We start from the raw sequence: 56,933 nt of genomic DNA on the forward strand, positions 1-56,933 counted from the left end.
CGGCGCCGTTCAGCTTGTACGTGCCGAGGCCGACCTTCGGGAAGGCCGTCCCGTCGTTCAGCGGGGTGGTGGGGACGCTGATGGGCTCGGCCATCAGCTCACGCCCAGGAGGTCGATGATGAAGATCAGGGTCTTGCCACTGAGCTGGTGGCCGCTGCCAGCGGGGCCGTAGGCGAGGTGCGGGGGCAGGACGAGCTTGCGACGGCCGCCCACCTTCATGCCGGGGATGCCCTCCTGCCAGCCGCGCACGAGAGCCGCGAGGGGGAAGTTGATGGATTCGCCGCGACCCCACGAGGAGTCGAACTCTTCGCCGGAGTCGTACTCGACGCCCACGTAGTGGACGTTGACGGTCGAGCCGGACTGGGCCTCGGCTCCGTCGCCGACGGTGATGTCGGTGATTTTGAGCTGCGCGGGAGCCGGGCCCTCGGGAGCGTCGATTTCGGGCTTGGTAGATGCATCGTGAGTCATGCCCCCAGTCAAGCATGAGAGCCCGGCTGGGCGTCCCATGCCGGTGATGAACCCCGTGGGAGCGCGATGGGCTGCTCGCTCGCGTCCTCCCTGCGAAGGAATCGAGTGGGCAGCCCATCGACAAACCGGTGATGCCGTTCACACCGAGAATCGAGTCATCAATGCGAACGCATGCAGGCTACGCCGGTTCTTGCACAGTCTGCAAACCAGCGCATTAACGGGCAGACTAGAGCCTTGTCCAATCACGCCCCTGAGGCCGCGGCCCCCGCACGCAAGCGCCTTTTCGTCGACCTGAGCCCGCTCCACGAGAGCCCGGCATTCGCACGGCTCTGGATCGGCTCCTCCATCTCCGGCATCGGGGCGCAGCTCACCCTCGTCGCCGTCGGGCTCGAGATCTACGACATCACCAAGTCGACCTTCGCCGTCGCGCTGGTGGGCGTCATCTCTCTCGTGCCGATGATCATCGCCGGCCTCTACGGCGGCATGCTCGCCGACGCCTTCGACCGCCGGATCGTCGCCATCATCGCCGCCGTCGTCGCCTGGGTCACGACAGGCTGCATTGCCCTGCACGCCTGGCTCGGCCTCGACAACGTCGCCCTGCTCTACGCGCTCACCACGGTCGACGCCGTCGCGGCCACGGTGATCGGCACGTCGCGGGCCGCGATCGTGCCTCGGCTCCTCCCCGCACGCCTGCTGCCCGCGGCGTCGGCGCTGAACGGCATCGGCACCGGCGTGCAACTGACACTCGGACCGGCGCTGGCCGGGATCCTCGTCGCCTCTGTCGGTTTTCCGCTCACCTACACGGTCGACGTGGTGCTCTTCACGACCGCGTTCCTCGGGATCCTCGCCCTGCCGGCCATCCGACCCGAGGGCGCGACCCAGCGACCCGGGCTCGAATCGCTCCTGTTCGGCATCCGGTTCTTGCGCCGCTCCCCCAACATCCGCATGACCTTCATCGTCGACATCATCGCCATGACGTTCGGGCAACCGCGAGTGCTCTACCCGGTGGTGGGAGCCATCCTCATCGGGGGCGGAGCCGTCACGGTCGGTGTGCTCACGGCGTCGTACGCGGTCGGGGCGCTCGTCTGCAGCGTCTTTTCGGGGCGGCTCGGGCAGGTGCGGCGACAAGGATCCGCGGTGAACTGGGCCATCACCGCGTACGGGGCGTGCATCCTCGCATTCGGGGTCGTCCTCCTCGTCGCACAGCTCGGCGGCGAGCACGGAACCGGCGGGCTCACCGACGACTTCTGGTCGGCGAACCTCGGTGCGATCGCGTTCGCGGCGCTCGCCCTCGCCGGTGCGGGCGCGGCCGACAACGTCTCGTCGATCTTCCGGTCGACCATCTTGCAGTCGGCGGCGCCCGATGCGATGCGAGGACGCCTGCAGGGCATCTTCATCGTCGTGGTGACCGGCGGGCCGCGCCTCGGCGACCTCTTCGTCGGGCTCCTGGCGCTGGCCGGAACGGTGTGGCCGCCGCTGCTCGGAGGCGCGCTCATCATCGCGCTGATCGGGCTGCTCGCGCGGGTGCAGCCGTCGTTCCGCCGGTACGACTCGCTGAACCCGACGCCGTAGCGCGGTGCGCTGGGGCCGGGTGTGCTGTTGTCTGGTGTGCCGAGGTCGGTCGGGCTGCTTGCAAATTTGAATGAGATCCGTCACCCCGACCCCGCCCGATCGGCATGGATGCGTGTCGGCGCTGCAGTTTCTCCTTCAAATTCGGAGGCGGGCGTGGACCGGTGCGGCGAAGCGACGCGGATCGGCCGAGGTCGCGCGCCGCGGCGGTGTGACATCGGCCGATTCGCGCGATGTCGGGCAAAGAGACGCGGATCGGCCGAAGTGACGCGGCGAGCCACGTCGGATTGGCCGAAACGCGTCGCTTCATCTGCGGCGGGGCCGGCGACCGCAAGACACGGCAGACCCGCAACACGCGGGAGACCCGCAGGATCCGGCAGCCCCTAACCGGGGTCGACGCCCGAGCGCCCGGCACCCGGGTTCGGCTCGGCCCACGCCGGCATGCCCGACGGACGGCTCGCCCACTGGCCCATTCCTGGCCCACCCAACCCCGGCCCGCGCGCGGCTGCGACACCCGGTGCCTGCAGGTACGGCCGGGCCGAGGCAATCGCCGCGAGCAACTCCTGCTCGTCGCTCTGAGCGGCCGCCCTTCCCGACGCCGAGTGCCGCATCGACACGATCTTCTGGCGCGTCGACGCCAGCCGTGTGGCATCGGAGATGAACCCGGCCATGACCGGCCCGAGCCCGTTGTATTTGGCCCAGCGTTGGGCGCGGCGTCGTGATGCTCCCGACGAGAGCATCGCCACCTCGGACTGGTCGAACCAGCCCGCGCCCGCGTAGTCGGCGAGACGCAACCTCGTCACGCGTCGCTCGAGGTAGCGGAGGACGACCACGAGCACGACACACGCCACGAAGATCGGCACCTGAACCAGCACGTAATAGGCGAGGAACCGGTCGCCGACGACGACGAGTGCGCCGTTCCACAGGGCGTGAAGCAGCATCGCGGGCACGAGCCCCACCGCGAAATACCCGAGGGCGCCGAGAGGCCCGGTGCGCCGCGAGGCCACCCCGAGCGCGAAGCCGACGCACGCGGTGTAGATGATGTGCCCGAACGGCGCCATCAGCGCCCGCACGAGAAAGACGCCCGCCACGCTCTCGCCGCCGAACGCCTGGTGGACGACCTGCACCGAGAAGTACTGGATGTTCTCGACGAACGCGAACCCCGCGGCGACGGTCGCCGCGTAGACGATGCCGTCGATCGGGCCGTCGAAGGTGCGGCGGAAGATCCAGAGCACGAGAAGTACCCCGACGCCCTTCGCCGTCTCTTCGACGACGGGCGCCTGGACCACGGCGCCGACGATGTCGGCTGTCTCGCTCTCGCCGGAGGCACCGAGCGCACTCTGCACGGTCTGGACGGCGAAGTCGAAGAGGAGGGCGGCCCCGACCGAGACGCCGGCACCCCAGAAGAAGGCGAAGATCAGGGCCACCCGGGGCTCAGGCTCCCATCGGTCGACCAGCCAGATACCGAACAGGACGATGACGAGCGGGACGACGGCCAGGAGAATGCCGATCGTGAGCACCTCGGTGGGCAGCACGGACACGAAGTAGACGACGACCGCCGCCGCGAAGCAGGCGATCACGACGAACCCGACCGCGAGCGCGGCGAAGCTCGTCGCGGGGCTCCTCCGTCGGAGGGCGGGCGGCGGATGCGGGCTGTTCCCCCAGGTCATGGGTCGAGAGTACCCGCGGCCTCCGACACCGACACCCGGCCCCGGTATCCTGAGGCAATGACGGGACGAGCGCTGCGACCGGCGCAACCCTCTCGAGAGGCTGCGCTTCGTCTCGGGAACCGGGTGTCTCGGATCCTCGTCGCGATCTGGTCGCCGATCTGGGCCGTGCTGCGCGCAATCGGCCATCTCGCGCGTGCCGTGGCGCTCTTCGTGGCCCGACTCACCTGGCCGATCCTCCGGCCCATCGGCCACGCGACGGCCGCACCCTTCGTCGCCGGGTGGCAGAAGTGGCTCGTGGTCGGGGCGAAGGATCCCATTCCGTGGCGGTATGCGCTCCGGCGCACCTACCACGGGTTCCTCCGGCACCGGACGGTCGACGCCGGCGCCGCCCTCGCCTTCTTCTCGACCCTCGCCATCTTCCCGGGTGCGCTCAGCGTGGTGTCGGCGGTGGCCCTCGGGCAGAGCGATGGCGACGCGGTCGACGACATCCTGAACATCGCCCGGCTCGGCATCGGCCAGTCGGCCGCGGACGCCCTCCGACCGCCGTTGATCTCGCTGCTGAGCCTCTCGGTGCCGGGGGTGTCGCTCGGGGTCGGGCTCTTCTTGACGCTCTGGTCGCTCTCCGGCTACGCGTCCGCCTTCGGTCGCGCGCTGAACATGATCTACGGCGTGCAAGAGGGGCGCCGGTTCGCGAAGTTCCGGCTCGAGATGCTTCTGCTATCTGCCGTGATGATGGTGCTGTTCGCCGCGATCGCCGCGATCTTGCTCATCACCCCGTCGATCGCCGAAGCCATCGGGGCGCAGTTCCGGTTCGGGGGGCTGCTCGTGCTTCTCTGGAACTACCTCAAATGGCCGGTGCTGGTCGGCATCGTGGTGCTCACCATCGCGCTGCTCTACTACTTCTCGCCCAACGTGAAGCACCCCCGCGTGCGCTGGGTGTCGTACGGTGCCCTGTTCGCGATCGGCGGCTGGGCCCTGGCAACGGTCGGCTTCGCGATCTACGTCACGACGTTCTCGAACTACGACCGGGTGTACGGGTTCCTCGGCGGAGCCGTCGTCGTGCTGGTCTACGCCTTCATCTCGAACTTCGTGCTGGTGCTCGGCGGCGAACTCGACTCGCAGATCATCCGGGTTCGCTACCTGCAATCGGGCGTCGAGGCGGAAGGGCTGATTCCGCTGCCTCTGCGTGACAGCAAACGCAACCTCGCCCTCGCGCGGCACCAGTCGCTCGACCTCGTCGACGGCCGGACGATGCGCCTCAAGGCCGTCCGCCTCTACGGCGAGCCGACCCTCGACGAGCACGGGCAGCCGCACATCCGGCCGCGATTCCAGACGATGTCGGGCAGTGCGCGGCCGGGGCTGTCGGACGAAGACGACCGCGCGGGGCAGTAACTTTTGGGCGCGGCGGTGGCCGCCGCGCCGTGCCGGGAGACGAGATGCAGGATCCTTCTCTCCCGCCCGCTGGGCGCTGGCGCGGCGAGACTCCAGAAGTTGCCCATGCGGGCAGCTCGACATAGGCCATTACTGGAGTCTCGCGGCCCAGAGGTGAAGAAAAGGGAGGATCAGCCGGTTGTCTCGTCGGCGTGAGCCGCATCGAGTGACGCCAGGTGCTTCGTGATCTGCTCGGCGGTGACGACCGGGATCGACGACGTGATCGCCTCGAGGCCCGACAGGCGCGCGGGCGACAGGACGTGCTCGACCTGCTCGGCCGTCATCAGTCCGGCGGCGACCACGAGGGTCGCGATCGGCGTCTCGGTGGCGAGGGCCGTGTGCGCGATCGACGCCGCAGCCGCGTAGCCGATGTACGGGGTGAGGGCCGTGACGACACCGATGTTGGTCTCGACCTGCTGGGCCAGCCGCGACGTGTTGGCCTGGATCCCGTCGATGCAGTTGACGCGCAGCGTGCGGCAGGCCCGAGAGAGCCACGAGACGCTCTGCAGGATCGAGTTGGCGATGACGGGCTCGAACGCGTTGAGCTGGAGCTGACCGGCCTCGGCAGCCATCGTGACCGTCACGTCGGCGCCGGCGACCGCGAAGGCCACCTGGTTGACGACCTCGGGGATCACGGGGTTGACCTTGCCGGGCATGATCGAGGATCCGGCCTGACGTGGTGGGAGCGTGATCTCTCCGAGGCCGGCCTGAGGCCCGGACGACAGCAGCCGCAGGTCGTTGCAGATCTTCGACAGCTTGATCGCGCTCCGCTTGAGCGCTCCCGACACGGTCATGTAGACGCCCGCGTCGCTGGTGGCCTCGATCAGGTCGGGGGCCGTGACCATCTCGATGCCCGTCAGCTCGGAGAGGTGGCGACGCACCGCCTCGGCGTACTTCGGGTCGGCGGTGATGCCGGTGCCGATGGCCGTCGCGCCGAGGTTGATCTCGGCGAGAAGCGGCAGGGTGTCGCGGAGGCGCTCCTGGTCTTCGCCGAGGGTGTGCGCGAAGCCGGTGAACTCCTGGCCGAGGGTCATCGGCACGGCGTCTTGCAGCTGCGTCCGCCCGACCTTCAGCACGTTGCGGAACTCGGTGCCCTTGGCCGCGAACTCGTCGGCCGTCCGGCCCAGCTCGTCGACGAAGGGGCCGAGGGCGAGGATCATCGCGAGCTTGATCGCGGTCGGGTAGGTGTCGTTGGTCGACTGGCTGCGGTTGACGTCGTCGATCGGGTGCAGGAATTCGTACTCGCCGCGCGCGTGCCCCAGGATTTCGAGGGCACGGTTCGCGATGACCTCGTTGCTGTTCATGTTGGTGCTGGTGCCCGCACCGCCCTGCATCACACCGACGCGGAACTCGTCGTGCAGCGCTCCGCCGCGGATCTCGTCGCAGGCCTGCTCGATGGCGCGGGCTTTAACGGGGTCGAGCACGCCGATCTCGACGTTTGCGCGGGCCGCCGCCTGCTTGACGACCGCGAGCGCCACAACCAGCTCCGGGTACACCGAGATCGGCCGATTCGCGACCGGGAAGTTCTCGACCGCACGCAGCGTGTGGATGCCCCAGTAGGCATCGGTCGGCACGTCGCGCGAGCCGAGCGAGTCGGTCTCACGTCGCGTGGTGGGCTCGCTGGGGGCTACTCGGACGTCGTCGTCGGTCATGCGCCAAGCCTAGCTTTCGCGTCGGTTTCGTCGAGGGTTGAACTGAGGCTAGGGGGCCCGGCCGCCAATTTGAGAGCGATCCGGCGGAGCACACCCCGTGCGGCAGTAACTGGTGTGACTGCGGGGCAGGATCGCTCTCTAATTGGCGGGATGCGGCGAGACGGGCGGGCCGGATCCTCATCCCATCCGGCTCAGGCCGCGGGCAGCCGCCGAGACGGTCCGAGCTGGCGCGTACGCCGCGTCAGGGCCCACGAACCGGCGGCGATCAGCAGCGGCATGGCGATCGCGGTCAGTGCGAGTTGCAGCCACGGCGGCGAGAATGGGATGTAACCGCTGGTTACGCCCTCGGCGCGCAGGCTCAGCGCGAAGGCGGGCACGAGGCCGAGCCCCGCACCGATCAGGGCACCGAGGCCCGCGATGATGATCGCCTGCCAGAAGCCGAAGCCCCGGCGGAGGGCCGGACCGGCTCCGATCGACGCCAGGATCTCGTCGTCGCGCCGAGAATCGGCTCGCGCCAGCGAGAGGGCGACGCCGGACGAGACGAGCGCAATGATGGTCGTCAGCCCGACCAGTGCCCACGACCAGGTGGCCGCATAGAGGTCGGGGCCGCTCTCAATGCTCCACCCGAAATCGCTGTCGACGAGGAGCAGCGATGCGGAGAAGGCGTCCGTCTGGGCGGCGGTCGGCGGGGTGGCGAGCTGCGCCATGACCGAGGTGGGCTCGAACGGCACGCCGAGCTTCTTCGCCGTCGATGGGCTCATGAAGGTGCCAAAGGCGAAGTCATGGTCGGGCTGCTGGACGGTGGCAGCCACGCTCACGGACCGGATGGGTTTCTGCGGTTGGCCGTCTGCGCCACTCGCCGCCGGCACGGTGTCGATGATGACCTTGCCGTCCGAGACATACTGCGGGTAGAGCGACACGACGCCACCCGATGCCAGCGTGGCCTTCGACCTAGCCGAGACCTTCTCACCGAGGATGAGCGCCAGGTCGGCCGATGAGCCGACCACGATCGAATTCTCGGTGCTGTCTGCGGAGAGGAAGTAGGGGCGGCCCGTGGGGATCGCGTGCCGCGGCACCGCGTAACTCGAAACGGCTGTCTCGCCCAGCGAACCGAAGGAGGGTGTGCTGGAGATAACTCGCGCCCGTGCACCCGGGAACGACCGGTCGATCGCGTCCGCTACGCCGTCCGGCGAGCTGAACGTCGAGGTTCCGTCTTCGGAGGTCTTCATCAGCCCCACTGACAGGCTGTTCTCGGGCCCCTGCCAGTAGTGACCACGGATCGACAGCGCCTGCCCGCCCGACAGCAGGCACATCGCGAACACGGCGACGAAGACCGTGCTCATGATGGCGGCGAGCGCCGGGACCGTCCGGCTCGGGTTGCGGGAGGCGTCGCGCGAGCCGATCCTCGCGGCGGTCCCGACCCGTGCCAGGAACGTCGTCACCCAGCGCAGGATCAGCGGCGTGATCATGAGCGCGCCGATCTGCATGACGACGGGACCGATCACCAGCAGGACGATGCCGGCCGTCATCATGTGGTCGTTTTGCTGCGCGGCCTGGTTGGTACCGATGACGACGAGGCCGCCCATGAGCGCAACGACGGAGCCGCCAGCGAGCACGAAGAGCCCGATCAGGGGGCGCCGGAGCGTGACCTTCGGCGGGCGACGAGCGCCCCGGAGAGCCGCGACGACGTCGACCTTCGAGGCGGCCCGAGCCGGAACGGCCGCGGCGAGCCAGCCCGAGACGGTCGACGCGAGCACGATGAGCACCAGCACGAGCGGATCGACGTGAAACCCCGGGTAGCTGGCCTGAACACCGTGGCTGATCAGAGGGATGCCGATTGCGGCCGCCGCGATTCCGAGGGCGACGCCGACGACACCGCCGAGGAACCCGAGCAGGATGCCCTCGATCGACATGACGGCGAAGACCGTCCGCCTCTCCGCGCCCACGCTCGACAGGATGGCGAATTCGCGCTGCCGAGCTCGAGCACCGACCGCGAAGGCGGCTCCGGCCAGAAGGCAGACCTCGAACAGTCCGAACGCGCCGAGCAGGGCGATGAAGACGATCGTGATGAAGTTGCCACCGCTGCCGCTGTCGAGCAGTCGCGGTGCCACCGACGCCGGTGGCGGATCGAGGATGATGCTCCGCGACAGGGCGGTGGCCCCCTGGGCGTTGAGCTTTCTGATCTGCGACCACGACAGATCGACATCGGGAAGGTAGAACGTGGTCTGGGTCAGAGCCTTTTGACCGCTTATGCCGTCGAAGAGGCCGGGAGTTCCGTAGAGCTGGACCCCGTCGGTGCCGAGCTGGGCATCGCGCAGGGTGCCGACGACCGTGTACGCGCCTTTGACCGGCCTAGTGACGGTAGCCGTGCCGCCGGGCGAGATCCCCAGCCGGTCGAGGGTCGCCGGGCTGACCATGATCTCGTTCTTCGCGGTCGGACGCCGACCGTCGACGAGGTCGTAGCGACCGGCGAGCGAAGGATCCCACGCCTCGCCCTGGATGGCGGGGAGCGATGCGAGCCCGGTCTTCGTCTCGACGATGGCGTCGGCGTACCGGGTCGAGACGGTGCGCGTGCCGGCCGGCAAGATCTGACTCGGCGTCAGGAGGTCGGAATCGCTGGATTCCGCCGATCCGGCCGAGCCATCCGACGTGTCGTCGGTACTCCCGGTGACCTGATTGTCCACGGGATCCTGGGTGAGCTGGGGATCGGGAGCGGAGACGATCGACATGCTGGTGCCCGCCTGGCCGAGCTTCAGCCGGACCGTCTCGGCGGGCGTGGCCTCGCGACTCGCCTCGACCGTGTCGATCGCCGTCAGCCCAAGGATCGGGATCGCGATGAGAAGCATCACCAGGATGCTGCGCCCGGGAGTCCGCAGGAGCATGCGGCGCGCCATCCGGGAGGCGGGACCGAGGCCCCCGCGACTCGATTCGGTGAGAGCCGCACCGGAAGCGGTGTCGCTCATCGCCCGACCCCGTCGAGCAGAGCCGTGATCGGGGTGGGCTGGGCGTCGTCGACGATTCGGCCGTCGCGGAGGAACACGATCCGGTCGGCCCACGCGGCATGCCGGGCATCGTGGGTGACGAGGATGCCCCCGGCACCGGCATCGACGCGCGACCGAAGCATGCGAAGGACCGCCTCGCCGGTCGTCGAGTCGAGGGCGCCGGTCGGCTCGTCGGCGAGCACTAGCGAGCGTCCTCCGACGACGGCACGGGCGATGGCGACCCGCTGCTGCTGGCCTCCCGAGAGGTCGGAGGGGTACCGATCGGCGCGATCGGCGAGCCCGACGACGGCGAGGGCGTCGAGAGCCGGTCGCTTGGCTCGCCGCAGCGGGAGCCCGTCGAGCTCCAACGGCAGCGAGACGTTCTCGAGCGCGGTCAGCGATGGGATGAGATTGAAATCCTGGAACACGAAACCGAGACTGCGGCGGCGGAGCGTGGCGATCTGCCGGGCGCTGAGCTGGCTCAGATAGTGCCCCTCGACCACGACCTCGCCGCTGGTGGGCGTGCGGAGGCCCCCGGCGACCGTGAGGAGGGTGGATTTGCCGGATCCTGACGCCCCCATGACGGCGACGAGCTCGCCGCGCGAGACCGTCAGATCGACTCCCGTGAGCGCCGTCACACTCGTCTCGCCGTGACCATACTGCACCGAAACGCCGTCGAGCCGGAGCAGTTCGTCGCCCATCACTCGCCCGCCTCCGTCGCGACTCGCGCCGGTCGCCCGCGTCGAACCGGGGTGTCGTCGATCGGCACGGGAACCGCGACACCCGACGCGACGGCCTCGACGAGCCGGGTCTCGGAGTGGTCGAGCCAGCGGATCTCGGCCTCGGCCTGGAAGATCATCGAGTCGGCGACGAGCTGCCACGCCAGGTCTTCGGCGCTCGCCGCCTCACCGCCGGCGAGCTTGGTGCGGGTGAGCTCTTGCAAGGTGCGGAGGGTCGCGGATCGCTGCGTCTGGATCATGCGGACGATGTCGACTCCCGGGAGCGTGACGGCGATCGCGAGCTTCATGGCGAGCTCGTCGCGCGCGGCAGCTGTCGGACGCGCCACCGGCGAGGTGAGCCACGCCCCCACCTCCGCTCGGCCGGACGTCGTGATGGCGTAGTAGATGTGCTCGCTGTCGCCGGAGTCGTCACGGGTGATGAGCCCGTCTCGCTCGAGACGGTCGAGGGTCGAGTAGATCTGACCGATGTTGAGGGGCCACGTCGAGCCGGTGCGGCGCTCGAACTCGGACCGCAGCTGGTAGCCGTAGCAAGGTCCCTGGTCGAGGATCGCGAGAAAACTCTGACGAATGGACATGGACGGACTCCCCTGGTCGACGGTGATCTGCGCCCACCGGCAGCGGCGTGATCGGCTGTTCCGGTAAAGCAGTTCCGAGTATTGCATACCCGGTACTGTCACGCGATGGTCTATGCGCATGCATGGGTGGACAGAGGGTTCTTCCAGGCGTTTCGGCGGACTACCCCAGAATCGGTCCGCATACTCGCCGCTTCGCCCGCGGCCGATCCGCTCCGACGCCGGGCGAACATTCCGTCACCGGACCGCCATCCGCCCGACCCGTGCATCGAGCCGCAGCTCGAGCCGAGAGGGCACGGCCCTGTCGCCCGTCCTCCCGCCGCGCCGCAGAGCCCGACGTCGCCCTGCCTTCGTCGAGATGGCGAGAGCCGGTCGAGCCATTGGACCGATTTGCCCGTCAGCACCACACCCCTGCCCGAAACCCGACACTCCCTCGGGGCCAAGCGCCGCCGAGTACGCCGCATCCGTCTCGCCGGCCTCACCGGAACCGTCGCGACCGCCGCCGTGCTCTGCACCGGCCTCGTCACGGGAGTGGCATCAGGATCCGCCTTCGGCCTGCCGACCGCCGCGGGCACGCCGAGCGCCCTCACGACGGCCCTCGACGTCGTCGCTCCCGGTCAGACGGCGACGGCGAAGTCCGACTTCACCGTCACCGATGCATCGGGTGACCGCGTCTCGGTGCACGCGGGGTCGGCTGTAAGCCGTTCCACCGCGAACACCGTCGCCACGATCGCCCTGGCCTCCGGCAAACACGCCGCAGCCGAGGCGAGCGGCAAAGTCAACGCGTCCGAGCTGCAGACGTCGCTCGCGTCGCTCGCCGGTTACCAGAAGCTCGACGCCGACACGGTCCTCGCCCGGGCCGACGCCACGCAGGATGCCGCCGCCGACGTCACGACCGCGACGGAGAAGGTCGAGAAGCGGGCAGCCGCCAAGGCCGCCGCCGCCCGGAAGGCGGCGCAAGCGGCCGCAGCGAAGGCGAAACAGGAGAAGGCCGACGCCATCCGCCAAGCCGCCGCGAACACCCCCGCCGGGGCGAAAGCAACCGCCCAAGCACTCATGTCGAGCCAGTACGGCTGGGGCTCCGACCAGTTCTCCTGCCTCGTGTCGCTCTGGACCAAGGAGTCGGGATGGAACTACCAGGCGTACAACGCCTCCGGTGCCACCGGGATCCCGCAGGCGCTCCCCGGCAGCAAGATGGCTAGCGTGTCGTCGGACTGGGCGACCAACGCCACCACCCAGGTGATCTGGGGGCTCGGCTACATCTCGGCGTCGTACGGGACGCCTTGTGCAGCCTGGGCTCACTCGCAGAGCGTCAACTGGTACTGATCGTTGAGACCCGCCCGATCGGCCTAAACACCTCGCCTAGGGCGAGCGTTTGGGCCGGCCGGGCGGGTTTAGGCCGAATGAGCGGGTTCGGCGGGCGGAGCGAAGACGCGCAGAGCAGCCGGCACGACCTCGATCGTCACCGGCAGGGCGCCGATCCGCTCCCCGTCGCCATACGCCACGACGTCACGCGCCGCGATCGACACCCGCCGGGCCCGTGACAACCGCACCCGGGGGTCGTCGCCGTGCGTGCCCTTCGCGACCCGCGGGAACAAGCGCAAGAACCCGACGCGCGACAGCCGCTCGACGATCAGCACGTCGAGGAAACCGTCGTCGATCACGGCGTCGGGCAAGAGAGTGATGCCGCCCCCGACCGAGCGGGCGTTGCCGACTGAGACGAGCGTGCCGGCGACGCGCGAGGCGACCCCGTCGACGACGACGTCGTACTCGACCTGCCGTAACCGCAGAAGCTCCAGCACGAGCGCGAGGTCGTACCGTGCCCGGCCGCGGGGGCGTCGGATCCTATTGGCCCGCTCGTTGACGAACGCGTCGAAACCGGCCGAGACTCCCCCGGCCACCCAGGTGGGCTCGGCGCCGTCGCGCGTCACCCGCAGCAGATCGACGGGGCGCGGCGCCTCGCGAAGCAGCTCGACCAGTCTCTCGATCGCGCGGGCGGGGTCGTCGAAGGGCAGCCCGAGCGCCCGCGCCATGTCGTTGCCCGTCCCCGAGGGCACCAGGCCGAGAGGCACACCCGTCTCGGCGACCAACCCCACACCGAAGCTGACCATGCCGTCGCCGCCGACCACGACGAGTGCGTCGACCGTCGTGGTCTCGAGCTCGGATCGAACCGCCGTCTCGAGGGCCTCCTGCGACTCGCGCTGGAGTGGGACGACGTCGTGCCCGGCCTTCTCGAGCGCCGCGGTCACGGCGGGGCCGACGGGGCGATGCCTGCCGAACGAGGCCGACGGATTGATCGCGACCAGGATGCGAAGGCACGGCGACGTCGGCATAGACCGATCATGGCAGAACCCCGGCGGCTCGGGTCGGCCCTCCGGCGGTACGATCACGCCATGACCGCCGAGCAGGAAGGCTCCGCCGAGGATCCCGACCGCCGCCGCCTGGCCCTCACCGAACTCGCGTTCGCCCCCGGCGCGGACCCACGCGTCGCCGCCGAGGCCGCCGCGGCACTGCGCGAGTACGACGCCGAGCAACGACGGCAGCGCGAGGCCGCCTCACCGTCACCCGCGAGCGCGGCAGACCCGACTCCCCCGGCACCCGACGCACCGGGGGCGGCCGAGCCTGCCCGACCGAAGCGCCGTGCGTGGCTCGCGGCCGGGGTCGCGCTCGCCGCAGCGATTGCCCTCGCCGCGACGATCCACGGCGTGACCGACGCGAATCAGGCGAGTGTCGAGACGAAGCCGTCCCCGTCGGATGCTTCGCCGACCTCGCCCCTACCGTCGGTGCTGTCGAGGGCGCTCGACCGCGCCGAGGTGCCGACCGACGCTTTGCCCGTGGCGATTCGAGGCGAGGTCGATCTGGGGTCGAGCCGCGTGATCTACGACGAGGATCCCTCGCTGTCGGCCACCGCAGACCGCTGGCGGCTCTGGGTCGGGTACGGCGTCGACTCGGCCCAGGTGTGCTTCGTGGCGACCTACGACAACGTCGGCGACGCCGTCTCGTGCGTGCCGAAGCAGCGGGCCCTGGTCGACCGCGTGGTGCTGGTCTCGACGCTGCCCGGCCGACGGTTCGAGATGCTCGCGAACGGTGGCGCAATCGCGGTGCAGGTCGACTGACCCCGAGCGGTCAGCTCGCGTGCAGCGCCGGGACGATCAGGTAGATGCCGAACAGCACACCGAGCGCGCACACGGTGAAGCAGGCGTAGGCACCGACGACCGCGGCACGGGGCCGCCCGTCGACGGCCAGCAGTCGCAGCCCGGACGCATAGATCGTCACGAGCGCACCCGCCGACACCAGCGAGACGAGGGCCACCAGCAGAAATGCTCCCCAGTTGATCATCGGACTTCCTCCTCGGCACCCAGTTCGAACAGCGACGACTCGTCGCTCATACGACGTCGCTCGGCGAGGAGCTCGTCACCGCGTTTCTTGAGCAGGCTGCGGCGCTCGCTCCGCGTCAAGACGGAGTTCATGGCTACGTCGACCTCGAGGGCGTTGGACTGCTCGTGCGGTTTGCGGCGCGAGGCGACGAAGATGCCGACGATGACCCCCGCCCCGAGCACCGCGTCGATGACGAGCCCGACGACGCCGACGCGGGCGATGAGCTCGCACGCTGCGCCGACGAGCCCGGCGGCGGGAAGCGTGATGAACCAGGCGATGACGATCTTGCCCGCGGTGCCCCACTGGATCGTCGAACCGCGACGCCCGAGCCCGGCACCGATGATCGAGCCCGACGACACCTGCGTCGTCGAGAGCGCAAAGCCGAGGTGGCTGGAGGCGAGCACGGTGGCCGCGGTCGATGCCTCGGCCGAGAAGCCCTGGGTCGCCTTGATGTCGGTGAGACCGCCGCCCATGGTCTGGATGATTCGCCAGCCTCCGGTGTAGGTGCCGAGCGCGATGGCCAGAGCGCAGACGAGGATCACCCAGAACGGTGGGTTCGCGCCCGAGCCGAGGAACCCGCCCGCGATCAGAGCGAGGGTGATCACGCCCATCGTCTTCTGGGCGTCGTTGGTGCCGTGTGCCAGCGCCACGAGCGACGAGGTGAAGATCTGCCCGACGCGGAACCCGCCGCGCTGGTTCTTGCCAACCGGGCGACGGGTGATCCGGTACGCGAGGCGGGTGGCGAGGAAGCCGACGAGCCCGGCGACGAGAGGCGCGAGCAGCGCCGGGAGGACGACCTTCGACAGCACGACTCCGAAGTCGACCGAGTTCGTGCCCGCACCGACGAGTGCCGCGCCGATCAGGCCGCCGAAGAGCGCGTGCGACGACGACGACGGCAGACCGCGCAGCCAGGTGATCATGTTCCAGATCACGGCACCGATGAGGCCGGCGAAGATCATCGTCGGGGTGATCTCGACGCCGCCCGGGCCCTCGCGGATGATGCCACCCGAGATGGTCTTCGCGACCTCGGTCGAGAGGAAGGCACCCACCAGGTTCAACAGGGCGGCCACCGTCACGGCGACCCTGGGCCGCATCGCCCCGGTCGCGATCGGTGTCGCCATGGCATTGGCGGTGTCGTGAAAGCCGTTCGTGAAGTCGAAGAAGACGGCCAGAAGAATGACCAGAACGACTATGAGGGTGAGATCCACCGGCCTGACTCTTCCAGTCGGCTGAACGGATTGCAAACGCGCGGTGGACGGCGTGTGAACAACCGCCCGACGGGCGTCGCCGTCAGATATGCGGCACGAAGTCCTGCCACACGCGCCGCCGCTCTCCGCGCGGGTCGAACTCCACCCGATCGACGCGGTCGATGATCAGCGTCCGCCTGCGGAACGGGTCGTACGACGGCCAGTCGGCGATTCCTCCCGTGACGACGAATTCCAGCCACCGCCGCCGCATCCGCGCCGCAGTCGCGAGGAAGGCCCGCCGACCCCCGAGGAGGCTCATCGCCGCGCCGAAGGCCGAGTTCATCCGACCGAAGAGCGCCCACAGCTCCAGACCGTGGAACGCGTCGACGCCCGCGAGACGCAGGATCCGGGGCGCCGCGTCGAAACGGTAGAAGTACACGCGGGCGAACCGGGCGTGCCTCTCCGCCACCTTCACCGACGGGAACCAGAACGAGAAATCGCCCCCGAAGTCGAGGGCGGGACGCCGCGCCGGCAGGCCCGGGTACTGCTTGGTGATGGCCTTGCGCGCCTTCTTGGTCGTGTTGGCAAAGATCGCGCGGATCCTGAGCGGTGTCGTCGCCAGGATGTCGCGCCGCCCCGTGAAGACCGAGCCCTCTCGGTCGTTGGTGCCGATGATCAACGGCACCGGGTGCGCACGCCCGGCCTTGAAAGCGTCGAGGGGGCGCTCGGGCAGGAAGTCGCCGTCGATCACGGGCGACAGGAAGATCGAGCCGGGCTGATCGTCGGGAGCCCGGAGGAACAGCTTCGACGTCGCCCGGACGATGTGGTGAGCGCCGGCCTTCTCGAGCAGGGTGACCGCGTCTTCATGCGAGGTCGACTCGAGGTCGTCGTCGCGCACCTCGCGGCTGAGCAGCTCGAGCAGCTCGCCCGCCCACTTCTCGGTCACCTCGCGGGGGTAGATGGCGTTGGTCGGCGACGACTGCGCGATGGCTCCGGCGAAGAGACCCTTCGCACTCGGCACCGTCATGAGCGTCGTCACCGCGTTGCCGCCCGACGATTCGCCCGAGATCGTCACGCGCTCGGGGTCTCCCCCGAACTCGCGGATGTTTTCGCGGACCCACTCGAGGGCCTTCACCTGGTCGCGGAGGCCGAGGTTGGAGTCGATCGGTCGCTCCTCGGTCGACCAGGCCGTGAGGTCGACGTAGCCGAACCCGCCCAGCCGGTAGTTGAACGAGACGTAGACGATTCCGCCCTCGCGCACGAGCTGCTCGCCCTGCCGCGGAAACTCGCGCGACGATCCCACGGCATACGCGCCACCGTGGATGAACACCAGGACGGGCAGGGAGGCGCCCGCCTCGGATCCTTCGGGGGCGATGACATTGATCGACAGGCAGTCTTCGTCTTGCGGGGTCGTCGCGTCGATTCCCACGAACCGGTCGCGATCCTGCGGGCACGCCGGCCCGAAGTGGCGCGCGTTCCGCACGCCGCGCCAGGGCGCAGGATCCGACGGGGCCCGGTACCGCAGGGAGCCCACGGGTGCCGCCGCGTACGGGATTCCCCGCCACGCCCTGATTCCGCGCTCGGCCACACCGAGCACCTCGCCTGAGGTCGTCCGCCTTCGCATCACCCCCGCATGCTACGAAACCCGGATGAACCCCGAGCACAGGCGGAGCCTGGGTGCCACCTGGCAGAATGGAACTCCTGCGCTCACTGCACGATGGACGGAACCCACGTGGAACTTCTCGAACTCCTTCTCATCCTCGCGGGGTCTCTGACGATCACGGCGTTCGCACGCTGGCGCGGTCTGCCCGCTCCCCTGCTCGTGGTCGCCGTCGCACTGCTCGTCTCGTTCATCCCCGGGCTTCCCGACATCGAGATCGACTCGGAGGTGATCCTGACGATCATCCTTCCGCCGCTGCTCTACTCGGCCTCGCTCGACGTGTCGTTCCAGAACTTCCGCCAGAGTCTCGTGCAGATCCGCCGTCTCGGCATCTTCCTGGTCATCGTGACCGCGCTCGTCGTCGGCTGGATCGCCTACGTGCTGATCCCCGACATGACTCTGCCCGCGGCGATCCTCGTGGGGGCCGTCGTCGCCCCGCCCGACGCCGTGTCAGCCGCCTCGATCGGCCGCAAGCTCGGCCTGCCCCGCAAGATGATGGCCGTCATCTCGGGCGAGAGCCTCATCAACGACGCCGCCTCGCTCACCCTGGTCAAGGTGTTCCTCGCCATCGTCGGCGGCGCGGCGCTCACCATCTGGCAAGACCTCGGCATCTTCGGGCTGGCGATCGGCGTCGGTGTCGCGGTCGGCCTCGTGCTCGGCATCGTCGCCCACTACCTCCGCATGCACGTCAAAGACCCGGTGGTCGAGATCGTGATCGGCCTGATCCTGCCGTTCCTCGCCTACATCTCGGCAGAGCAGTTGCAGGGCTCCGGCGTGCTCGCGGTCGTCGCCGCCGGGCTCTACGTGGGCTACAACTCGCCGAAATCGGGCTACGCCTCACGCCTGCAGGAGCGACCCATCTGGGCGGCGGCCGACGTCACGCTCGAGGGTTTCGTCTTCGCGCTGATCGGACTGCAGCTCAGCACGGTCGTGAACGACGTCACCGAGAGCGGCCGCAGTCTGGGCCAGAGCGTGGGAGTCGCCTTCATCGTGCTCGGGGTGGTGATCGTGGTGAGACCCATCTTCATCTTCGTCACCTACTACTGGTCGCGCGGCATCAAGTTGATCGTGCATGCGCGCTTCCGGCGGTTCCGACGAGCTCGCGTCCGGCGCATGATCTGGGGGAGGCGAGATCCGAAGCTGTCGTGGCAGCAGCTGCTCGTGCTCTCGTGGACAGGCATGCGCGGCGTGGTGACCCTCGCGGCGGCCGTCTCGATCCCCGTCATCACCGAGAGCCGTGTCGAGGTGCCCGCCCGTGACGTGATGTTCCTCATCGCGTTCGTCGTGACCGTGGGCACACTGCTGCTGCAGGGGCTTACCCTGCCCTGGGTGATCCGCCGACTCGGTGTTCAAGATCTCACGCAGGCCGAACGCGACGTCCAGGCCGAGCTCAAGCTGGTCTCCAACAGCACTCAGGAGGCCGTCGACTACCTCGACACCCGACGCGACGCCTGGGCGAAAGAGTGGGGCGACGAGTCGATCGACCGGGGCATCACCATCCTCAAGGAGCGCCTGCAGCGGCAGGACGCCGCCTTCCGGCAGGGCCTCCGCGAAGATAGCGACGCCGAATCGGACGAGCAGGATCCCGCGGCCGAGTCGATCGAGCCCGCTTCGCCCGAGCGCGGGGCCGACATGCGATCCACACCGCACGTCGTGATCCCCGACATCACGCCCGATCCGACGCTGGCCCGGCCCGCCCGCAACAACGCCCGCGCCCTCGCCAGCATTCGGCGGGAGCTGCTGCAGAAACGGCGTGAGGTCGTGCTGCGCGAGCGAGACAACGGCAACCTCGACGAGGAGGTCATGCGCCGAGTGCTGCTCGGACTCGACGCCGAAGAGCTCGCCATGGACACGTCGGCGGTGTCGCGCACGAGGTCGTAGGCGTCGTCAACGAGGTCGACGGCGTCGCGCCGGGTTGTCTGTGCACGGCCGCGGCGGGTGTCGGCGGTCGGGGTTATCGTGGTCGAAGGCACTCAGAGAGGCGGATCAGTGGCTAATCGTGCAACCAGCCTGGCGCTTCGCGGCCCGTCGGCCTTTCGGCGGTGGTACGGATCCTTGCATCCGTCGCTCCAGTTGATCGGACTGCAACTGTGGCTCCCGCTCTTTTTCATCGTGATGTTCTGCCTCTGCTACGTGGCCGCCTTTCACGCGCCACACCCGCACGAGGTGCCGGTCGCCCTCGTCGATGCTCCGGCCGGGCTTCGGGCCGCCATCGAGAAGGCGCTACCCGGCGTACTCGACCTGCAGACGTACGCGTCAGTCGACAGTGCCCGGCAGGCCGTCCTCCACGGTCATGTCGCCATCGCGTTCGATGGGTCGACCGACACCGTCTATCGCGCCACCGCCCACCAGTACCAGGTCGCCGCGCTCATTCCGGCGACACTCGAGCCGATCTTCACAGCCCAGGGCATCACCATCACCTCGACCGACCTCGCGCCGCTTCCGGGGTGGGACGAATACGGCACGGTCTCGCTCTACCTCATGCTCTCGTGGTGCATCGGGGGCTACATGGTCGCGATGTTCATCGGCCTCATGGGCGCTCCGCTCCGCCACCGCACTCGCGTCGTCGTCATTCTGAGCGGCGGTGTGCTGATCTCGGCGATCACCAATACGCTCGCGGGGCCCGTTATCGGCGCAGTCCACGGGCACTTCGGCATGCTCTTCCTCATCGGCTGGGGCTGGATCGTCGCGATCGGCCTCGCGGTCAACGGCTTCAGCTACTTCGCGGGCCGGTTCATCGCGCTGCCCGCGATGGTCGTGTTCATCTTCTTGTCGATGCCCTCGTCGGGTGCGGCCTACCCGTCGTGGTTCATGCCGCAGCCGTTCGCCTGGCTCAATCATGTGGTCGTCGGCTCCGGCATCACCGAGATGCTCAAGCGCGAGCTCTACGACGTCGGGCCCGGCTTCGGCCGCGGGCTCACGATGATGCTGGCGTATGCCGTCGGCGGCGTCGTCCTGATGATCACCGGAAAGCAGTTCTGGGAGCGCCGGCGCATCCGCGCCATCCTGACGGGGAGCACCACGATGTTCCAAGACGCGCAGGCGGCGAACCGCGAGTTCTTGATCAGTGAACGCGACGAGGTGCTGGCCCGCCACGGCCTGTCGCGCAGCGACACCGGCACCATCGCGACCATTCCGGTCAACGAGCGCGTCGACTTCCAGGGCCCCGACGACTTCGATTCCGCTCACGGGTTCGACGATCCCTCGACGTCCGACCCCTTCCTGGGGTCCGTCACGGGGCTCGAGGCCGAGGCGCCCCGCACGCGGCCGGTGCAGGTGGCCGCCGGCGCTCGGCGCGAACCGCCCGTTCCCCCTACCGGCGACGGGGGCTCATCGGGCGGCGGCGTATCCTGAAGCGGTGACTCGCCTTCAGCTCCACCGCCTCTTCTTGGGGCTCGTCGTCCTGTTCATCGTGGGCGCTGTCGTGCTCTACGTGTTGTCGATCGTGCTCGCCTCCCGCGGCGGAGACACAGCGCGCCATTTCGACAGCTACGCGATCTTCGCCTTCATGGGCGCCGTGCTCTTCGGCATCATCGACTTCTTCGTGCGCCCGGTGATGCACGCCACGGCCGACGGCTCGCGCGACGTCGACACTCCGCTCAACGGGTAGCTGTCACTGTCTGGACGGGGCTCGGCGGTCGGGGCTCAGTGGTCGGGCTGGCCGCGAATTTGAGAGCGATCCCGGCTGAACGACCCCGCACGGCAGCAGCCCGTATGACTCGGACTGCAAATCGCTCGCAAAATGACCACGACGCCGACGGCGGCGATCACGATCGAGGAGATACCCGCCCTCGGGGCCGAGCCCTGTCGATCGCGGAAAAGTGCGCTCGCGAGTCGAGCAAACCGGCCAGGATCCGCGGATCCTCGTCGCCAATATGCGAGCGATCGCGACTACCAGACCCCACACGGCAGTAACTGGTGTGACTCGGTCGCCAAATCGCTCTCAAATGAGCATGGACCGGGGAGCGAAAACCTTTGGATGCCTGCAAAGGGGCCGGAAAGGTCAGATGTCGCGCTCGAGGTAGGGGGCGCTATCGATGATGAGGTTCGCACCGCGGACGTTGCGCGCGGCGACCTTGACGGCCTGACGGGCGAACATCGCAAGCACGCCCGCGACTCCTGCCCAGAAGATGAGGCGCCCTTCGGCACCGAGGAGGGCTCCGGCGATGACGGCAGTCCAGACGGCGGGCCACACGAGGGCTGCTACCCAGCCGACGGGGCGAGAGTCGCCGTTGTTGTTCTGAGGGGTACGGCGGTTGTCGCCCGGACGGCGGACACGGCGTGTCACCCGGCTATCGAAAACGGTCATGATGCTCCCTCAGCTGTGCTGATTTGTCACCCGACGGGTGGCAATACACCGAATCTACTGACTGATCAGATCGGGCGCGTCCCCCTTTCAAGGTGGCACCCATTCGGGGGAACAACCCTCAACTTACGCGGGTCCGAACCGAATCGGGCGGTGCGTAGAGACAGTTGCCAGGTCGGGGCCGAAGACGAACTCGCGCGAGACGTGTCCCCCATCGAGCACTTCGGGGAGCCACCGGCGAGCGTCGTCCCACATCTGATCGAGAGGCAGATCGGACACGTCGAACCACTCGGGGTCGAGCTCGTCACTGGGGGACGGATCACCGGTCCAGCGCGTCGCGACGAAGACCGTCGAACGCTGACTCCACGTCGGTCGGTGCGGAAAGAGATAGCGCAGGTCTCCGCGTCGATCGAGGTCGCTCTTCTCGACGATGACGCCCGACTCCTCCTCGATCTCACGGACGATCGCGTCGAGCTCGGTCTCCCCCGCCTCGAACTTGCCGCCGAGGCCGACGAAGAGACCCTTGCCGAGGCCGCGCTTCTTGCGACCTAGGAGAACCTGACGACGCCCGCCGACCTTGCGGCAGAGGTAGGCGACGCAGACGCGGAGGAGGTCGTCGGGCACCTGGGTGGCGGCAGTCATCCACCCATCGTGCCAGGCGTAGCATCGACGAATGGTCGAGAGAGACGTCCGCATCGATGGCTGAGGGCACCACCCCCGAGCGTCCCCGATTCGCCGGGGCGGGGCGCAGCCTCGAGGTACTCCGTGCCGAGGCCCACGACGAGCTGGCTACTCTGATCGAGCTCCGCTGCCGACAGGGCGAAGACCCGTGGGAGGTCATCCCCGACCTGCCGAGCGTCGACGAGCACGTCGTGATCTCGCTCCGGGCCGATGCGTTCGGGCATGCCGGATCAGGATCCCCGACCGGGCTCGGGCTCGACGCCGAATTGGAGTTTCTGCGCGAGATCGCCCTGTGGCATCCCCCGCTCAGCCGTGCCGTCTGGTCGCTCTCCTACAGACTCGAGACAGCATCCCGTCACTAGGCTTGTCGCATGGCCATTGCTGATCTGCCCGAAGCCCCCCGCGCACCGAAGAAGCCCGTCACACGCAGTCACCACGGCCGCGACTTCGTCGACGACTACGAGTGGCTCCGCGAGAAAGAAAGTCCCGAGGTCATCGCGCACCTCGAGGCCGAGAACGCGTTCACCGAGCTGACGACGCGACACCTAGAGGGGCTCCGCCAGACGATCTTCGACGAGATCAAGGGGCGCGTGCAAGAGACCGACCTCGGTGTCGCCACCCGCGAGGGGTCGTACTGGTACTACTCACGCACCGCCGAGGGCAAGCAGTACGGCATCCAGTGCCGGCTTCCGATCGACGGGCCCGACGACTGGACCCCGCCCACCATCGAAGCCGGGGTTCCGGCCGAAGGTGAGCAGGTCATCTTCGACGGCAACATCGAGGCCGAGGGCCACGACTTCTTCTCGCTCGGCAGCTTCGACGTCTCCCCCGACGGCCGACTCCTCGCGTTCGGCGTCGATCTCGAGGGTGACGAGCGCTACACCCTCAGGATCCGCGACCTCGTCACCGGAACCGACCTCCGAGACGAGATCCGCGAGACCGCACCCGGCGCCACTTTCGACGCGTCGGGCCGCTATCTCTTCTATCCGACGGTCGACGAGTCGTGGCGACCCGATACGATCTGGCGCCACGAGGTCGGCAGCACCGGCGACGACGTCAGCATCTTCCACGAGGCCGACGACCGCTACTGGATCGGCATCGGCCTGACCCGCAGCCATCAGTACCTGGTGATCGAGGCGGGCTCGAAGATCACGAGCGAGACGTGGATCCTCGACGCCTCCGACCCGACCGGCGAGTTCCGCGTCGTGTGGCCGCGCCGCGAGGGAATCGAGTACGAGGTCGACCACGCCATCGTCGACGGCAGCGACCGACTGCTCGTCTTGCACAACGAGGGCGCGGTCGGCTTCGAGCTGGTCGACGTTCCGGCCGACGATCCCGCCTCGACGACCGACCGCCGCGTGGTGCTCCCCCACCGGGCCGATCGTCGACTCGAGTCGGTCGACGCCTTCGCCGGTCACCTCCTGATCGACTTCCGCGCCGACGGTCTGTCCCAGATCGGCATCGTGCCCCTCCCCGGCGATAACAGCGGATTCGGCGCCCTGGAGGTGCTCGAATTCGACGAAGCCCTCTTCACGGCCGGTTGGGCGGGCAACCCGGAGTTCACCCAGGCGACCGCACGCTACGTCCTGTCGTCGTTCGTCACCCCGACGACGATCGCCGACCTCGAGGTCGCGACGGGCGAGCGTCGGATCCTGAAGCAGCAGGTGGTGCTCGGCGACTACGACGCCGCCGACTACGAGCAGAGCCGCGAGTGGGCGACGGCCGCCGACGGCACCCGCGTGCCGATCTCGCTGGTGTGGAAGCGCGATGCGGTGACGCTCGGCACTCCGTCGCCCGTGCATCTCTACGGCTACGGCTCGTACGAGCACAGCATCGACCCCGCCTTCAGCGTCGCGCGCCTGTCGCTGCTCGACCGCGGCGTCGTGTTCGCAGTCGCACACGTGCGCGGTGGCGGGGAGATGGGTCGCGAATGGTACGAGAACGGCAAGACGCTGACCAAGCGCAACACCTTCACCGACTTCGTCGCGGTCGCCGACCACCTCATCGCCGAGGGGCGGACCACGCCGGCCCAGCTCGTCGCCGAGGGCGGAAGCGCCGGCGGCCTGCTCATGGGCGCGGTGGCGAACCTGGCGCCGGATCGCTTCGCCGCGATCCTCGCCGCCGTTCCCTTCGTCGACGCCCTGACATCGATCCTCGACCCCGACCTGCCGCTGACCGTGATCGAGTGGGACGAATGGGGCGACCCGCTCCACGACCCCGAGGTCTACGACTACATGGCGACGTACACGCCCTACGAGAACGTCGCCGACGATGCCTCCGGCTACCCGAAGATCCTGGCGGTGACGAGCCTCAACGACACCCGCGTGCTCTATGTGGAGCCCGCGAAGTGGGTCGCGCGCCTGCGCGACGCAGGAGCGCCCGCGTCGATGAAGATCGAGATGCAGGCCGGGCACGGCGGCGTCTCGGGCCGGTACGAGTCGTGGCGCGAGCGAGCGTTCGAGATCGCGTGGCTGCTCGAGGTGCTGGGGCTGGCGGGCGATGTGTCTGCCACGGACGCGGCGGTGTCTTCCGCGTCCACTTCGTCTGGGAGCTGATGCCCGACTGGGTCGCCCTCCTCCGGGGCATCAACGTCGGCACCGCGAAGCGCGTGCCGATGGCGGCCCTGCGCCAGGTGTTCGTCGATGCGGGGTATGCCGAGGTCGCGACACTCCTGAACAGCGGGAATGTGGTGTTTGGCGCTGCGGGAGAGCCGGATCCTGCGCTTCTCCGACGGGGTGTGCGAGAGGCCACCGGTGTCGACTGCGAGCTGATGGTCGTGTCGGCCGGGGCGTTCCGCGCGGTCGCCGAGGCGAACCCGCTGCGAGCCGAGGGCAGGCCCGGCAATCGGATCGCGGTGTCGTTTCCGGCCGGGGTGATCGACGTCTCGGTCGGGCGTCCCGCTGCGAGCGAGTTGGCGCCCGAGGAGCTCGTCGTCACCGCCTCGGCGGTCTACCAGTGGCTGCCGGACGGCGTGCTCGCGACGAAGGTGCCGCCCGCCTGGTGGCGCTCGCTCGGAGTGGCGGTGACAGCTCGCAACGATGCCACCGTGCAGAAGATCGTGGCGCTGCTCGACGGTCGCGCCTCTCGATGAGGTGCGCCTGAAATCAGGTGTGGGCCTCCTCAAAGCATGCTTTTCGGCGGCCAGCGCGAGTAACTCAGGCTCGGCCTCGTCCTGTCGCCCTGAGACAAGGATTTCGGCAGGAGTGCTCCTAAATTCAGAAGTCTCATCGCGCCGGCCGACTCTTGTCGCTCCTGAGTTCAGGGCCGCCAACGCTCGACTCAGGAACTCGTTCGCACATCGCGCGCAAATCAGGCCTCAAGCTTCAAGAGCCGCCTGACCTCAGGAGCGCTGCTGTGGGTTTCCCGAACTCGGGAGCGGCACCGGCCCGCCATCCTCTACAACTTCTCGGCGAGCTTGGGCAGGCGGCGCAGGGCGCGATCGCGGCGGGCGAGGGCCAGAGCCGTCAGCACGCCGTACCCGAACGTGTCTTCGCCCGCCCACCGGGCGACATCAGCCGCCGCTCGGTAGCGCTCAGAAGCCGCGTGCGCGTCGAGCGCGTCGCCCAGGGCATCCTGCAGGGCATGCGCGGCTTTGGGGCTGACACTCCCCTTCAGCGTCGCCCCGCGCTGAGCATCGATCGCGTAGCGCAACCGCCGGGCGGCCTTCCGTGCCCGGTGCAGGAGCTCCGCGTCGAACTCGCCGCTCTCTCCGTAGGCATCGGCGGCCGCGACCGCTCGGCGGCGGGCCCGCTTCGACTCCTTCGCGATCTTCAGGGCGGCGAACTTCGACGCCGACTTGTCGGCCGAGTCGCCCGTGATCGACTCGATACCACCCGGCCCGATGAGTGCGTCGAGCCGGTCGAGCGTCTCGAAGTACGAGACATCGTTCAGGATCCGACCCAGGTCACGCCCGGCCTCCGCCCCGAGTTCGCCGAGGGATGCCCGCAATCGAGCGAGGGTGTCGTGCGTCACCAGGCCCTCCGGCGCATCAGTGAGGTCGAGGGCCAGTTGCTGCTCGGCCACCTCGATGTCGCGGGCGACCCCGGCTGCCGCACTAACGGGGGCGAGGGCCGCGTCGAGGGCGGACGCGGTCTCGGGGTCGATGATTCCTGAATAGACCCGGAGGAGGCCCCGGAGCCGACGCACGGTCACCCGGAAGCGATGCACCGCATCGTCGGCGCCATCGCGCGCCGGAGGGTCGAGTAGCTCGAGGTCGTCGACGAGAGCCGCCATCTGGACGAGAAGGAACTCACCGGCCGACGACGGGGCCAGAACAGCGCCGTCGTCACCCGGCAGGGCGATCGCCTTTGTGCCGGGCAGGGAGTCGCCGAGGCCTCGTGCCAGCTTCGACTTCGACGCCGACACGCTCGCCCCGGCGCTCTCGAGCACGCCGCCGACCGCGTCGAGCACCGCTTCACCGTCGGAACGGCCGACGCCGGGCGCGAGCTCGACCTCCCATTCGCGCCAGGAGCGGATTGCGGCCGTGTCGGGGTTCGTGGCCGTTACCTCGTCGTCGGCGACCTCGCCGAGTGGGTCGCCGTCGATGTCGAGCAGGGTCGTCACGGTGCGACGCGTCTCGAGCACCAGCACCGGGTGGAGAGGCCGTCTGCGCAGAATCACCTCGACCGCAGACCGGAGCTCCGCGGGCAGCGGCTCGTCGGCGGCCGCGCCGAGGGGAGCGTGCAGTTCGTGCCGTGCCGGGGTGGCTGTCGGCCCGGCGTCTCGTGAGGCGGGCAGCTTCACGTGCCATCCGGCGTCGTGCCCGCCCTCGCGGCGGCGCAGTGTGATGCGATTCGCCAGCAGGAGGTACTCCGCCGTGTCGAAGTAGACCGCCCGCAGCGTGAAGGCCTCCTCAGTGGTCGTGGTCGCCACCGGGCCGACGCCCGCAAGCTCCGGCACCCGGGTCTCGCGGTCGACGTCGTACTTGCGCTCGATCTCCAGCTGCCGCTTCATGCCCCCCTGTCTATCGGATGCGGGTGACAAACGTCGAGGCACCCGGCGTAGTCTGCTGAAATGGACGCTGTCGCCCCCTCACTTGCCGGATGGATGGCGCGCCAGCGCTGGTACGCCACGAAAGGCCGCCTGCCCAAGATCCGAGTCATCGGCAGCATGGAGTCGATGGTCGACGACGCTCTGGTGATGACGCTCCTCGTGATCGACGAGGCTCCCGACGTTCCGGTGCTGTACCAGGTGCCCGTCGTCGCAAGGCCGACCCCGCTCTCGGGAGGCGACCACGCCTTCATCGGGTCGAGCGACGGCCTCTATCTCTACGACGGTCCGCACGACCCCGCATACACTCACGAGTTGCTCCGCAACCTGGTCGAGCGGCGCCGGGTAGACGGCTCCGACCTTCACGCCGAGGGGCATCTCGTCACGGATCCTGGTCGCGTCGTCCGCACCAAGGTGCTCGAGGGCGAGCAGTCGAACACGTCGATCATCTACGACGTCCAAGACGGTCCGGTCGACCGGGTTATCACGAAGGTCTTCCGCGTGCTGCACCACGGTGACAACCCCGATGTGACCTCGCAGGCGGCATTGACGCACGGTGGCTCGTCGCGGGTGCCGGAGTCACTCGGCTATCTCACGGCGAGCTGGCCCGACCCGGGTCGCGAGGGCGGCGAGGCGAACGGGCACCTCGCCTTCGCTCAGGAGTTCCTTTCAGGATCCGAGGACGCCTGGCGCGTCGCTCTCGACGCGGCCCGCAGCGGCGTCGACTTCACCGACTCGGCGCGCGCCCTCGGCGAGGCCGTCGCCGAGGTCCACGCCACTCTCGCCTCCGAGCTCGGCACGGTTGTCGCCGGCCCCGACGAGATCGACGCGGCACTCTTCAGCATGCGCCGCCGCATCACGACCGCAGCGCGCGAGGTACCGGCGATCGCGGAATACGAGGGTGCGATCAACGCCGTGTACGACGCGGTGGGGGCGCTCGACTGGCCGTCGCTCCAGCGCATCCACGGCGACCTCCACCTCGGGCAGGCGCTGCAGTCGCCGACGCGAGGCTGGGTGCTGCTCGACTTCGAGGGCGAGCCGCTCCGGCCGATGCCCGAGCGGTCGAGGCCCGATGTGACCCTGCGCGATGTGGCCGGGATGCTGCGGTCGTTCGACTACGTCGCCGGATCCTTGGCTCAGGAGCAACCCGCGGTCGACGCATCGGAGTGGTCGCACGCGGCACGCCGGGCCTTTATCGACGGCTACGTCGCCGCCTCGGGCATCGACGTGCGCGCGCAGCGCACCCTCCTCGACGCGTTTGAGATCGACAAGGCCGTGTACGAGGCGATCTACGAATCGCGCAACCGGCCCGGCTGGATCGGGATCCCGCTGGGTGCGGTCGGGCGGCTCGTCTCTCGGAGTGCGCGTGCCGTTCAGTAGCGGCCTCGCTCCTATGGCGGCGTTTGCAAATTTGAAGGAGATCCGGCGGCTGCTGTGGCCCGGATCCGCATGAACACGTCACGCGGCGCCGGTTTTTCCTTCAAATTTGCAAGCGCTCGCCCGCTCGCTCGCCGGACGGCCCGACCTACGGCCGGGGCACGTTCCGCAGGTTCGACCGGGCCATCGCCACTGCTTCGCCCGCCCCACCGTTCATCACGATCTTCGACATCGCCAGGGCGAAGCCCTTCACCTGCGCTCCGGTGATCGTCGGCGGCAGAGACAGCGCCCGCGGGTCAGTGACGATGTCGACGAGTGCGGGGCCGTCGTGCTCGAAAGCGGCCTCGAGTGCATCGTGGAGGTCGCGCGGATCCTCGACCCGGACAGCGTGGATGCCGAGAGCCCGGGCGACGGCCGCGTAGTCGGTCGACGGCACGTCGACGCCGAAGTCGGGGAAGCCGGCGACGAGCATCTCGACCTTGACGAGCCCGAGTGTCGAGTTGTTGAAGACGACGATCTTGACGGGGACCTTGTAGGCGGCGACGGTGACGAGCTCCCCCAGCAGCATCGATAGCCCGCCGTCGCCCGACATCGAGACGATCTGCCGGCCCGGGTAGGCGAACGACGCGCCGACCGCCTGCGGGAGGGCGTTGGCCATCGAGCCGTGCAGGTACGAGCCGATGATCCGACGGCGTCCGTTGGGCGTGATGTAGCGGGCGCTCCACACGTTCGACATGCCGGTGTCGGCGGTGAAGATCGCGTCGTCGGAGGCGATCTCGTCGAGGACGCTCGCGGCGTATTCGGGGTGGATCGGCACGATCTTCGTCGCGTCTTTCGTGTACGAGCCGACGACGCCGTTCATCAGGCGTTCGTGCTTCTTCAGCAGCCCGTCTAAGAACTTCCGGTTCTTCTTCGGCTTGAGAAGCGGCAGCAGCGCGCGGATCGTCGGCCCGACCTCGGCGTGCACGGGCAGGTGAACGTCGACTCGGCGACCGATGTTCGCCGCGTCGGCATCGACCTGGGCGACCTTGACCTTGTCACCGTCGGGCAAGAACTGGTCGTACGGGAAGTCGGTGCCGAGCATCACCATCACGTCGGCATCGTGGATTCCGGCGTGAGCGGCTCCGTAGCCGAGCAGGCCGGTCATGCCGACGTCGAACGGGTTGTCGTACTGGATGACGTCTTTGCCGCGCATCGAGTGCCCGACCGGCGCCTTGAGCACGTCGGCGAGTCGGATCACGGCATCGTGCTCGCCGATTGCTCCGGCGCCCACGAACAGCGCAACGGTCTTCGCCTCGTTGAGTGCGTCGGCGAGATTCTGCAGGTCGTCGCGATTGGGCTCGAGCGTCGGCGGTTTCGTCGCGACGTACGCGGGCACGTGGCCGGCCGCCTCGAACTCGGCGATATCGCCCGGCAGGGTGATCACGCTGACGCCGTTGCCGGCCAGCGTGTGTCGGATCGCGCTGGCGACGACACGGGGCGCCTGCTCGGCCGTCGAGATCATCTCGGAGTAGCCCGAGCACTCGGTGAACAGGCGGTCCGGGTGCGTCTCCTGGAAGTACGACATGCCGATCTGGTTCGCCGGAATGTGGCTCGCGATCGCGAGCACCGGTCCGCCCGAACGGTGGGCGTCGTAGAGCCCGTTGATGAGATGCAGATTGCCCGGACCGCAGGATCCGGCACACACCGCGAGCTGCCCCGTGAGCTGGGCCTCCGCCGACGCCATGAACGCGGCGGCCTCCTCGTGCCGCACGTGGATCCAGTCGATCCCACCCTTTGCCGACCCACCCGTCCGGCGCACCGCGTCGACCACCGGGTTCAAGCTGTCGCCGACGATCCCGTAGATTCGACGCACACCCGCCTCGACGAGTTGCGCGATGAGCTGGTCGGCGATGGTCTGCGGCATGGATGTGCCCTTTCGTCGGAAGTCGGTGGTGTCTCGTCCACTCAACTCCTCGGATCCTTTGCTGTCGATCCTCGCGTTGTCAGATGCCCGGCGTATTCTTCTCGACATGACCACCATCGACGCGACTTATGTGCCCGAGGCGGGCACCATCACGATGTTCTCGACCGGCTGGTGCGGCTACTGCGCACGGCTCAAGCAGCAGCTGACCAAAGACGGCATCGCCTACACCGACATCAACATCGAAGAGACGCCCGGCACCGCCGAGATCGTCGAGCAGGTCAACAACGGCAACCAGACCGTGCCGACCGTGATCTTCCCCGACGGTTCGTCGGCGACCAACCCGTCGCTGGCCGAGGTCAAGTCGCGCCTGTAGGCGTTCTCGCCCCGGCGACAAGCTAGCTGTAGTCGTCGGGGTGGTCGGTGCCGAGGGTCCGGTAGGGCTTGCGCGACTTCTTGAGTTCGGGCTCCGGTTCGCCCTCGGGCCTCATAGCAATAGGTGCCGTCGTCCGGCCGAGCAGTGCCAGAAACATGGGCAGGTTGACGGCAAAGAAAAGAAATCCGACGAAACCACCGAATGCGCCGATGACTCTGCCTCCAGAGTCGATCATTAATCCCGTGGCTGCGGCAAGGTACGCAGCGAAAAGCATCGGGCCCGGCCACAGAGTCAGAATGACTCGACAAACGCCTTCGCGAGAGCCACCTGCCCGCTCCGCCGCGACTATGCGGTCGTTGACCGAGACGTTTGGCTCACGCCCGGCTCGGTAGGCCGCCAGGATCTCCCTATCGATCTCCGGCGTGACACCCCGCATGACCCCGTATTTCTGACTCTCGGTGATCGCCGGCCGCCAGCGGAACAGCTCAATCCACGTTGCGATGGCTGCCGCGCCAGGCCGACGGCGAACGACACCAGGATCCGCGCCCCCTCGGTCTCGAACCCGGGCACGAGCGCGTGAAACAACGCCGCACCACCCATCCCGAGCACCACCACCGTCGTGACGAGGGTTCGGCGTCGCCGTGGCGTGACAACCTCGCGCGCGTACGGGGCGAAAAGCCGCCACCCCTCGCGGAGATCGTGCCCGAGCGCCATCGTCAGCCTGCGGAAGGGGCGAAGAACTCGATGGCGTTACCGTCGGGATCCTTGACGTTCAAGACTGTTCCGTAGGAGGCTTCGACGAGGTCGCCGTCGATTCCGGCATCGGCGAGGCGGTTCTTCAGGGCCATGACTCGGCCCCGGCTCGGCACGGCGAAGCTCACGTGGTCGAGCCCCGGGTGTCGGGGGTCGAAGCGGTCGGCGTCGCCCTTGACGGTGTACTCGGTCACACCGAACACCTGGCCCTCGCCGACCGGGAAGATCTTGCGGACGAAATCGTCGGTCACCAGCTCACCCGCCGGCTCGGTTTCGAACACCGAGGTGAAGAACGGCAGGCTCTTCTCAAGGTCGGTCACCGTCAGGGCGACGTGGGCGTATCCGTTGAATTCGGGCATGTTCGGGTTGCTCGCTTTCGTGCGACGATCGTTGTCTGGCCCCGAGCTAACACCCCGGGTGCTGGGCGAGTTCTGCACAGCTGTCCCCCTCGCCCCCTGCTCGGCGGCGGCCGTCGGCAGTCTGGTGCGATGTCTCTTGCTCCTGGCCCCGAGCTTCTCGTTCACTCGTCTTCATCAGAATCCGACGAGCGGCTTGCGCGCGCCAGAGGCGAACTCGTGCGACTCGTCCCGGGCCGCTACGTCCGGGCCCAGCACTGGCGCGTGTTCGACGATCGCGAACGCTACCTCATGCTCTCGTTCGCGGCACTGTCAGCCCTGCGCTGCGACGCCGTACTCTCGCACGCAAGCGCGGCAGCGTTCTGGGGCCTGCCTCGCTTGGGTCCGTGGCCGTCGCGCGCCCAAGTGACAGTTCCCGCCGCCACGACCTCCACCGCGAATCGCTGGGCCTACAAGCATGCAAGCACGCTCTCCGACGACGAGACCCTCGAGTTCGCGGGGTTCCGAGTCACGTCACCCGCACGCACAGGAGTGGATCTCGCTCTGGTCTCGTCGTTTCGCCAGTCAGTCGTGGCACTCGACCACGGCCTGCACGTCGGACTCTTCGATCAGAATGAGCTTCTCGATCTCAGCACCCATCGGTCTGCAGTTCGAGGCGGGGTTCGGGCGAAGCGGGCCATCGCATTTGCCGACGCGCGAGCCGATCGACCCGGCGAGTCGCTCAGCCGCGTCGTGATCCACGAAGGAGGCTTCGAAGAGCCCGAATTGCAGAAGCACTTCCCTAACCCAACCGGTCCCGACGCCTACGGCGATTTCTGGTGGCGAGGGTGCCGCCGAGTCGGCGAGTTCGACGGCGAGGTGAAGTACCGCGATGCGCGCATGAGATCGGGAAGGTCACCGGAGCAGGTCGTGATCGACGAGAAGAACCGAGAGAACTGGCTTGCTCGTCAGCCGGGAGTGAACGGTGTGGTGCGCTGGGACTGGCGGACCGTAGTGACGCCGGGTGCCCTTGCGCGTCTGTTGCTGGAGGCGGGGGTGCCGCAGGTTCGTAGTCGCGTTTCGCGGGTTTAGTCGCGGAATAACGCGACTAAACCTGCGAAACGCGACTAGACCCGAGGGGCGCAGCGCGGCGCTAGCGACGACGCTGCGGCGCAGCCTTCCGCGCCGACGGAGACGCCGAGAGCGCCTCGGTCAGCAGCGCGACGAGGGCGCCGAGCTGGATGTCGGACGACGCCACGATCTCGGAGTCGTCGCCGTCGAGGGCGCGGGCCGCGAGGCCGGCCTTCGAGTCGATGAGCTCGGCGATCTTGGTGTCGATCGTCTGGGCGGCAATGACGCGCCAGGCGGTGACGGGCTCCTCCTGGCCGATGCGGTGCACGCGGTCGATGGCCTGAGTCTGCTCGGCGTCGGTCCAGGAGAGCTCGGCGAGCACCACGTTGGAGGCGACCTGGAGGTTGAGGCCGACGCCCGCCGCGGTGAGCGAGCAGACGACGATCGAGACGGAGGGATCGTTGACGAACGCGTCGATGTTCTTCTGGCGGACGCTCGGCGTCTGGTCGCCGCGGATCGACGCGAACTTGATGTCGCGCTTGGCGAACGTCTCGGAGGCGGTGTCCATCACGTCGATGTGCTTCGCGAAGAACACCACCTTGCCGACGTTGCGGGCCAGCTGCGCCGTGTAGTCGGCGGCGAGGCCGGCCTTGGCCTGGCCGATGCGGCGGACCATGCTGAACACGTTCTCGCCGGTCTTGGCGCCGTCGCCGTCTTCGAGCTCCCACTTGGCGACCTGGCGCACCAGGTCGTGGTCGATGCCCTCGACGCGCACTCCGGAGGTGCGGGTGGCGAGAGCCGTCTGGTAGCGGGTGACGAGCTTCTTGGCGAGCTCGCGCTCGGCCTCGCGGATGGAGCGGCCCACCTCGTCGTCGAGCTCGACGGGGAGGTCGGCGATACGGCGGGCGGGGATGTCGGCCGCGACGTCGACCTTGCGGCGGCGGACGATGCCGAGATCGATCACCGAGGAGCGCGCCGAAGCGAAGAATCCGGGCTCGGCCGGGGTGAGGCCGGTCTCTTCGAGGGCCTCCATCAGCTCGGGGCCGGGCTTCTTGTCGTCGATCCAGCCGAGGAACTGCCAGATCGCGCGGAAGTCTTCGATGTCGTTGATGAGGGGCGTGCCGGTCAGCGCCATGAGGAGAGGATGAGCGGTGCGGGCGCGGATCCTCGAGGCGAGCTGGAGCACGTTGCGCGAACGCTGCGAGTCTTTGTTTTTGATGAAGTGCGCCTCGTCGACGACCATGCCGCGGAACCCGAGGTCGCCGAGCCAGCCGACGTGGCGGTCGAGCACTTCGTAGTTGACGATGACGATGTCGGCGAAGCCGTCGATGGTGTCGCCGTCGCCGTGGATGACAGTGGCGGTGCGATGGGGCGTCCACAGCCCGACCTCGCGGGCCCAGTTCGTCTTGACGACGTTGGGCACCACGACGAGCAAAGGGTAGGCGTCGGCGGCCTGCGCGGCGAGCAGCGACTGCGCGGTCTTGCCGAGGCCGGGCTCGTCGGCGAGGAGGAACGTGCGGTGGCCCTCGGCCGCGGCCTGCACGACCTGCGCCTGGTGACGCATCATCTCGGTACCGCCGGGGGCGCGGAGGGTGGAGGGCTCGGGGAGCTCCATGCACGCGGAGGCCCCGCCGGCACCGTACTCGAACGACTTAAAGAGCGGACCGAAGAGCTCCCAGTTGGCCAGGCGGCGCGGGTGCACCTCTTTGACCTCGGCGAGCGCGAAGTCGGGCGCGAGGAACGGGTTGGCGAGCTGCCGGGAGACGATCGACTGCGGCACGACCTGGCGCTCGGTGGCGACGCGCGCGACCGGTGCCTCGGTGGTGATGATCAGGTCGTCGGGGCTGAGCTCGACGCCGGCGGCGATGAGCATGTCGCGTTTAAGCGACTTGGCCGTGTCGGAGACCACGGCCTCCTCGGCGAGGAGGGCGATGAGGGACGTGTCGCGGGCCGCGGCCTTGGCGAGGATCGTCGCGACGCCGTCGAGCCGCTTGAGCTGCTCGGCTCGGTCGGCGTCGGTGACCGTCTTGTCGGCTTTGACGCGGGCGCGCTCCTCGCGCATGAGCAGCGCGACGACCTGGAACTTCGTGCGGACCGAGGGCTTGACGGGGCCGCGCTGGGCGGCGGCCTCGACCTCGCGCACGGCCTTCGCCAGCACCGGAATGATGCCGTCGTTGTCGAGATCGCGGACGCGACGGTGGTTCGAACGGGAGACGGTTCGAGTACCGCCGGACTGGCGCTGGCCTGGTCGAGCCAAGGCTCCTCCTAATGGCAACCCGCGGTTCAGTGGCCGGGGTGTGGTGTCGGCAGACGGCAGAAATGCCGATGCGGACGATGTCGAGGGACTGCTTCGGGACCGGCATTCGGTGACGACCCCGGGTGTGCGGAGGACGGGAGAAGGAGACCCCCGTCGGACTCGCATCCGGATCGGATGCGGTGACCACGCGACGCTTGCGTCGCGACCCGCTTGCACTGCATCAGACGAACGACGGCGCTGATAGCGGCCCCTCGCGACTCGGTGCAGGGCACAGTTTACGCCCGCGACGCCGCCGGTTTCCACCACGGCCCTCCTCGGGCGTGTCAGGCATCTCGGCGCCGCAGGCCCCGAGTCGTCGGCCCCTCGATGACGGTGCCGTCCGGGCGGAACCTCGACCCGTGCAGCGGGCAGTCCCAGGTGAGCTCCTGGTCGTTCCAGGCGACCACCCCGCCGAGGTGCGGGCACACTGCCGAGAGCGAGCAGGTCTCTCCATCCACGGTGGAGCGAGCGACGGGCGCGAGTGCCTCGGATCCTACGCGACCGCGCCCCTCGGGCGGTGTCTCACCCGGCCGCAGAGGATTGGTGAGAGCCCTCGTCCAGCCGCGGGCGAACCACCAGGCGACCGCAAGATTCTCGCCGAGGCCGGCCCCGATCGCGACGGGGGTGGTGACGCGGTGATGGATGGTCTTCATCCAGTCGGAGTTGTCTCCGACGACGTCAGAGACCAGCATGCGTGCCGCCGAGATCGCGTTCGTTATGCCCCACGAGTCGTAGCCGGTCGCGAGGTAGATGCGGCCTCGGCCTCGCGGCAGGTAGCCGACGAAGGGCACGCCGTGCGGGGTGGCGTAATCCTGCCCGCTCCACACGCGACGGATGCGCGCGGTGGGCCAGTGCATACCCGCCCAGTCGTGGAGGTCGCGGGCGAGGACGGCCTCCGAGGCTGCTCGCCCCACCCCGTGCTCGTTGCCGGCCACGAGCAGCTGACCGCGGTGGCTCCGCACCGACCGCCCGGGGTCGTCGACCAAGGTGTACATGGCCTCGGGCAGATCGCTCTCGGGCACGTCGGAGAGGATGAGCCCGAGCGACCGGCGCGGCGAGAGCTTGGCGAAGTAGAGGCCGCGATCGAGGATCGGCGCCCCCGTCGTGAGGTGCACTCGCTCGGAGCGGACCTCGCCGAGCTCCGTGTGCGTCGTCGCCGGGTCGCCCGCGTGCACTCCCGTCACGCGCACGTTCTCGACGACCACTCCCCCGAGCGCCCGCACATCGGCGGTGAGGGCGGCGAGAAGCTCGAGCGAGTCGACCTGCGCCTGGTCGCGAAGCCGGACCGCCCCGATGGTCGCGAACGGCACGTCGAGATCCACCGTCTTGACGAGGTCGAGGCCGGCCGCGCGACCGACGAGGTACTCCCCGTCGACCCGGGCGAGCCCGCGTCGCGTCGTCGCGAAAGTGAATGCGTCGCGGCGCTCCAGATCGACTCCAGCTTCGTCGGCGTAGTCGATGAGCCAGTCGAAGGCCTCGCGATTGCCTTGCACGGACGCGTCGACGACGCCCTGATAGGTGCGCCGGTGGATCTTCTGCAGCTGCGCTCCGTGCAGCAGGCTCACCGTGGCGGCCGAGCTGCCCGCGACGAGCCCTCCGATGTGCCCCGCCTCCAGCACGGCGACGGTGTGCCCACGACGGGCGAACAGCAGGGCCGTCACCAACCCCGTCAACCCGCCGCCCACGATCACGTCGTCGAACGTGGCCAGCGGCTCGAACTCGTCGGTGGGGATGGAGCGGACCGTGTCGAGCCGGGGCGGGGTCATTGGTCCTCCGAGAGGGTCAGGGGTGCAGGTGCACCGTGCCCACGCTAGGCCCGTCGAGAGCGGCCGGTTCGGCGTGTTCGGCCGGACGGGGCCAGAGCGCCCCCTCGGCCGCGTCGATCAGCTGCAGCGCTTTCTCGCGGCCGACCGGTGTTCCGAGGGTCGCCTGGCCGCCGGCGTGGGCCAGAAGCTGCGACGCGATGGTCGGCGGGAGCCGATCGGCCCACTCCGGGTGAAGGGCGACCCACTCGTCGGCGACGGCGTCGGCGATCTTCTCGCAGGCGCGGGCCTCGGCCTGATCGCCGTTGCCCCGGTGCCACTGGGCGGTGACGACGAGGTGCGCGACGAGGGCGCCGGCATCGCGCGCAGGATGCCCGAGCCCTGCCGTGTCAATGTCGAGGAGGCCGGTGACGACGCCGACATCGACCACGTCGACGAAGAGCTGCTCGAGGTGCAGGTCGCCGTGAACGACCCGCAGTTCTCCCTTCGGCCAGCGGCTGACGCGCGCCTCGATCTCGTCATAGATGCCGTGGATCATCGACGCCCGGTCGGGGAGCGACTCGGTCAGGCTGCGCCGGTGCCAGGAGCCGTTCTCGAGGGCATCCGCCTGCGCGTGCTGGGTGAGACCCACCCGCGAGACGGCTTCGGCGAGCGCCACGACCCCCGACACGAAGCCGGTGCTCGCGGCGAGGCCGAGCACGCGCGTGCCGGCGGGAACGCCCGCGACCCTCTGCAGCACGAGCAGTCCATCGGCCTGAGCGGCGATCACGATCGGCACCGGCAGCCCCGCTCGGGCGAAAGCTTGGTGCTGCGCGGCGATCGGCTCGGCCCGCGTCGGCCGCACCACCTTGATGAACAGGGTCGCCTCGGGGCTCTCGACTTTGATCACGGCGCGCTTACCCGGGCGGTAGGCGGCGACGGTCAGTGTCGGTGAGCTGATGGGGACCCCGATCCGGGCCAAGAGATCGACGACCCGGTCGGGGTAGGTGACGCTCGCGAGAGCGGGGAGCGCAGGATCCGACGGGTAGGCCCACACACGCACCGGCGAGCCGGTCGCGGGGTCGCTCACGACGCTGCCTCCCTCGCGCGCGCCGGCTTCGACGGAGGCGGGGTCGGTGTCGATGAAGGTCAGGACGGTCGACGACGTGCCGTCGGCGTCGAGGGTGTCGACCTCGTACCCGAAGAGGTAACCGCCGCCCGAGGGCTCGACCGAGTGCGGACGGAACGACAGCACTCGCGCCCCGCTGCCGCGGAAGGCCGCGGGCAGAATATCGGCGGAATTGGGCCACACACCGTCAGTCAACTAGTTTCCCGACAGTTCGTCACGGATACGGGCGGATGCGGCGCGCCGCGGCCATACCGTCCGGCCGTACCCTTGACCCCGTGGCCCCCACCCCGAGCAGACTCGTCGCGCGGCTCCGCCAGCCGTCGAGACTGCCGCTGCTGCAGGTGGTCAAGACGTCTCTCGCCGTGGTGGTCTCCTGGATCCTCTGCTTTGTGCTCCTCGACCAGGCGCTGCCGATCTTCGGCGCGATCGCCGCGCTGCTGGTCGTGCAGCCGAGCATCAACCAGTCGTTCGGCCGTGGCCTCGAACGGAGCGCGGGCGTCGTGATGGGCGTCGCGCTCGCCTACGGGGTCGGTGCCCTCTTCGGTCACGACCAGACCTGGATCGTGCTGGTCGCGGTGATCCTGGCGCTGCTGGTGGCCTGGGTGGTGCGGCTCACTCCGACGTCGTCGACCCAGGTACCCATCTCGGCGATGCTCGTGCTGTCGGTCGGCGTCGTCACTCCGGGCTACGCGTTCGATCGCATCATCGAGACGGTGATCGGCGCCGTGATCGCGCTTCTGGTCAACGCACTCATCGTGCCGCCGGTGCTGCTCGGCCCCGCGCACCTCGCGCTCGGGCGGCTCGCTCGCGACCTGGGAGCGGCTCTCGACTCGCTGGCCTCGGCTCTTGAGACGCCGACCTCCCGCGTCGACCTCGATGAGGCACTGACCCGCGCCCGTGCGCTGCGTGACCTGCAGGCTCGGGCGGCAGCGGGGGTCACCACGGGCGAGGAGAGCCTCACTCTCAACCCGCGGGCGAAGCGGCAGCGGCGGATCCTCGAGGCCGATCGCGCCCTGCTCGGCACCCTCTCGAACCTGGTGCACCGTGTGGTCGCCATGACCCGGTCGCTGCGCGACAACTACGACCCCGACCTGGTCGACGACGACGTGGTGGCCGGGATCGCCGATGAGCTGAGGCGGGCCGCCCATGACGTGCGACTGCTGGTGCACGAGCGAGAAGAGAACGCGGCCTCAGGATCCGGCGGCACCGCGCCCGAGAGCGAGCTGCCGGCGCTGACCGCCCCGCTCAGGGTTCTGGCACCCGACCCCGAGCACTGGATCCTGATCGGGTCTCTGCTCGAAGACCTGCGGCGGGTGCGCGAGGAGCTCGTCGGCGAGAAGTAGCGGCGTGCGGGCGGGCCGTCAGCCTACGAGCTGGGCCATTCCGTGTCGATAGGCCCCGGGTTACGCCGAAATCGTCGGCTGAGGGTCCGCCGGGCCCGCCGTGGCCAGCGCCGCGAGCACCGCCGCCCGCCCCGCCGCGTGCCCAAGCAGCTGGAAGTGCCCGTCGATCGGCACGCGAACGTTGCGCGCCCCCGGCAGGTGGCTGCCCTCGGGCACGTGCCCGTCGAAGTCGGCGTAGACGGAGGTGATGCGGGCGTTCACGTCGACGAGGCCGCTGAGCCGGGCGAGCGCGGGGTCTGACGGGAGGAAGGGACGGAAGCCCGAGGTGGGTACGAAGCGCGCCATCCGGGATCCTGAGAACGGGCTGTTCACGGCGACCATGCGATCGATGCGACCGCCCCGATCGGTGTCGAGCATCATCGTCTTGCCGATGATGCCGCCCTTGCTGTGGGCCAGGATCAGCACGCCCCGGAGGTCGTGCGCGTCAAGGATCGCCTGAGCCGTGAGCGCCGTGTCGGCGATCGGACGCCGATTGTGCGCGAGCCCGGGCACGACGACGACCGGGTGTCCGGCGTCGTTGAGAGCGTCGGCGAACCAGCGCAGCAGCCGCCACGACTCGTAGACGCCGGGCAGCAGCAGAATCGGGGCGAGGTGGCCTTCGCGATAACGCTTCGGCACGGACGCGTCGGTCAGCAGCGAGCGCAGGTGGCTTCGGGTGACGAATTCGTAGTCGCGCGGCAGAAAGCGAAGATAGTGCAGGATCCCGCCGCGGCGCCTTCGATTCCGGTCGTCTCGTTCCACGCGGTTCAGCGTAGGCGACCCTGCCTCGCGTCGGCTCGTGCCGCCGGGGTCAAGGCCGATCGGCCCAGTCGACCGTGTTCACTCCGTCCAGGCCCTCGGCGATCATCTGGTCCCAGCGCGTGCACAGCGACGACCCGGTCGGCGGCCTGTCGGCTGCCGCGCGAAGCACCATGCAGGCCCAGCGCGAGTGCCCGGCTCGTGTTGCGGCGAAGGCGGCCTCGACTACGGCCCCCGTGACCTCGTCGACCACGCGGACGCGGTGCGACATCGTCATGAGATCGATCAGGTCGAAGGCGTGGAAAGCCGAAACGAGGCTCTGCTCGAGTGTTCGCACGGTCGGCGGCAGCACGGCTCCCCATGCCGATGACGCAGCCACCGGTGGTCTGGCGCGCGAGGCCGTCGACATCTGTGCGGCAGCGGTGGCGACCAAACCGCGCTCCCCGGGTGTTCTTCCCATCATGGTGCCCCCTCAGGCAATCAGGTGGTCGAAGAATACACCCCCAGGGGTACAGCCGCTGAGGCCGCAATGAAGGACGGGGACTACCGTTCACAACACCGTTCAACTCACGAGGAGGAACCATGTTCCAAGGATCCGAAAAACTTCACGACAACCTTCAGAAGGTTCTGGTCGACCTGATCGAACTGCACGTCCAGGGCAAGCAGGCTCACTGGAACCTGTTGGGTTCCAACTTCCGCGACCTGCACCTGCAGCTCGATGAGATCGTCGACGCCGCCCGCGGCTTCTCCGACGAGGTGGCCGAGCGCATGCGCGCCGTCTATCTGGTGCCCGACGGCCGCACGAGCACCGTCACCAAGAGCACGAGCCTGGCCGAGTTCCCGGCCGGCCCGGTCGAGACCACCGATGTCGTCGACCTCATCGTCGACCGCATGTATGCCGTCACCGACACCATGCGCACCGTGCACGACGACGTCGACGACGAAGACCCCACGACGGCCGACGTGCTGCACTCCGTTCTCGAGCGCCTCGAGCAGCTCGCCTGGATGACCGGCGCCGAGAACCGCCACCCCGAGAAAGACCAGCGCTCGAAGGCGTCGCGCGAGCGCGACGACAAGGCCAACGAGGCCGGACTCGACCGCGTCGGAGCCGTCGCCAACTGACCCTGCGCCACGAGATCAGATTCACCGGAGCGACCTGAGGAGCACAGCCCATGGCTGACCAGACATACGACTACGTCATCATCGGCGGAGGCATGACCGCCGACGCCGCCGCCAAGGGCATCAGAGAGGTCGACGCCGACGGCTCGATCCTGATCCTGAGCGACGACGTCGATGCGCCGTACACGCGGCCTGCGCTCTCCAAGAAGCTCTGGATCGATCCGGATTACACCCCCGACGACAACGACCTCGGCACGGTCGACGAGACCTCTGCCGAGGTCCGCTTGTCGACGAGGGTGGACCGGCTCGATCGGATCGACCGACGCGTCGTCACGACCGGTGGCGCCAGCATCGGCTACGGCCGACTGCTGCTTGCCACCGGCGGGCAGCCGACGACCCTCGACCTGCCGAACGACGACGAGCGGGTCATCTACTTCCGGACCGCCGAGGACTACCGCCACCTGCGCGCCCTCTCCGGTTCGGGCAAGCACGTGGCCGTCGTCGGCGGTGGGTACATCGGCTCCGAAATCGCCGCCGCTCTCGTGCAGAACGACACCCGGGTCACCATCGTCTTTCCCGACGACCACCTCGGCGGCTCGGTCTTTCCCGAGTCGGTGCAGTCGGCATTCGAGGCGCGCTACCGCGACCACGGAGTGACGCTCGCCGCCGGTCGACGTCTCGACAAGGGCGTGACCGCGGCGGAGGGCTTCCTTCTGACCCTGGACGACGGCTCGACCCTCGAGGTCGACGGAGTGGTCGTCGGCCTCGGCATCGAGCCCTCGGTGGCGTTGGCGGAGGCGTCCGGGCTGGCAGTTGACGACGGTATCGTCGTCGACCTCCGCCTCGCGACCGACGACCCCTTCATTTCCGCCGCGGGCGACGTGGCCTCGTACCCCGACGTGATCCTCGGTCGTCGTCGGGTCGAGCACGTCGACAACGCCAAAGAACAGGGCGCTGCTGCCGGACGCATCATGGCGGGCTCCGACGAGAAGTACACGCACACCCCGATGTACTACTCGAAGGTCTTCGATCTCGCCTACGAGGCAGTCGGCACTCTCGACTCGTCGCTCCAGACGGTAGAAGACTGGAAAGACGACGATTCGGCGGTCGTCTACTACCTCGACGGCGGAGTGCCGGTGGGAGTGCTGCTCTGGAACATCGCCGACTCCACTGACAGGGCGCGGCAGGTGCTGGCCGAAGCGCGTGCGCTCGGCGCCGACAACCTCGTCGGTCTCATCTAGCGGCCTTCGACTCAGCCGAACAGTCGCGGCGGCAGCCCCGGTCGATCGAGCTCGATCGCGAAGACGCCACCGGAGAGCGGGAACTCCCTCAGCTGCTCCTCGGTGGCGTTTTCGCGAGCCGAGCCGACGTAGAGAGTCGACAGATCGGATCCTCCGATCGTGATCCCGGTGACATTCGGCGCCGGAACCTCGATCGTCTCGAGCTCTTCTCCCTCGGCCGACAGGTGCACGACGAGGCCTGCTCCGTAGACCGCAGTCCAGAACTCGCCGCGGGAGTCACGCACCAGACCGTCGAAGGCGCGTCCGACCGCGAACGGCTCCAGCTCGCCCAGCAGGCCGTCGGCCCCGTACGAGCCGCGGAAGACCGTCTGCACTGCCGTGTCGGTCACCCACATCGTCGAGCCGTCATCCGTGAACTCGATGCCGTTGGTCGTGCCGAAGCCTCCCTTCAACACCGTGACGTCGCCCGCCGGCGTGACGCGATAGAGCCCCGCGTCGGGATCCTCGGTCGTGACCTCCATTGCTCCGACCACGAAGTTGCCGAACGGGTCGCACTTGCCCTCGTTGAGCCGCATTCCCGGGTGGCGGTGGCCGATCGACGCGAGATCCCCAAGGATCCGGCCCTCGTCGTCTGTCTCGACGACGCGATCCCCCAGTGCCGCGATCAGCCCTCCGCCCCGCCTCGGCTGGAACGACGCCAGGGGCGGAGGCAATTCGCTCTGGCGGTCGGCCGAGCCGTCTTCCGAGGTGCGGTGCAGCAGGCCGAGCGTGATATCGCACCAGAGCAGCTCGCTGCTGGCTGCGTCCCAGACGGGACTCTCCATGAGGATCGCGCGGGCGTCGAGCAGAAGAGTGGGTTCGGGCATGCCCCCGGTCTATCAGACTGGCGCCGAACTGCGGGGATCGCGGGGGACGCCTCCCCTTTCGCCCAGCCGCGGGGAGCAGGCTAAAGGGGTGACTGACACCCTCGAGCCCACCACCGTCCGCAACTGGCGAACGCCGTCGATTCGTGAAGACGGCTACGTGCCGCTTCGCTCCTACGGGGTCATCGGCGACGGACGCACCGTCGCGCTGATCGCCGACGACGGTCAGATCGACTGGCTGCCCATGCCCGAAATGGACACCGACCCGGTCATCGCCGGCATCGTCGACTCCGGCAAGGGCGGTCGCTTCGAGTTGCGCCCGGTCACCGACGATTTCGAGGTCGACCGCTCGTACATCCCCGGCAGCAACGTGCTGACCACCCGGTTCCGTACGCCGACCGGTGTCGTCGAGATCACCGACGCGCTCGTCACCGGTGTCGCCGGGCGCCTGCCCTGGTCAGAGCTGGTGCGCCGCATCGAGGGCGTCGAGGGGTCGGTCGATCTCGCCTGGGCGGTCATTCCGGGCAACACCTTCGGCACGAACCCCATCGAGCGCATCGACACCGTCCACGGCCCCCTGCTTCGGGCCGGCGACATCAATCTGATCCTGATCGGCTCCGAGCACGGCCGGACCGACCCGACCGACGAGGGCGACGGCGTCTCCGACGGACCGCTGGAGTTCCGCGGTGCGTTCACGACGACGCCCGGCTCGCGCACGATCCTCTGCCTGTGCGGCACGAAAGACGAACCGATTCACATCCCGAACGCCGACGTCGTCGATCAGGGCATCGACCGCACCGTCGACAACTGGGCGCTGTGGTCGAAGAACTTCTCCTGGGACGGCGCCTGGTCGGAGGCAGTCACCCGCTCGACTCTCGCCCTCAAACTCCTCATCTACAGCCCCACCGGTGCCATCGCTGCGGCCTCGACCGCAGGGCTCCCCGAGAACCTCAACGGCAATAAGAACTGGGACTACCGCTTCGCCTGGGTGCGCGACCTGGCGTATACCGTCGAGGCGCTGCTCAATTTCGGGCTTCGAGAAGAGCCGCATGCCGCGGTGTCTTGGATCCTGAAGTCCCTCAAAGAGCACGGCCCCGACATCAACATCTTCTTCTCGCTCGACGGCAGCCTTCCCGAGGATCCCACCGAGACCGGCTCAGAGGGATGGCACGGCATCGGCCCGGTCTACTCGGGCAACCCGGCCTCCGGTCAGCTGCAGCTCGGCGTCTACGCCGACATCCTCGCGATCATGAGCCAGTACGCGTCAGGCGGCAACATCATCGATGCCGGCACCGACAAACTGCTCTGCGCTTTCGCCGACGACGCCTGCCAGCAGTGGCAGAAGAAGGACTCTGGCATGTGGGAGCTCGAGGAGCTCCAGCACTACACCTCGAGCAAGATGGGCTGCTGGCAGGCGATCGACGCGGCCTGCCACCTCGCCGACATCGGACAGCTCCACCCCGAGCCCGACGACCTCGCGCACTGGGTGAAGAACAAGAAGATGATCGAGGAGTGGGTCGACGAGCACGGCTGGTCGGAAGAGCTCGGCTCCTACGTGATGTACCCGGGATCCTCGAAGATCGACGCGTCGGTCTTGCTGCACGCTCCCACCGGCTTCGACCGCGGCGAGCGTATGTCGTCGACGATCGACACCCTGCGCCGTGACCTCGGCGTCGGTCCGTTGCTCTACCGTTACTCCGGCATGGACGACGAAGAAGGCACCTTCGTGGCCTGCGCCTTCTGGGTGGTGTCGGCGCTCGCCTGCGTCGGGCGTCTCGACGAGGCGACCGCGCTCATGGACGAGCTCGTCGAGCAGGTCAACGACGTCGGCATGCTGGCCGAGATGATCGCCGAGGACGGCAGCTTCCTCGGAAATTTGCCGCAGGGCCTCAGCCACCTCGCGCTCGTCAACGCCGCCATCACGATTCACGAGCTCTCGACGAACTAGCGGCCTGGCGGCTGCGGCCGTGAGACGTGTTGCGGACTGACCGCCCTGCCGCGGCAGGGCGGTCAGTCCGCTTCGTGTCTCTGCAGGCTTCAGGTCTGTGCAGGCTTCAGGTCTGTGCAGGCTTCAGGTCTGTGCAGGCTTCAGTTCTCTGTAGCCCGCGACCGGTCGTCAGCCAGCGAAGCGAGTGAGACGCTCGACGGTCCGGCCGAAACGAGCGGCGTCGTCCCACTCGTAGACCGTCGCCCCGGAGATGAGCACGCGCTCCGCGCGCGACTGCACGTCGAGGGGGTCACCCGACCAGATGACGACATCCCCGTCCAGACCCGGCTTGAGCGACCCGATCCGCGAGTCGAGCCCGAGAATCGCGGCCGGGTTGCTCGTCAGTGCGGCCAGAGCGACCTCCTTCGGCAGACCCTCCTTCACCGCCAATGACGCCTGGTGCACGAGGTAGTTGATCGGCACGACGGGTGCATCCGTGGTGATCGCCACGGTCACGCCAGCCCGGTGAAGGGCGGCGAGGTTTGAAATCGCGCGATCCCGGAGCTCCACCTTCGACCTCGAGGTGAAGAGCGGCCCATAGATCACGGGGATGTTCTTCTCGGCGAGCACGTCGGCGAGCTTGTGGCCCTCCGTCCCGTGGTTGACGATGAGCCGGTAGCCGAACTCCTCGGCGAGGCGGATGGCCGTCGCGATGTCGTCGTGGCGGTGGGTGTGCTGATCCCAGGCGAGTTCGCCGTCGAGCACACGACCCAGGGTCTCGAGGCGGAGGTCGCGCCGGAAGGGCTCGCCCTTCTCGGCGGCGGCCTGGCGCTGGGCCACGTAGAACCGCGCGTCCTCGAACGCCTGACGGAGGACGTAGGCAACACCGAGTCGGGTCGACGGCATGGCGTCTTTCCCGCCGTAGACGCGCTTGGGGTTCTCCCCCAGGGCGGACTTGACGCTCACCGAGTCGGAGATGATCTGCTCGTCGATGGTTCGTCCACCCCACGTCTTGATCGCGACACTGAGACCACCGATGACGTTTCCGCTGCCGGGCTTGACGAGGATGCTCGTGATGCCACCCGACAACGCGTCCCGGAAGCCCTCGTCGTCGATGTCGATGGCGTCGACGGCCCGGACACCCGCAGTGTTCGGATCGGTGAGTTCGTTCGTGTCGTTTCCGGCCGATCCGTTGGCCTCCTCGTGAATGCCGACGTGACCGTGCGCCTCGACGAAGCCGGGAACGACCCACCGGCCGCCCGCATCGATGACGGTGGCGCCCTCGGGCACCGTGACATCAGCCGCCGGCCCGACGGCTGTGATGAGTCCGTCCTCGATGAGGACCGTGCCCCCGTCGATCGGGGCGGAGGCCACGGGGACCACGTGGCCTCCTGTGATGGCGACGACAGACGGAACGTGCAGAAGAGAAGTGGTCATCCCTCCACCGTACGACGCCGCGCGAGGCTCCGCGGTCAGCCGGCTTTTTTCGCCTCGGGCTTTTTGGCGGCGGGCTTCTTGGCGGCGGGTGTCTTCTTCGCGGCCGGCTTCTTGGCTGCAGGCTTTTTGGCCGCAGGATTCTTGCTCGCCGGCTTGCCCTGCTTGGCGGCACGGTTCTTTTCGACGCTCGCGCGCAGGGCGTCCATCAGGTCGATGACCTCGCCGCCCTTCTTCGTGTCGTCACCCTCGTCGTCCTCCGTCTCGCCGAAGGTCGCATCGGTGTCGAGCGACTCCCCCTCTTTGAGCTTGGCGTCGATCAGCTGCTGCAGTTCGCGCTGGTAGTCGTCGCTGAAGTCGGCCGGCTCGAAGTCGTCGCTCAGGCTGTCCACGAGGCTCGCCGACATGTCGAGCTCCTTGTCGGTGATGCGGATCGCCTTCGACAGCGCCGGGAAGTCCGCCTCGCGCACCTCGTCGTCCCAGAGCAACGACTGCAGCATGAGCGTCTTGCCCCGCACGCGAAGCGCGCCGAGCCGCGTCTTCTGCCGGAGCGAGAAATGCACGATCGCGGTGCGGTCGGTCTCCTCGAGGGTGCGCCGAAGCAGCACGTACGCTTTGGCGGAAGAACCATCCGGCTCGAGGAAGTACGACCGATCGAACATGATCGGATCGAGCTGATCGCTTGGCACGAACTCGAGCACGTCGATTTCGCGACTCTTCTCTTCGGGCAGCGACTTCAGGTCGTCGCTCGACAGAACCACTGTCTGGTCGCCGTCGTCGTACGCCTTGTCGATGTGCTCGTAGTCGACCACCTTGCCGCAGACCTCGCAGCGCCGCTGGTATCGGATCCTGCCCCCGTCTTTGTCGTGCACCTGGTGCAGCGAGATGTCGTGGTCTTCGGTCGCGCTGTAGACCTTCACCGGCACGTTGACGAGGCCGAAGGTGATGGCGCCTTTCCAGATGCTTCGCATGCGGGCCATTGTGCCCCGGTGCCGGGGGTAGCGACCGTGTCGGCGGCCGTAGGCTGGAGATATGAATAATACCAATTCTACTGTTACTACCTTGTGGCGCGATACGTCTGCCGTGCTCGCGGTCGCGACGATTGTGGTCGGTGCCGCGACGATCGCCAGCGCAGCCATCGCTGTATTCGGTGGCGATCGGAGCTACCTCGTGACGGCCGGGCTGCTCGCGCTCTGTGCTGCCCTCCTGGCGGCGAACGCCTGGGTCACCGTGACCGTGACGGACGAGCGGCTCACCGTGCACTCGACCCTCTTCAGGATCCGCTGGAAGTCGATCGACTGGGACGACGTCGAGCTGGCTCTGCCCGTAGACCTCCGCCCGCTCCACTGGGGAGGTTGGGGGTATCGGCTCGTCGCAGGTCGCTCCGGGATCATTCTCAGGTCGGGCCCCGGCATCGAATTACACCTCCGGAGCGGGCGCGCGTTCGACCTATCGTCTCGCCACGCTGAGGATCTGCTTTCCGCGGCCGAGGGCGCCGGGGTGAGGGTCGAGCCGTGAGGCGAGCCAACAGGCGCGGAAACTGACGCGCATCGGCCATGGCGACGTGGCGCGCCGCGTCGGTGTGGCCGATGCGCGTCACTTCGCGGGGCGGGGCGGGGCGGCCAGACGACACCTGAGGGGACAGGCGGGCCCCACGCGAGTTGACTGGTGCTCATGAGCCAGCTCGACAAAACAGACCCGATCAGCCTCTACCCGAAGCCGCCGTTCCCGAAGCAGGAGCAGTCGATCCCGGGCCTCGCCAGCGCCATGGAGCCCAAACCCGACCACGGCGAGACGAGCTATGTCGGCAGCGGCCGTTTGAAGGGGTTCCGCGGCCTCGTCACCGGCGCCGACTCCGGCATCGGCCGTGCCGCCGCGATCTCGATGTCGCGCGAGGGTGCCGATCTAGTGCTCAACTACCTTCCCGACGAGCAGTCGGACGCCGAGGAGGTGCGCGACCTCCTCGAGTCGGAGGGGCGCAAAGCCGTCCTCATGCCGGGCGACATCTCGGACGAGCAGTTCTGCTTCCACCTCGTCGGACGCGCGGTAGAGGCCCTCGGCGGGCTCGACGCCCTCGTCATGGTCGCAGCCCATCAGGAGGTCAGCGAAGACATCCTCGACATGAAGACCGAGAGCCTCGAGGCGACGTTCAAGACGAACATCTACTCGCTCTTCTGGCTCAGCCAGGCGGCGATCCCGCATCTGGAGCCAGGATCCTCGATCGTCACCACCGGGTCGATCCAGGGTGCGCAGCCCTCCCCCGACAAGCTCGACTACGCCGTCTCGAAGGGCGCGATCGGTGTCTTCACGGCAGCGCTCGCGCAGCAGCTCGCACCGAAGGGGATCCGCGTCAACTCGGTCGCTCCCGGCCCCGTCTGGACTCCGCTGCAGCCGGCCTCGTCGGATGGCGAGACCGTGAGCCAGTTCGGGTCGCAGGCCCCGTACGGCCGACCCGGGCAGCCCGCCGAGCTCGGCGCAGCGTACGTGCACCTCATCAGCCCCGAGTCGAGCTACACCTCGGGCACGACCATCACGATCGCCGGCGCGACTCCGGCTTACTAGGGCGGAGGGCACCATGGCAGGCAAAGGCCGCAGCGATCGAGTCAGTGTCGGCGGGCACACGCTCCAGCTCACGAACCTCGACAAGGTGCTCTACCCCGCCACCGGTACGACGAAAGCCGACGTGATCGGCTACTACGCCGCAGTGGCGGAGTTCCTCCTGCCGCACACGGAAGGGCGCCCGGCCACCCGCAAACGCTGGGTCGACGGGGTCGAGGGCCCCGTGTTCTTCGAGAAGAATCTGCCCGACTCGGCTCCGAGCTGGGTACCGCGGCATGCCATCGAGCACAAGGATCACGCCAGCGTCTATCCGATGGTCGACGACATCGCGACCCTCACTTGGCTCGGCCAGGTCGCTGCGCTCGAGATCCATGTGCCGCAGTGGAAGTTCGGGCCGAGGGGAGCGCAACGCAACCCCGACCGCTTGGTGATCGACCTGGATCCTGGTGAGGGTGTCGGCCTTGCGGAGTGCGTGGTCGTCGCTCACGAACTCAAGAAGATCGTCGAGGGCATGGGCCTCGACCTGATGCCGGTCACGAGCGGCAGCAAGGGCATCCACCTCTACGCCGCCCTCGACGGAAAGCAGACCGCGGCGCAGGTCAGCGATGTCGCTCATGAGCTCGCGCGCGCGATGGAGGCCGATCACCCCGACCTGGTCCTGAGCACGATGGGCAAGCAGGATCGCCGCGGCAAGGTGCTGCTCGACTGGTCGCAGAACAACGGCAACAAGACGACCGTCGCGCCCTACTCGTTGCGCGGGCGCGACCGCCCCACGGTCGCCATGCCGCGGACCTGGCGCGAGCTCGCCTCGAAGAGCCTCCGGCAGCTGGAGTACGGCGACGTGCTCAAGGCACTGAAGAGACGGGGCGACCCGCTCGCCGAGATGTCCTCGGGCACACCGGTACCCCCGGGCGAGCTGACCGACGATTTCACCAACAGCGAGCACGCCGTCGCGCCGCAGGCTTCCGGGGATCGGCAGGATCGCCTGGCCAAATACCGCTCCATGCGCGACGCGTCGAAGACGAGCGAGCCCGTCCCGGCGAGCGCGCCCGAGAGCACCGACGGCACCAGCTTCGTGATCCAGGAGCACCACGCCTCCCGACTGCACTGGGACTTCCGGCTCGAGCACGACGGCGTCCTCGTCAGTTGGGCGCTGCCGAAGGGCGAGCCGACCGATCCGAAGCAGAACCACCTGGCCGTGCAGACCGAGGACCACCCGCTCGAATACGGCACCTTCGAGGGCACCATCGCAAAGGGAGAGTACGGGGCGGGCGAGGTCACCATCTGGGATTCGGGCACCTACGAGCTCGAGAAGTGGCGCGACGGCAAAGAGGTGATCGTCGTGCTCCACGGCGAGCAGCGCGGCTCTCGGAAGGTCGCACTCATCCACACCGGCCACGGCGGCGGCAAGGCCGACTCCAACTGGTTGATCCACCGAATGATGGATGAACCGAAGGATCCGGCCCCACCGCACTCACCCCCTCGCCGAGCCGCGCCGCGCACCCGCTCCACCACCGGCCCGATCGAACCCATGCTCGCGTCCGCGGGCACTCCGGGCGACATCGGTACCTCCGACGAGTGGGCCTACGAGCTCAAGTGGGACGGCATCCGCGCGATCGTCACCGTCGACGACGGACGGGTGACGCTCACGAGCCGGAACGGTCACGACCTAACGCCCTCGTATCCGGAGTTCGCCGACCTGGCCGAGCAGTTGCGCGACACTGACGGCGCACCGGTCACCGACGCCGTTCTCGACGGGGAGATCGTCGCGGTCGACGACAAGGGGCGGCCCGATTTCGGGTTGCTTCAGACGCGGATGAAGCTGACGCGGGTTCGTGACATCGAACGGGTGCGGTCGACGGCGCCGGTTCGGATCCTTCTCTTCGATCTGCTCCGTTTGGGCGATCGCTCTCTGCAGGGCGATGACTACGACACCCGCCGGTCGGCTCTCGAAGAACTCGTGGAGGTGACGCGCGCCATCGACGTGCCGCCGGCCTTCGAAGGCGACCTCGACGAGGCGATGGAGTTTTCGAAGAAGCTGCGGCTCGAAGGAGTCGTCGCAAAACGCCGCGACGGCACCTACTCGGCCGGTCGCCGCAGTCGTGCCTGGATCAAGCTCAAGCACCATCTCACCCAGGAGGTCGTGGTCGCTGGCTGGCGCCCGGGTGCGGGGCGGCGTGCGAACGGCATCGGATCGCTGCTGCTCGGCATTCCCGGCGATGACGGGCTCCGCTACGTCGGTCGCGTCGGAACGGGTTTTCGCGACCGTGACCTCGACGAGCTCCTGCCGGTGTTCGAGCGGGCGGCCCGGAAGACCTCGCCACTCGCGGGCGTCCCCGCGGCGGACGCCCGCGACGCACACTGGATCACTCCGTCGCGGGTCGGCGAGGTCGAATTCGCCGAATGGACGTCGACCGGCCGGCTTCGGCAGCCGAGCTGGCGCGGCTGGCGGCCCGACAAGGATCCGGGCGACGTCGTTCTCGAGGCGCCTCCCCGATGAGCGCGCCTCCTCCCCCCCCTGCCGAATTTGAAGGAGAAATCGGGGTGCGGGGGCCCCGGATCGGCATGTCTTCGTCGCCTGGCTCGCGTTTCTCCTTCGAATTTGCAGGCGGCACGGGCGATCCCGAGTCGTAGGGTGAGCCCATGACGGTTGATCGCTCGCGCACGGTGCTGCTCGTCGCGATCCTGGCGTCGTTCGTCGCCTTCCTCGACGGCTCCATCGTCACTGTCGCCCTGCCCGCCCTCGCGCGAGAGCTCGGCGGCGGCGTCACTCTGCAGCAGTGGGTGGTCGATGCGTATCTCTTGACGCTCGGATCCTTGATGCTTCTTGCGGGCTCGCTCTCCGACACGTTCGGCCGACTGCGCATTCTGACGGCGGGACTGATCGGCTTCGGGGCGACGTCGCTGCTGGCGGCATTCGCACCGAACGCCGAACTGCTCATCGCCGCGCGCGCCATGCAGGGCATAGCCGGGGCGCTACTGGTGCCCTCGAGTCTGGCGCTCATCACGGCGACCTTCACCGGCGCGGCCATGGCCAAGGCGATCGGCACCTGGACGGCCTGGACGGGGGTGGCGTTCTTGATCGGCCCGCTGGTCGGCGGCGGCCTGGTCGACACGCTCGGCTGGCGCTGGGTGTTCGGCATCGTGGTGATCCCGGCGGCCGTGACTCTCGTACTCGTCACCCGTCTTTCGCGTGATGCCCATCGCGGCGTCGACGGTGACGCCCACATCGACGTGCCGGGAGCCATCCTCGGAGTGCTGGGACTGGCCGGGCCGGTGTTCGCTTTGATCGAGGGCCAGCGGATCGGGTTCGACGAGCCCCTCGTGATCGCGGCGCTCGTCGGCGGCCTCGCCTGCCTGGTGGCCTTCGTGCTCTGGGAGCGTCGCGCGGCGCATCCGATGATGCCGCTGCGACTCTTCCGCGTGCGGGCGTTCGCGGTCGGCAACCTGGCGACCGTCGGCATCTACGCGTCGGTCAGCCTGGGAACACTCATGATCCCGCTTGTCGTCCAAGAGATCGGCCATCTGCCGGCGACCGTCTCCGGGCTCGTCACCCTGCCGACGACGCTCATCTCACTCGCCCTGTCGAGTCGTATCGGGGCCCTGGCCGGCCGGATCGGTCCCCGGCCCTTCATGACCTTCGGGCCGCTGATCAGCGCGGCGGGATTTCTCTGGATGCTCACCGTGCGCGAACCGCTCGACGTGTGGTGGCAGATCCTGCCCGGGGTCGTGCTGTTCGGACTCGGGATGACGGTCACGGTGACGCCGCTCACCTCGACCGTGCTCGGCGAGATCCGCCCCGCCGAGGCCGGCATCGCGTCCGCCGTCAACAACGCGATCTCGCGGGTGGCCGGGCTGGTGGCCATCGCATTCGTCGGCGTAATCACCGGCGGAGTGCTCGACGTCGCGGGATTCCACCGTGTGCTCGTCGTCGTCGCCGTGCTGCTGGTGCTCGGGTCGGCCGTGTCGGCGATCGGGCTTCGTGCGCTTCCGAATTTGAAGGAGAAACCCGCCGCGACTGCGCCCGGATCGCCATGATCGTGCCTGCCGAACGAGGTTTCTCCTTCAAATTCGGGGGGGGGGGGCGAGCGGGGTGGCCGGATCCTGAGCGGTTCGGGTTGGAGAGGATGTGGCCGTGCGACGAGCCAGTAGGGGTGGCCCGCCGCACGACGTCTCCGAGCGAGACTTTGCCTCTCGCCGGGAGTCAGTCGGAGCCGTACAGACGAATGCGCTCTTCGAGCCAGTCGTCGCTCACCGAGACGCGGCCGTAGTCGCCGTAATCGCCCTGAGCGCCGAGCGCGAGCTGTGACACTCCCTCGTCGTGGAGCTGTGCGTCGTCCATGGTGTGACCTCCTGAAATGAAGGTAGGCCACCGCAACGAGGGCGCACGAGCCCGCTTTCGGGGAGCGCTCGAACGGGGGCAGACCGGTCCGCTACCCCTCGAATGCGCTCCAGACGGGACAGAGAGCGGGTGGGTCGTCTCTCCCCGCTAGCATCGGAACCATGCCCCGCCGCCGCCTCATCTGGCCCGCCACCCTCGTGCTCGTAGCTCTCGCCGCCGCTGTCTCGGTCAGCCTCGCACTGGTTCTCCGAGCGCGCGTCGACGCTGCTTTCGGGGTGCCGGGCCAACCTGCGCGATACAGCACGCAGCCCCTGACCGACTCCTTCGAGCTGATGAACCAGGCGTCGGATGTCTCGTTGGTCGCACTCGCACTCGTGGCCCTGCTGGTCGTGCTCGTGGTCATCACCGGTGTGACGGTCGCCGTGCGCCGCGCTCGGAACCGCCGCGATCGTGGGCGGCCCACGCCGGCCGGCGCCGCCTGAGGCCGCACTGCCACGGGTAGGTGCCTCCAGCAGTGCGCTTAGTCGTGCTGCTGTGTCTGGCTGGTCGCGAGCGCGACCCGGACAACGGCCTCCGGCTCGCTCTCGGGGAGGCGCAACCCGACGGCGGGCAGCACGACGCCGTCGATCAGACCGACGAGGAAGTCGCGATCGACCGGCTGCTTCAAGATCAGCGTGCGGTAGGCAACCATCGAGGGCGAGATGAGGGCCAGCTCGTCGATGTTGCAGTCGCCCGAGATCTCGCCCCGGTCGACCGCGCGCTGCAGCAGACGTCGGTTGATCTCGACCCGCGGCTCGACGATGGCGCTGTTGACCGCCGCCGACATCTCGGGACTGTGCGCCAGCAGAGCGACAATGCCCGCCATGACCTTGAGCTTCTTCTCGTTGTCTTCGATGGAGTGCGGCTTGATCATCGCCACGAGATCACCACGGAGGGTGCCGGTGTCGGGCAGGACGTCAGGGGTGGTTCCGCGCTTCATACACGCGATGGCGTCAATGACGAGCTCGCTCTTCGACGACCATCGTCGGTACAGCGTGGCCTTACCGGCCTTCGCCCTCGTGGCGACCATCTCGATGGTCATGCGGTCGTAGCCCGTCTCGGCCAAGACGTCGATCGCGGCCTGGAGGATCTCGGGATCACGGGAATGGTCGCGCTTGCGGCCGAGTTTGACCGGTGCGGGATCGACGTGCGTCATCGCGGCAGACCCCTTTCTTTGGTCGCCCCAGTGTACGACTTTCGATTGCGAAACTCTACAGTTCCGAAACTGGCCAGAACCGTATAGAGTCCTCGACATGTCTTCGATTCCTTCTGCCACGACCGGGACTCCCGCCGTGGCTTCGCGTCGGTGGTGGACCCTCACCACCGTCGCCTTGGCGCAACTCATGGTCGTGCTCGACTCGACCGTCGTGAACATCGCTCTCCCGAGCGCTCAGACCGACCTCGGCTTCTCCAACGGCGATCGGCAATGGATCGTCACCGCCTACTCACTCGCCTTCGGCAGCCTGCTGCTGCTCGGCGGCCGCCTCTCCGACCTCATCGGCCGTAAGCGCACGTTCATCATCGGCCTCATCGGCTTCGCGCTGGCTTCCGCCCTGGGCGGTGCCGCGAGCAGCTTCGGCATGCTCGTCTTCGCCCGCGCGCTTCAGGGGGCCTTCGGCGCACTCCTCGCCCCCACGGCCCTGGCCGTGCTCACCACGACCTTCACGATTCCGAAGGAGCGCGCTCGGGCGTTCGGTGTCTTCGGCGCCATCGCCGGTGCCGGGGGCGCGATCGGCCTTCTCCTCGGTGGCGTTCTCACCGAGAACTTCAACTGGCGCTGGAACCTCTACATCAACGTCGTCATCGCGATCATCGCCGTCATCGGCGCCGTGCTCTTCGTCACGACCGTGCCGCGCCAGGGCCCGCGCCCGAAGCTTGACGTGCCCGGCACGATCCTCGTCTCGGCCGCTCTGTTCTCCCTCGTCTACGGCTTCTCGAACGCCGAGACCGAGGGCTGGTCGTCGGCCCTGACCTGGGGCTTCTTGGCGGGTGCCGGGATCCTACTCGTCGCGTTCGTGCTCTGGCAGCGTCGCGCGACCCACGCGCTCCTGCCCCTCAGCGTGATCCTCGACCGCAACCGCGGTGCCGCCTACCTGTCGGTGATGATCGCGGGTGCCGGCATGTTCGGCATCTTCCTCTTCGTCACCTACTACCTGCAGACTTCTTTGAACTACACGCCGATCCAGACCGGAGTCTCGTTCCTCCCGATGATCGGCATGCTGATCCTCGCGGCGCAGCTCTCGACCAACATCTTCGTGCCGCGGTTCGGCCCGAAGATCATGGTGCCCTTCGGCATGGTGCTGGGTGCCCTCGGCATGCTCTACCTGACGCGCCTCGGTCTCGACAGCACCTATGCCCGCGACGTGCTTCCGGCGCTGATGGTGCTCGGGTTCGGTATGGGCTCGATCATGCCGGCGTCGATTCAGACGGCGACGCTCGGCATCGACCGCGGCCATGCCGGAGTCGCCTCCGCCATGGTCAACACGAGCCAGCAGGTCGGTGGTTCGATCGGTACCGCGCTGCTCAACACGCTGGCCGCGAGCGCCGCGACGAGCTACGTGGCCTCGCACCTGCCCGCGACGGCTCAGACGGCGGCCGAAGCGGCGGTGCACAGCTACTCAACGGCCTACTTCTGGGGCGCCGGCTTCTTCGCGATCGGCGCAGTTCTGGCCGTGAGCCTGTTCCGCACTCGCGCCGACACGCGTGCTCGCGCCGACGCTGCAGCAGCGGCGGCAGACAAAGCCGACAAATCCGAAGGATCCGCCCCGACGTCGACCACACCCGAGCCCGTGGTGGCTCACTAGCCACTGAGCTCCACCCCGACACCCTCGCACGCTCGCGTGCGGGGGCGTCGTCGCGCCCGGCCGCCGAGCCACCCGCCCGCGCCCGTGCGCGCGAGATGGCCCGATCTACGCTCAGCGCCCCGCGCCGGCCGCAGATAGGGCCACGTCGCGCCGAGATCGCATAAGTGGTCGCCTCCACTCGACCCCAACTGCGATCTC

General features: G+C 68.5%; 50 protein-coding genes (1 of these 50 cut by a window edge). 23 read left to right on the forward strand and 27 right to left on the reverse strand.

Translation table 11 applies throughout. From position 1 onward, the window contains the following. Positions 1–94: the 5' end (the start) of an aldo/keto reductase gene (locus EDF39_RS09030; protein ID WP_123942485.1), read on the reverse strand. 749 nt of this gene lie to the left of the window's left edge; only the first 94 of its 843 coding nucleotides appear in the window; the start codon lies at positions 92–94; its stop codon lies beyond the left edge, outside the window. Next, entirely contained in the window at positions 94–468 is a 375-nt protein-coding gene (locus EDF39_RS09035) for an FKBP-type peptidyl-prolyl cis-trans isomerase (protein ID WP_123942487.1), read from the reverse strand. The genes EDF39_RS09030 and EDF39_RS09035 overlap by 1 nt, the downstream gene beginning before the upstream one ends. A gap of 234 nt (positions 469–702) precedes the next feature. Here EDF39_RS09035 and EDF39_RS09040 point away from each other — a divergent pair, with 234 nt between their 5' ends. Beyond that, positions 703–2,040, forward strand: coding sequence for an MFS transporter (locus EDF39_RS09040; RefSeq protein WP_233573100.1), 1,338 nt, complete (start codon positions 703–705; stop codon positions 2,038–2,040). A 380-nt stretch (positions 2,041–2,420) separates the two neighbouring features. Here EDF39_RS09040 and EDF39_RS09045 read toward each other — a convergent pair whose 3' ends face one another. After that, positions 2,421–3,707, reverse strand: a complete 1,287-nt coding sequence (locus tag EDF39_RS09045) for a PrsW family intramembrane metalloprotease (RefSeq protein WP_158613197.1) — start codon at positions 3,705–3,707, stop codon at positions 2,421–2,423. 57 nt (positions 3,708–3,764) lie between these two features. Between EDF39_RS09045 and EDF39_RS09050 the strand changes: the two genes are divergently transcribed. After that, a complete protein-coding gene (locus EDF39_RS09050) occupies positions 3,765–5,099 on the forward strand; it encodes a YihY/virulence factor BrkB family protein (RefSeq protein ID WP_123942490.1) in 1,335 nt (444 codons plus the stop codon). A 170-nt stretch (positions 5,100–5,269) separates the two neighbouring features. Here EDF39_RS09050 and EDF39_RS09055 read toward each other — a convergent pair whose 3' ends face one another. The 4 genes from EDF39_RS09055 to EDF39_RS09070 all read right to left on the reverse strand — a co-directional run bounded on the left by EDF39_RS09055 (position 5,270) and on the right by EDF39_RS09070 (position 11,086). Beyond that, complete coding sequence (locus EDF39_RS09055; protein WP_123942492.1) at positions 5,270–6,790, reverse strand: aspartate ammonia-lyase; 1,521 nt, start codon at positions 6,788–6,790, stop codon at positions 5,270–5,272. 191 nt (positions 6,791–6,981) lie between these two features. Next, complete coding sequence (locus EDF39_RS09060) at positions 6,982–9,753, reverse strand: ABC transporter permease (RefSeq protein WP_123942494.1); 2,772 nt, start codon at positions 9,751–9,753, stop codon at positions 6,982–6,984. Further along, a complete protein-coding gene (locus EDF39_RS09065; protein ID WP_123942496.1) occupies positions 9,750–10,472 on the reverse strand; it encodes an ABC transporter ATP-binding protein in 723 nt (240 codons plus the stop codon). The genes EDF39_RS09060 and EDF39_RS09065 overlap by 4 nt, the downstream gene beginning before the upstream one ends. Next, positions 10,472–11,086 (reverse strand): PadR family transcriptional regulator, encoded by a 615-nt coding sequence (locus EDF39_RS09070; protein WP_123942498.1) that lies wholly within the window; start codon positions 11,084–11,086, stop codon positions 10,472–10,474. Before EDF39_RS09070 ends, EDF39_RS09065 begins: the two co-directional genes overlap by 1 nt. 387 nt (positions 11,087–11,473) lie before the next feature. Here EDF39_RS09070 and EDF39_RS09075 point away from each other — a divergent pair, with 387 nt between their 5' ends. After that, on the forward strand, positions 11,474–12,409 hold the full coding sequence (locus EDF39_RS09075) for a phospholipase (protein ID WP_233573099.1): 936 nt from the start codon (positions 11,474–11,476) through the stop codon (positions 12,407–12,409). 68 nt (positions 12,410–12,477) lie between these two features. On the opposite strand, the gene EDF39_RS09080 is transcribed toward EDF39_RS09075, so the two are convergent. Beyond that, positions 12,478–13,416 carry a diacylglycerol kinase family protein gene (locus EDF39_RS09080; protein WP_123942500.1) on the reverse strand — a complete coding sequence of 313 codons (939 nt, stop codon included), beginning with the start codon at positions 13,414–13,416 and terminating at the stop codon, positions 12,478–12,480. Between the two features lie 60 nt (positions 13,417–13,476). On the opposite strand from EDF39_RS09080, the gene EDF39_RS09085 reads away from it, so the two are divergent. Further along, on the forward strand, positions 13,477–14,199 hold the full coding sequence (locus tag EDF39_RS09085) for a hypothetical protein (protein WP_123942502.1): 723 nt from the start codon (positions 13,477–13,479) through the stop codon (positions 14,197–14,199). A 10-nt stretch (positions 14,200–14,209) separates the two neighbouring features. Here the strand turns inward: EDF39_RS09085 and EDF39_RS09090 are convergent, their stop codons facing one another. The 3 genes from EDF39_RS09090 to EDF39_RS09100 all read right to left on the reverse strand — a co-directional run bounded on the left by EDF39_RS09090 (position 14,210) and on the right by EDF39_RS09100 (position 17,272). After that, a complete protein-coding gene (locus EDF39_RS09090) occupies positions 14,210–14,422 on the reverse strand; it encodes a hypothetical protein (protein WP_055962610.1) in 213 nt (70 codons plus the stop codon). After that, complete coding sequence (locus EDF39_RS09095; RefSeq protein WP_123942504.1) at positions 14,419–15,669, reverse strand: inorganic phosphate transporter; 1,251 nt, start codon at positions 15,667–15,669, stop codon at positions 14,419–14,421. The genes EDF39_RS09090 and EDF39_RS09095 overlap by 4 nt, the downstream gene beginning before the upstream one ends. Before the next feature lie 82 nt (positions 15,670–15,751). Further along, complete coding sequence (locus tag EDF39_RS09100; protein ID WP_123943384.1) at positions 15,752–17,272, reverse strand: carboxylesterase/lipase family protein; 1,521 nt, start codon at positions 17,270–17,272, stop codon at positions 15,752–15,754. Positions 17,273–17,380: 108 nt separating this feature from the next. Here EDF39_RS09100 and EDF39_RS09105 point away from each other — a divergent pair, with 108 nt between their 5' ends. From EDF39_RS09105 to EDF39_RS09115, 3 genes are all read left to right on the forward strand, one after another. Continuing rightward, entirely contained in the window at positions 17,381–19,189 is a 1,809-nt protein-coding gene (locus tag EDF39_RS09105; RefSeq protein WP_123942506.1) for a sodium:proton antiporter, read from the forward strand. A 108-nt stretch (positions 19,190–19,297) separates the two neighbouring features. Next, positions 19,298–20,662 carry an ABC transporter permease gene (locus EDF39_RS09110; RefSeq protein WP_123942508.1) on the forward strand — a complete coding sequence of 455 codons (1,365 nt, stop codon included), beginning with the start codon at positions 19,298–19,300 and terminating at the stop codon, positions 20,660–20,662. Between the two features lie 4 nt (positions 20,663–20,666). Beyond that, a complete protein-coding gene (locus EDF39_RS09115; protein ID WP_055962622.1) occupies positions 20,667–20,918 on the forward strand; it encodes a hypothetical protein in 252 nt (83 codons plus the stop codon). 393 nt (positions 20,919–21,311) lie between these two features. Here EDF39_RS09115 and EDF39_RS09120 read toward each other — a convergent pair whose 3' ends face one another. Together EDF39_RS09120 and EDF39_RS09125 are read right to left on the reverse strand one after the other, a co-directional pair. Continuing rightward, a complete protein-coding gene (locus tag EDF39_RS09120) occupies positions 21,312–21,617 on the reverse strand; it encodes a hypothetical protein (protein ID WP_123942510.1) in 306 nt (101 codons plus the stop codon). A gap of 123 nt (positions 21,618–21,740) precedes the next feature. Continuing rightward, positions 21,741–22,256, reverse strand: a complete 516-nt coding sequence (locus tag EDF39_RS09125) for an 8-oxo-dGTP diphosphatase (protein WP_158613198.1) — start codon at positions 22,254–22,256, stop codon at positions 21,741–21,743. A 56-nt stretch (positions 22,257–22,312) separates the two neighbouring features. On the opposite strand from EDF39_RS09125, the gene EDF39_RS09130 reads away from it, so the two are divergent. From EDF39_RS09130 to EDF39_RS09140, 3 genes are read left to right on the forward strand one after another with little or no spacing between them, the layout of a single operon-like run. After that, positions 22,313–22,657, forward strand: a complete 345-nt coding sequence (locus EDF39_RS09130; protein WP_123942514.1) for a hypothetical protein — start codon at positions 22,313–22,315, stop codon at positions 22,655–22,657. A gap of 9 nt (positions 22,658–22,666) precedes the next feature. Continuing rightward, positions 22,667–24,850 carry a S9 family peptidase gene (locus tag EDF39_RS09135; protein ID WP_123942516.1) on the forward strand — a complete coding sequence of 728 codons (2,184 nt, stop codon included), beginning with the start codon at positions 22,667–22,669 and terminating at the stop codon, positions 24,848–24,850. Further along, a complete protein-coding gene (locus EDF39_RS09140; RefSeq protein ID WP_123942517.1) occupies positions 24,850–25,386 on the forward strand; it encodes a DUF1697 domain-containing protein in 537 nt (178 codons plus the stop codon). Before EDF39_RS09135 ends, EDF39_RS09140 begins: the two co-directional genes overlap by 1 nt. Positions 25,387–25,691: 305 nt before the next feature. On the opposite strand, the gene EDF39_RS09145 is transcribed toward EDF39_RS09140, so the two are convergent. Continuing rightward, positions 25,692–27,248, reverse strand: a complete 1,557-nt coding sequence (locus EDF39_RS09145; protein ID WP_123942519.1) for a CYTH and CHAD domain-containing protein — start codon at positions 27,246–27,248, stop codon at positions 25,692–25,694. Positions 27,249–27,308: 60 nt separating this feature from the next. On the opposite strand from EDF39_RS09145, the gene EDF39_RS09150 reads away from it, so the two are divergent. Then, on the forward strand, positions 27,309–28,664 hold the full coding sequence (locus EDF39_RS09150; protein WP_123942520.1) for a phosphotransferase: 1,356 nt from the start codon (positions 27,309–27,311) through the stop codon (positions 28,662–28,664). A 145-nt stretch (positions 28,665–28,809) separates the two neighbouring features. On the opposite strand, the gene EDF39_RS09155 is transcribed toward EDF39_RS09150, so the two are convergent. Beyond that, positions 28,810–30,567 carry a pyruvate dehydrogenase gene (locus tag EDF39_RS09155; RefSeq protein WP_055962646.1) on the reverse strand — a complete coding sequence of 586 codons (1,758 nt, stop codon included), beginning with the start codon at positions 30,565–30,567 and terminating at the stop codon, positions 28,810–28,812. Positions 30,568–30,673: 106 nt separating this feature from the next. Here EDF39_RS09155 and EDF39_RS09160 point away from each other — a divergent pair, with 106 nt between their 5' ends. Beyond that, complete coding sequence (locus tag EDF39_RS09160) at positions 30,674–30,940, forward strand: mycoredoxin (protein ID WP_055963893.1); 267 nt, start codon at positions 30,674–30,676, stop codon at positions 30,938–30,940. Between the two features lie 22 nt (positions 30,941–30,962). On the opposite strand, the gene EDF39_RS09165 is transcribed toward EDF39_RS09160, so the two are convergent. Together EDF39_RS09165 and EDF39_RS09170 are read right to left on the reverse strand one after the other, a co-directional pair. Beyond that, positions 30,963–31,175: a hypothetical protein gene (locus tag EDF39_RS09165; RefSeq protein ID WP_123942522.1), complete on the reverse strand. Its 213-nt coding sequence runs from the start codon at positions 31,173–31,175 to the stop codon at positions 30,963–30,965. Positions 31,176–31,656: 481 nt separating this feature from the next. After that, positions 31,657–32,052, reverse strand: coding sequence for a VOC family protein (locus tag EDF39_RS09170; protein ID WP_123942524.1), 396 nt, complete (start codon positions 32,050–32,052; stop codon positions 31,657–31,659). Positions 32,053–32,181: 129 nt separating this feature from the next. On the opposite strand from EDF39_RS09170, the gene EDF39_RS09175 reads away from it, so the two are divergent. Next, positions 32,182–33,120 (forward strand): hypothetical protein, encoded by a 939-nt coding sequence (locus EDF39_RS09175; RefSeq protein ID WP_123942526.1) that lies wholly within the window; start codon positions 32,182–32,184, stop codon positions 33,118–33,120. Positions 33,121–33,181: 61 nt separating this feature from the next. On the opposite strand, the gene EDF39_RS09180 is transcribed toward EDF39_RS09175, so the two are convergent. From EDF39_RS09180 to EDF39_RS09190, 3 genes are all read right to left on the reverse strand, one after another. Further along, a complete protein-coding gene (locus EDF39_RS09180; protein ID WP_123942528.1) occupies positions 33,182–35,356 on the reverse strand; it encodes a DEAD/DEAH box helicase in 2,175 nt (724 codons plus the stop codon). 323 nt (positions 35,357–35,679) lie between these two features. Then, positions 35,680–37,161: an FAD-dependent oxidoreductase gene (locus EDF39_RS09185; RefSeq protein WP_123942530.1), complete on the reverse strand. Its 1,482-nt coding sequence runs from the start codon at positions 37,159–37,161 to the stop codon at positions 35,680–35,682. Between the two features lie 16 nt (positions 37,162–37,177). Continuing rightward, positions 37,178–38,449, reverse strand: a complete 1,272-nt coding sequence (locus EDF39_RS09190; protein WP_158613199.1) for a phosphotransferase — start codon at positions 38,447–38,449, stop codon at positions 37,178–37,180. A gap of 92 nt (positions 38,450–38,541) precedes the next feature. On the opposite strand from EDF39_RS09190, the gene EDF39_RS09195 reads away from it, so the two are divergent. Then, entirely contained in the window at positions 38,542–39,609 is a 1,068-nt protein-coding gene (locus EDF39_RS09195) for an aromatic acid exporter family protein (RefSeq protein WP_233573098.1), read from the forward strand. 60 nt (positions 39,610–39,669) lie between these two features. On the opposite strand, the gene EDF39_RS09200 is transcribed toward EDF39_RS09195, so the two are convergent. After that, positions 39,670–40,410 carry a triacylglycerol lipase gene (locus EDF39_RS09200; RefSeq protein WP_123942536.1) on the reverse strand — a complete coding sequence of 247 codons (741 nt, stop codon included), beginning with the start codon at positions 40,408–40,410 and terminating at the stop codon, positions 39,670–39,672. Between the two features lie 49 nt (positions 40,411–40,459). Beyond that, on the reverse strand, positions 40,460–40,870 hold the full coding sequence (locus tag EDF39_RS09205; protein WP_123942538.1) for a hypothetical protein: 411 nt from the start codon (positions 40,868–40,870) through the stop codon (positions 40,460–40,462). A gap of 119 nt (positions 40,871–40,989) precedes the next feature. Here EDF39_RS09205 and EDF39_RS09210 point away from each other — a divergent pair, with 119 nt between their 5' ends. Together EDF39_RS09210 and EDF39_RS09215 are read left to right on the forward strand one after the other, a co-directional pair. Continuing rightward, positions 40,990–41,529 (forward strand): Dps family protein, encoded by a 540-nt coding sequence (locus EDF39_RS09210; protein ID WP_123942540.1) that lies wholly within the window; start codon positions 40,990–40,992, stop codon positions 41,527–41,529. A gap of 50 nt (positions 41,530–41,579) precedes the next feature. Continuing rightward, positions 41,580–42,767 (forward strand): NAD(P)/FAD-dependent oxidoreductase, encoded by a 1,188-nt coding sequence (locus EDF39_RS09215; protein ID WP_123942542.1) that lies wholly within the window; start codon positions 41,580–41,582, stop codon positions 42,765–42,767. 11 nt (positions 42,768–42,778) lie between these two features. On the opposite strand, the gene EDF39_RS09220 is transcribed toward EDF39_RS09215, so the two are convergent. Continuing rightward, on the reverse strand, positions 42,779–43,633 hold the full coding sequence (locus tag EDF39_RS09220; protein WP_123942544.1) for an SMP-30/gluconolactonase/LRE family protein: 855 nt from the start codon (positions 43,631–43,633) through the stop codon (positions 42,779–42,781). Between the two features lie 88 nt (positions 43,634–43,721). Between EDF39_RS09220 and EDF39_RS09225 the strand changes: the two genes are divergently transcribed. Further along, positions 43,722–45,578 (forward strand): glycoside hydrolase family 15 protein, encoded by a 1,857-nt coding sequence (locus EDF39_RS09225; RefSeq protein ID WP_233573097.1) that lies wholly within the window; start codon positions 43,722–43,724, stop codon positions 45,576–45,578. A gap of 168 nt (positions 45,579–45,746) precedes the next feature. Here the strand turns inward: EDF39_RS09225 and EDF39_RS09230 are convergent, their stop codons facing one another. Beyond that, on the reverse strand, positions 45,747–46,994 hold the full coding sequence (locus tag EDF39_RS09230) for an amidohydrolase (RefSeq protein WP_123942548.1): 1,248 nt from the start codon (positions 46,992–46,994) through the stop codon (positions 45,747–45,749). A 35-nt stretch (positions 46,995–47,029) separates the two neighbouring features. Continuing rightward, a complete protein-coding gene (locus EDF39_RS09235; RefSeq protein WP_123942550.1) occupies positions 47,030–47,962 on the reverse strand; it encodes a Ku protein in 933 nt (310 codons plus the stop codon). A gap of 91 nt (positions 47,963–48,053) precedes the next feature. Here EDF39_RS09235 and EDF39_RS09240 point away from each other — a divergent pair, with 91 nt between their 5' ends. The 4 genes from EDF39_RS09240 (at position 48,054) to EDF39_RS09255 (ending at position 53,588) form a co-directional block, all read left to right on the forward strand. Beyond that, positions 48,054–48,509 (forward strand): hypothetical protein, encoded by a 456-nt coding sequence (locus EDF39_RS09240; RefSeq protein WP_158613200.1) that lies wholly within the window; start codon positions 48,054–48,056, stop codon positions 48,507–48,509. A gap of 156 nt (positions 48,510–48,665) precedes the next feature. Continuing rightward, positions 48,666–49,553: an SDR family oxidoreductase gene (locus EDF39_RS09245; RefSeq protein WP_123942554.1), complete on the forward strand. Its 888-nt coding sequence runs from the start codon at positions 48,666–48,668 to the stop codon at positions 49,551–49,553. Positions 49,554–49,566: 13 nt separating this feature from the next. After that, positions 49,567–52,050: an ATP-dependent DNA ligase gene (locus EDF39_RS09250; RefSeq protein WP_123942556.1), complete on the forward strand. Its 2,484-nt coding sequence runs from the start codon at positions 49,567–49,569 to the stop codon at positions 52,048–52,050. A gap of 143 nt (positions 52,051–52,193) precedes the next feature. Continuing rightward, positions 52,194–53,588, forward strand: a complete 1,395-nt coding sequence (locus EDF39_RS09255) for an MFS transporter (RefSeq protein ID WP_123942558.1) — start codon at positions 52,194–52,196, stop codon at positions 53,586–53,588. A 166-nt stretch (positions 53,589–53,754) separates the two neighbouring features. Here EDF39_RS09255 and EDF39_RS17500 read toward each other — a convergent pair whose 3' ends face one another. After that, positions 53,755–53,892 carry a hypothetical protein gene (locus EDF39_RS17500; RefSeq protein WP_157510156.1) on the reverse strand — a complete coding sequence of 46 codons (138 nt, stop codon included), beginning with the start codon at positions 53,890–53,892 and terminating at the stop codon, positions 53,755–53,757. Positions 53,893–54,053: 161 nt separating this feature from the next. On the opposite strand from EDF39_RS17500, the gene EDF39_RS09260 reads away from it, so the two are divergent. After that, positions 54,054–54,374: a hypothetical protein gene (locus tag EDF39_RS09260; protein ID WP_123942560.1), complete on the forward strand. Its 321-nt coding sequence runs from the start codon at positions 54,054–54,056 to the stop codon at positions 54,372–54,374. Positions 54,375–54,412: 38 nt separating this feature from the next. Here the strand turns inward: EDF39_RS09260 and EDF39_RS09265 are convergent, their stop codons facing one another. Further along, on the reverse strand, positions 54,413–55,087 hold the full coding sequence (locus EDF39_RS09265) for a TetR/AcrR family transcriptional regulator (protein WP_123942562.1): 675 nt from the start codon (positions 55,085–55,087) through the stop codon (positions 54,413–54,415). A 97-nt stretch (positions 55,088–55,184) separates the two neighbouring features. Here EDF39_RS09265 and EDF39_RS09270 point away from each other — a divergent pair, with 97 nt between their 5' ends. Next, positions 55,185–56,735 (forward strand): MFS transporter, encoded by a 1,551-nt coding sequence (locus EDF39_RS09270; protein WP_123942564.1) that lies wholly within the window; start codon positions 55,185–55,187, stop codon positions 56,733–56,735. The last annotated feature ends 198 nt before the right edge of the window (positions 56,736–56,933 follow it).

Origin of the sequence: Frondihabitans sp. PhB161 (assembly GCF_003814635.1) — a bacterium.
Lineage (GTDB): Bacteria > Actinomycetota > Actinomycetes > Actinomycetales > Microbacteriaceae > Frondihabitans.

Excerpts from the sequence above, each read along its gene's own strand:
- EDF39_RS09035 (WP_123942487.1), bottom strand. The coding sequence starts at position 468 with ATGACTCACGATGCATCTACCAAGCCCGAAATCGACGCTCCCGAGGGC.
- EDF39_RS09045 (WP_158613197.1), bottom strand. The coding sequence starts at position 3,707 with ATGACCTGGGGGAACAGCCCGCATCCGCCGCCCGCCCTCCGACGGAGG.
- EDF39_RS09050 (WP_123942490.1), top strand. The coding sequence starts at position 3,765 with ATGACGGGACGAGCGCTGCGACCGGCGCAACCCTCTCGAGAGGCTGCG.
- EDF39_RS09055 (WP_123942492.1), bottom strand. The coding sequence starts at position 6,790 with ATGACCGACGACGACGTCCGAGTAGCCCCCAGCGAGCCCACCACGCGA.
- EDF39_RS09060 (WP_123942494.1), bottom strand. The coding sequence starts at position 9,753 with ATGAGCGACACCGCTTCCGGTGCGGCTCTCACCGAATCGAGTCGCGGG.
- EDF39_RS09065 (WP_123942496.1), bottom strand. The coding sequence starts at position 10,472 with ATGGGCGACGAACTGCTCCGGCTCGACGGCGTTTCGGTGCAGTATGGT.
- EDF39_RS09070 (WP_123942498.1), bottom strand. The coding sequence starts at position 11,086 with ATGTCCATTCGTCAGAGTTTTCTCGCGATCCTCGACCAGGGACCTTGC.
- EDF39_RS09080 (WP_123942500.1), bottom strand. The coding sequence starts at position 13,416 with ATGCCGACGTCGCCGTGCCTTCGCATCCTGGTCGCGATCAATCCGTCG.
- EDF39_RS09085 (WP_123942502.1), top strand. The coding sequence starts at position 13,477 with ATGACCGCCGAGCAGGAAGGCTCCGCCGAGGATCCCGACCGCCGCCGC.
- EDF39_RS09090 (WP_055962610.1), bottom strand. The coding sequence starts at position 14,422 with ATGATCAACTGGGGAGCATTTCTGCTGGTGGCCCTCGTCTCGCTGGTG.
- EDF39_RS09100 (WP_123943384.1), bottom strand. The coding sequence starts at position 17,272 with ATGCGAAGGCGGACGACCTCAGGCGAGGTGCTCGGTGTGGCCGAGCGC.
- EDF39_RS09120 (WP_123942510.1), bottom strand. The coding sequence starts at position 21,617 with ATGACCGTTTTCGATAGCCGGGTGACACGCCGTGTCCGCCGTCCGGGC.
- EDF39_RS09125 (WP_158613198.1), bottom strand. The coding sequence starts at position 22,256 with ATGACTGCCGCCACCCAGGTGCCCGACGACCTCCTCCGCGTCTGCGTC.
- EDF39_RS09130 (WP_123942514.1), top strand. The coding sequence starts at position 22,313 with ATGGCTGAGGGCACCACCCCCGAGCGTCCCCGATTCGCCGGGGCGGGG.
- EDF39_RS09135 (WP_123942516.1), top strand. The coding sequence starts at position 22,667 with ATGGCCATTGCTGATCTGCCCGAAGCCCCCCGCGCACCGAAGAAGCCC.
- EDF39_RS09140 (WP_123942517.1), top strand. The coding sequence starts at position 24,850 with ATGCCCGACTGGGTCGCCCTCCTCCGGGGCATCAACGTCGGCACCGCG.
- EDF39_RS09145 (WP_123942519.1), bottom strand. The coding sequence starts at position 27,248 with ATGAAGCGGCAGCTGGAGATCGAGCGCAAGTACGACGTCGACCGCGAG.
- EDF39_RS09150 (WP_123942520.1), top strand. The coding sequence starts at position 27,309 with ATGGACGCTGTCGCCCCCTCACTTGCCGGATGGATGGCGCGCCAGCGC.
- EDF39_RS09155 (WP_055962646.1), bottom strand. The coding sequence starts at position 30,567 with ATGCCGCAGACCATCGCCGACCAGCTCATCGCGCAACTCGTCGAGGCG.
- EDF39_RS09160 (WP_055963893.1), top strand. The coding sequence starts at position 30,674 with ATGACCACCATCGACGCGACTTATGTGCCCGAGGCGGGCACCATCACG.
- EDF39_RS09165 (WP_123942522.1), bottom strand. The coding sequence starts at position 31,175 with ATGATCGACTCTGGAGGCAGAGTCATCGGCGCATTCGGTGGTTTCGTC.
- EDF39_RS09170 (WP_123942524.1), bottom strand. The coding sequence starts at position 32,052 with ATGCCCGAATTCAACGGATACGCCCACGTCGCCCTGACGGTGACCGAC.
- EDF39_RS09175 (WP_123942526.1), top strand. The coding sequence starts at position 32,182 with ATGTCTCTTGCTCCTGGCCCCGAGCTTCTCGTTCACTCGTCTTCATCA.
- EDF39_RS09185 (WP_123942530.1), bottom strand. The coding sequence starts at position 37,161 with ATGACCCCGCCCCGGCTCGACACGGTCCGCTCCATCCCCACCGACGAG.
- EDF39_RS09205 (WP_123942538.1), bottom strand. The coding sequence starts at position 40,870 with ATGATGGGAAGAACACCCGGGGAGCGCGGTTTGGTCGCCACCGCTGCC.
- EDF39_RS09210 (WP_123942540.1), top strand. The coding sequence starts at position 40,990 with ATGTTCCAAGGATCCGAAAAACTTCACGACAACCTTCAGAAGGTTCTG.
- EDF39_RS09215 (WP_123942542.1), top strand. The coding sequence starts at position 41,580 with ATGGCTGACCAGACATACGACTACGTCATCATCGGCGGAGGCATGACC.
- EDF39_RS09220 (WP_123942544.1), bottom strand. The coding sequence starts at position 43,633 with ATGCCCGAACCCACTCTTCTGCTCGACGCCCGCGCGATCCTCATGGAG.
- EDF39_RS09230 (WP_123942548.1), bottom strand. The coding sequence starts at position 46,994 with ATGACCACTTCTCTTCTGCACGTTCCGTCTGTCGTCGCCATCACAGGA.
- EDF39_RS09235 (WP_123942550.1), bottom strand. The coding sequence starts at position 47,962 with ATGCGAAGCATCTGGAAAGGCGCCATCACCTTCGGCCTCGTCAACGTG.
- EDF39_RS09245 (WP_123942554.1), top strand. The coding sequence starts at position 48,666 with ATGAGCCAGCTCGACAAAACAGACCCGATCAGCCTCTACCCGAAGCCG.
- EDF39_RS09250 (WP_123942556.1), top strand. The coding sequence starts at position 49,567 with ATGGCAGGCAAAGGCCGCAGCGATCGAGTCAGTGTCGGCGGGCACACG.
- EDF39_RS09255 (WP_123942558.1), top strand. The coding sequence starts at position 52,194 with ATGACGGTTGATCGCTCGCGCACGGTGCTGCTCGTCGCGATCCTGGCG.
- EDF39_RS17500 (WP_157510156.1), bottom strand. The coding sequence starts at position 53,892 with ATGGACGACGCACAGCTCCACGACGAGGGAGTGTCACAGCTCGCGCTC.
- EDF39_RS09260 (WP_123942560.1), top strand. The coding sequence starts at position 54,054 with ATGCCCCGCCGCCGCCTCATCTGGCCCGCCACCCTCGTGCTCGTAGCT.
- EDF39_RS09265 (WP_123942562.1), bottom strand. The coding sequence starts at position 55,087 with ATGACGCACGTCGATCCCGCACCGGTCAAACTCGGCCGCAAGCGCGAC.
- EDF39_RS09270 (WP_123942564.1), top strand. The coding sequence starts at position 55,185 with ATGTCTTCGATTCCTTCTGCCACGACCGGGACTCCCGCCGTGGCTTCG.